Genomic DNA, 56,514 nt, shown 5'->3' with positions numbered 1-56,514 from the left:
CGCCGTCCTGATGGATGCCGCTGGCATGGGCAAAGGCATTGGCCCCCACCACGGCTTTGTTCGGCTGCACCACGAAGCCGGTGGTCTGGCTCACCATGCGGCTGGCCGGCACGATCTGGGTGGTATCGATGTTGACGTCGAGCCCGAAATAGTCGCGCCGCGTCTTGACCGCCATGACGATTTCTTCCAGCGAACAGTTCCCGGCCCGCTCGCCCAACCCATTGATGGTGCACTCCACCTGGCGGGCCCCGCCGATCTTCACGCCGGCCAGAGAGTTGGCCACCGCCATGCCCAGGTCGTTGTGGCAGTGCACCGACCAGATGGCTTTGTCGGAGTTGGGCACTTTTTCGCGCAGCGTCTTGATGAAGTTGCCGTACAGCTCCGGGATGGCATAGCCCACCGTGTCCGGGATGTTGATGGTGGTGGCCCCTTCCTTGATCACGGCCTCGACCACGCGGGCCAGGAAGTCGATCTCGGAGCGGTAGCCATCTTCGGCGCTGAATTCGATGTCTTCGACCAGATTGCGGGCATAGCGCACCGACAGACGGGCCTGCTCCAGCACCTGCTCGGGCGTCATGCGCAGCTTCTTTTCCATGTGCAGCGGCGACGTGGCGATAAAGGTGTGGATGCGCGCGCGATTCGCTCCTTTGAGGGCCTCGGCCGAACGGGCAATGTCACGGTCATTGGCGCGCGACAAGGAGCAGACGGTCGAGTCCTTGATGTGATCGGCAATCGCCTTGACGGCCTCGAAATCGCCATTGGAGGACGCCGCAAAGCCCGCCTCGATCACGTCCACCTTCAGCCGCTCCAGCTGACGCGCGATCCGCAGCTTTTCGTCCTTGGTCATGGAAGCGCCGGGCGATTGCTCGCCATCGCGCAAGGTGGTGTCGAAAATGATCAGCTTGTCGGTCATGGTGGACTCCTGTGGACACTGGAAAGCACGGCCTGCGCAAACTCCGCAGTGATCCAAAACAAACGGCCCGCTGCGGTTGCATACGGGCCGTTGGTTCAGAAAAAAGCGCGCGCTATTTCACCTGCCCGTATCGGCAACGGCCTAGTAGCAGGGAAATGGCAGCGATTTGCATGACAAACAATGTATCACATTTCCGCGGCAAACGCCGATCGTTTGCAGCCATCGGGGCGATCATGTTTTAGGCCATGAGGGCCGGATCAATCGTGCAGCCCGCGTTCGTCGGGCTCGTCGGTGGAGGTGCTGATGACGCTGGTGGGCTTGCCCTTGGCCTTGCGCCAGCCATACACCACATAGCCCGAGAGGCCATAGGCCACGAACAGGGCAAACAGCACCGTGGGCGGATGGATGTTGATGATGGCAATGCCCAAGGCAATCAGCACGATGGCCGCAAAAGGCACGCTCTTTTTCAGGCTCAGGTCCTTGAAGCTGTAGAACGGCACATTGGTGACCATGGTCAGCCCGGCATACAAGGTGATGGCAAACATGGGCCAGACCAGATCCGCGCCGCTGTAACCGGCTTCGGTCGTCAGCCAGATGAAGCCGGCCACCAGCGCCGCCGCAGCCGGTGACGGCAAGCCTTGGAAAAAGCGCTTGTCCACCACGCTGGTGTTCACATTGAAACGGGCCAACCGCAAAGCCGCGCAGGCGCAATAGACAAAGGCCGCGATCCAACCCCAACGGCCGATGTCTTTGAGCGCCCACTCGTAAGCAATGAGCGCAGGGGCTGCGCCAAACGACACCATATCGGCCAGCGAATCCATCTGCTCGCCAAAAGCGCTCTGGGTGTGGGTCAAGCGGGCCACCCGGCCGTCGAGGCTATCGAGGACCATGGCGACGAACACCCCGACGGTGGCCAGATCGAAGCGGTCATTCATGGCCATGACCACCGCATAAAAGCCGCCAAACAAGGCCGCCAGCGTGATCATGTTGGGCAACACGTAAATGCCTTTGTGCCGACGCGGGGGCGCAGGCTCAGCGGGGGGAATGAAGTCGTTTCCTTCTTGCATGGCAGCAAGTGTAATGCCCACCCAAGCAAAAGCCGCCCGTGAACCGGGCGGCTTGGGATGAAAACCGGAAGCAGCCCGCAGGCTGCGCCGGCCATGCCGATCAATTGCGGCTCTGATCCACCAGCTTGTTCTTGGCGATCCAGGGCATCATGGCCCGCAACTGGGCGCCAACCACTTCGATCGGGTGCGCGGCCAGGTTGCGACGACGCGCCGTCATGCTCGGGTAGTTCAGGCGGCCTTCCTGGATGAACATCTTGGCGTAATCGCCGTTCTGGATGCGCTCCAGCGCCTTGCGCATGGCCTTGCGGGACTCCTCGTTGATCACTTCGGGCCCGGTGACGTACTCGCCAAACTCCGCGTTGTTGGAGATGGAGTAGTTCATGTTGGCGATGCCGCCCTCGTACATCAGGTCCACGATGAGCTTGAGTTCGTGCAGGCACTCGAAGTAGGCCATCTCGGGCGCGTAGCCGGCTTCGACCAGCGTCTCGAAGCCCATCTTGACCAGCTCCACCGCGCCGCCGCACAACACGGCCTGCTCGCCAAACAGGTCGGTCTCGGTTTCTTCCTTGAAGGTGGTCTCGATGATGCCGGCCTTGCCGCCACCGTTGGCCATGGCGTAGCTCAGCGCCAGATCGCGGGCCTTGCCGCTCTTGTCCTGGTGCACCGCCACCAGATGCGGCACGCCGCCGCCCTGGGTGTACGTGGAGCGCACGGTGTGCCCAGGGGCCTTGGGCGCGACCATCCACACGTCCAGGTCGGCGCGCGGCACCACCTGGTTGTAGTGCACGTTGAAGCCGTGGGCGAACGCCAACGACGCGCCCTGCTTGATGTTCGGGGCGACGTTGTGGTTGTAGACCTCGGCGATTTGCTCGTCCGGCAGCAGGATCATGACCACATCGGCGGCCTTGACGGCGTCGTTGACCTCCATCACGGTCAGCCCGGCCTTCTCGGCCTTGCCCCAGGAGGCGCCGCCCTTGCGCAGGCCCACGATCACCTTGACGCCGCTGTCGTTGAGGTTTTGCGCATGGGCGTGGCCTTGCGAGCCATAGCCGATGATGGCCACCGTCTTGCCTTTGATCAGGCTCAGGTCACAGTCTTTGTCGTAAAACACTTTCATGGTTGGTCCTCTAGAGAGTTGATGGCCGCTCGCGAAAGAGCCCGTCGAAGGGCTTCGACAGACCCAGCCCGAGCGGCCGCTTGGCTGAGCCCGAAAACGGTGCTGCGATCAGACGCGCAAAATGCGTTCGCCGCGCCCAATGCCGCTGGGGCCGGTGCGCACGGTCTCCAGAATCGCGCTGCGGTCGATCGCCTCCAGAAAAGCGTCGTTCTTGGACTGGTCGCCCGTCAGCTCGATGGTGTAGCTCTTTTCGGTCACGTCGATGATGCGGCCGCGGAAGATGTCGGCCATGCGCTTCATTTCTTCGCGCTCCTTGCCGACGGCGCGGACCTTGACCATCATCAGCTCGCGCTCGATGTAGGCGCCTTCGGTCAGATCGACCACTTTGACGACCTCGATCAACCGGTTGAGGTGCTTGGTGATCTGCTCGATCACGTCGTCCGAGCCGGTGGTCTGGATCGTCATGCGCGACAGCGACGGATCTTCCGTCGGCGCCACGGTCAGTGACTCGATGTTGTAGCCCCGGGCCGAAAACAGGCCCACCACGCGAGAGAGTGCGCCAGCCTCGTTTTCGACCAGCACGGCAATGATGTGTCTCATGTGCGATTCCTCTTTTCCACCGCCCTCCCCCGTCACCGGTAAGTCACGGGCTTGGCGGCAAATAGATTCGTCTTCAAACAAGTGGCCGCCCACCCAGCGGGTTGGCAGCCGGGGAAGGGACGGCCTTACAGGTCCTCGGCGCCCAGCAGCATTTCAGTGATGCCCTTGCCGGCCTGCACCATCGGGAACACGTTCTCGGTGGGGTCGGTGCGGAAGTCCATGAACACGGTGCGGTCCTTGAGCTTGCGGGCTTCGCGCAGCGCCGGCTCGACGTCTTGTGGACGTTCGATCAGCATGCCGACGTGGCCATACGCCTCCGCCAGCTTGACGAAGTTGGGCAACGCATCCATGTAGCTGTGGCTGTAGCGGCCGGAGTACTCGATCTCCTGCCACTGACGCACCATGCCCAGGTAGCGGTTGTTGAGCGACAGGATTTTGATGGGCGTGTTGTACTGCAGGCAGGTGGAGAGTTCCTGGATGCACATCTGCACCGAGCCTTCACCGGTGACGCAGTACACCTCGCTCTCGGGCTTGGCCAGCTTGATGCCCATGGCATACGGAATGCCCACGCCCATGGTGCCCAGGCCGCCCGAGTTGATCCAGCGCCGAGGCCGGTCGAATTTGTAGAACTGGGCCGCCCACATCTGGTGCTGGCCGACGTCAGACGTGATGTAGGCATCGGCGTCCTTGGTCATGTTCCACAGGGTTTCGATGACCATCTGCGGCTTGATGACCTCGGTGTTGTGGCGGTCGTACTTCAGGCAGTCGCGGCTGCGCCAGCCTTCGATCGTCTCCCACCAGGCCGCCAGGGCCTGGGCATCGGGCTTGAGCGGGCTGTCCTTGATCATGGCGATCAGTTCGGTCAGCACGTCCTTGACGTCGCCCACGATGGGCACGTCCACCTTCACCCGCTTGGAAATGCTGGATGGGTCGATGTCGATGTGAATGATCTTGCGCTCGTTCTGCGCGAAGTGCTTGGGGTTGCCAATGACGCGATCGTCGAAGCGCGCCCCCACGGCCAACAGCACGTCGCAGTTCTGCATCGCGTTGTTGGCTTCGATGGTGCCGTGCATGCCCAGCATGCCCAGGAACTTGCGGTCGGTGGCCGGGTAAGCGCCCAGGCCCATCAAGGTGTTGGTGACCGGGTAGCCCAGCATGTCCACCAGGGTGCGCAGTTCCTGCACGGCGTTGCCCAGCAGCACGCCGCCACCGGTGTAGATGTAGGGGCGCTTGGCCGTCATCAGCAGTTGCAGCGCCTTGCGGATCTGTCCGCCGTGGCCCTTGCGCACGGGGTTGTACGAGCGCATCGTGACCGACTCCGGGTAGCCGGTGAAGAGCGTCTTTTTGAACGACACGTCCTTGGGGATGTCCACCACCACCGGGCCGGGGCGGCCAGTGCGCGCGATGTGAAACGCTTTCTTGACGGTCAGCGCCAGGTCACGCACGTCCTTGACCAAGAAGTTGTGCTTGACGATCGGGCGGGTGATGCCCACCGTGTCGCACTCCTGGAAGGCATCTTGCCCGATGGCGTGCGTCGGCACATTGCCGGTGATGATGACCATCGGGATCGAATCCATGTACGCGGTGGCGATGCCGGTGACCGCGTTGGTGACCCCAGGTCCGCTGGTGACCAGCGCCACGCCGACGTTGCCGGTGGCGCGCGCGTAGCCATCGGCCGCGTGCACGGCGGCTTGTTCGTGGCGCACCAAGATGTGCTGGATGCCCTCCTGACGGTACAGCGCGTCGTAGATGTACAGCACCGCTCCGCCGGGGTAACCCCAGACGTATTCGACGCCTTCGGCTTGCAGGCAACGCACCAGGATATCGGCACCCATCAGCTCTTCGCCGTGGGTTTGGGCGGCCGCCGCAGCGCTGGCCAGTTCGGGTTGGGAGATTTTCATGATGTTGAACCTTGCAGTGTTTCTCTAACGAAAAACTTCCGGTGCCCCTCGGCAGTCGCGCCCTTGTGAGGCGGCTTTGGGACTTAGGACCCAGCGGCCATGGCAGCTTCACCGCCGACCGGGGCCCGTTTCGGGTGACATGGGTGATGACGCAGCGATTATGGCATCAAATCGGCGCCTGCGGCGCGCTGCGGCGTGCCCAATGCCACGGTGAACGCCAGGGCGCGTCGACGTGTAAAACATCCTCGGCCAACCATTGCGCCGAGCGGCGGCCACGCGCCGCCACGTACTCGGGCGGCAATTGTTGGTAGTCGTCGTTGAAGACCTCGAAACTGTAGTCGCCCCGGTAGCCCAGACGGTGCAAACGCAACACCAGCTGCGCCAGCTGTTCGCTGTGCACCCCCTCGCCGGGAAAGACGCGAAACGTGCGCGCGGTGCTGATAAGCTCTTCCTGCGTGCGCACCTCTTGCCACATGAAGTCCGACAGCTGCACGAGAAAAATACGCTCGGGGTCCAGCTCGTCCACCCACTCCAACGGGGACTGGGTCGCAAAGATATGGTACGAGTCCAGCCCCAACCCCAGGTTGGGACAGTCGGCACGGCTGACCACGTCCCAGGCGGTGGTGAACTCGTGCACGTGCCGCCCCCACGACAGCGCTTCGTAAGCGATGCGGATACCCCAAGGAATGGCCATGATGGCCAGTTTGCGCAGGTCGCGGGCCCAGTGCTCAATGTCGGCGCTGGCGTGGGCGGATGTCGTCGAGCACACCAGCAGCACGTCGGCGCCGGCCTCGGCGGCCATCTCTAACATGGTCTGCGCCACCCCCACCTTGTACTGGTGCAGGTGCCCGCTCAAGCCCTCGAAGTCACGCAGCACCTGCAGCCCTGTCGGGCGCAGGCCACTGGCACGCACCGCCCGCGCAGCGGCGCGCCAGCCATCGGGGTGGTTACTGAGGTCGCTGGCTTTCAGCATCACCTGCGAAAAACCCGCGGCGGCAATGGCCTCCAGTTTTGCCTGCAAGGGGCCCGCCAGCGTCGTGGTGTCCATGCCAAAGCGGGCGATGCCGGGGTCGTGCAACGGTAGCGTGACCATGCGCGTCACCCCTGGCGCTGGCTGTGCACCAGCTCAAACACCACCGACCCGAGGTAGGTGCGTGTGATGGCGCCGCGCGGCTCCGTGTGCGCGGCGGAGGTTTCGACAAACTCCACGCCGCGCCCGCGCAGCAGTTGCACGGCGTGCAGCACGTCCGGCACCCCCAGCCCGATACGCTGCAGGCGCTCGTCGCTGTCGAGCACGCTGGGGTCAGGCTCCACCAGCTGCAGCATAAAACTCTGTGCCGGCCCAAGGCCAGGAACCCGCATCAGCTTGCCTTTGGGCATGATGCCGTAGCGCTGCTCGTCGGGGATCAGCGTGGCGCCGAGCAGCTCCTGGTAGAACTCGATCCAGTCGTGGGTACGCCCCAGCCCGACGTACTGCACGACGCCAAAAAAATGCATGCCCGCCAACGCTGGCGGATGGCGCGACACCCCCGGCATCGACACGAAGTCAATGTCGTAAATGGAAAACTCGCGCCAGCGGTCGACGAAATAGAGCCGGCTACCGCCGACGCCGTGGATGGCGGGAATGTTGAGCTCCATGACCTGCGCGTGCGGCGGCACCGGCCACGCACCGCGTTGCTGCAAACGTTCAAACGCGGCACGGGCATCGCGCACACGCAAACCCAAAGCGGCGATGACGGGCCGCCCACGCGCCCCGAGCTGCGCGGCGCGCGCCTCGTCAAGGTGCGCGTTGACCACCACGTTGAGCTCGCCTTGGCGGTACAGCGTCACCTCGCGCGAGCGGTGGCGCGCCACCGCCACAAAGCCCATCAGCTCCAGCACTTGGCCCAAGGCCTGCGGCTGGTGGGTGGCGTACTCGATGAACTCCAACCCCTCCAGACCCAGCGGATTGGCTTCGTCAGCCCAATCGGCCAGTCCAGGTTCGCGGGGCGGCAAGTGCAACAAATCGCTCATGATGCCTCCTGTGCCTCGGCGGGCAGTGCCGCCGCGTCTTGCCCGGCCACGCGGCGCAGGGTGTCGGGGGTGGTGGTCGGCAAACCAAAAAATTCGAGGTACGCGGGGATTTGCTCGTACAGCATGTCCGCACCCACCTGGATGCGGCAGCCGCGCGCCAGCGCCGCGCGCAACAACGGCGTGATGTCGGCGCGCAGCACCACCTCCCCCACCAGGGTGCCGGGCTGCAAGCGCGACACATCCAGCGGCAGCGGATCGCCCTCGTGCATGCCCAGCGGCGTGGCGTTGACGACGATGTCCAGGCCGGACGGGTCAGGGTCGGCACAGAGCACCTGCGTGTTGGGGTAGTGCTGCGCCAGCCGCCGGGCCAGGGCTTGGGCTGCCCCCGCGCGCACGTCGTGCACGCGCACCTGTGCCACGCCCGCAGCGGCCAGCGCGGCGGCGATGGCGCTGCCGACCCCGCCACAGCCGACCACCAGCGCACGCGCCCCCTGTACCGCCACCCCTTTGCGCAGCAACCCGCGCACAAAGCCCACGCCGTCGAACAGGTCACCCACCAGACGGCCATCGGCGTCGCGGCGCACCGCGTTGCACGCCCCGGCCACCTGCACCGCGGGGCTGGCCACGTCCAGCAGTTCCACCGTGCGCACCTTGTGCGGCATCGTCACGAGCGCCCCGCGCACGTTGTCCAACGCGAAGATGCTGCGCAACAGCACCGGGTACGGCTCGGCACGGCACGCCAGCGGCACCACCACCACGTTGGCACCGATCGACTCGAAGTACGGGTTGTAGATCAGCGGCGACTTGAAGGTGTGGGTGGGGTAGCCGATGTGGACGATCAGCTCGGTCAGGCCGTCGATGCGCATGGTGACGAACTCCTGGCTCACTTGCGCAGCTTGTCCAGCTCGGCCTGCAAGGCGGCCACCGTGGCCTCGCCCACCGCGGCGGTGTGCTTGGCGATGACGGGCTTCATGCGCTCGCGCATTTTGGCCACCTCGGCGGCGGGCAGCTCGCTGACCTGCATGCCGGCTTTTTTGAGGTTATCCAGCGTGCTGTCGACCGACGCGCGGGCCTGCTGGCGTTGAAACTTGGCCGATTCCAGCGCCGCTTCTTGCAAAATGCGGCGGTCGTCGGCGCTGAGGCTGTCCCAGAACTTTTTGCTCACCACCACCGACTGCGGGTTGTACTGGTGGTAGGTCAGCGTCAGGTACTTTTGCACTTCGTAAAACTTGGCGCCCCAGATCGTGGCCACAGGGTTTTCCTGCCCATCGACCGCGCGCTGCTCCAGCGCGGCGTACAGCTCAGGAAATGGCAGCGGCGTCGGGTTGGCCCCCAGCGCCGACACCCAGTCAACATTGATGGGGTTGGGAATGACACGCAGCTTCAGGCCGGCAATGTCCTCCACCTTGGTGATCGGACGGCGGTTGTTGGTAAGGTGCCGAAAGCCCAACTCGTAGTAGGCCAGGCCCACCAGGCCTTTGTCTTCCAGCTTGGCGTGCAACTGCTTGCCAAACGGACCGTCCAGCACCGCATCCGCTTCGCGCGGGTTGCCAAACATAAACGGGAAGTCGTACACCGCGAACTCTTTGACGATGCTGGCGAAAATGCCCGAGTTCATCGATGCCATTTCCAGCATTCCCCCCTGCAGCGCGGACACATTGGCCTGGTCGCCGCCCAGCGCGCCACCGGGGAATACCTGCACCTTGAGGCGGCCGCCCGACTTTTGCGCCACCAACTCAGCAAACTTGTCCATCCCCTGCACGATGGGGTGACCCTTGCCGTTTTGGTTGGCGAACTTAATGACGCGCGGCTGGGCCTGCGCCCCGCCCAACAACCCCATGGCAACCACCGCCACCGCTCCTTGACAAAACGTGCGCTTGTTCAACATCACCGTCTCCTCGGATAACCACGGTCGAATCGGCGGGCCATCACCCAACCGGTGCGCGCCGGCCCGCCGGAGCTGCGTGCACCAGGCCACGGCGTTAGCCGTAAAACCAACGGTACGGCACCATCACCAACGCTGGGAACAGCACCAACAGCAGCAACACCAGCAGCTGCGCCAGCAAAAACGGCCACACGCCGCGGACCACGTGTTGGATCTTCATGCGCCCAACACCGGCCACGACGTTGAGCACCGTACCCACCGGCGGGGTGACCAATCCAATGGAGCCCATCATCACGAACAGCACCCCAAAGTACACAGGGTCGATGCCCGCGGCTTGGACCACCGGCACCAGCACCGGCGCCAGGATCAAAATGGTGGGCGTCAAGTCCATGGCCATGCCCACCAGAAACAGCATGCCCAAAATGGCCAGCAACAGCAGCGTGGGCCGATCCATGAGCGGCTGCAGCCACTCGATCAACTGGCCGGGCAAGTTGGCCACGGTGATCAGCCAGGCCCCGACCGCCGCGGCCGCCACCAAAAACATGATGACCGCCGTGGTGCGCGCCGCCGCCGCGAACGTCTCCAGCAACTTGTGCCACGTCAGCTCGCGGTACACCAGCGTGGCCACCAACAAGGCGTACACCGCGGCCACCACGGCGGCCTCGGTGGGGGTGAACACGCCGGCTTTGAGCCCCACCAGAACGATGAACGGCAGCACCAACGCCCAGACCGCCTGACGCGCGGCGCGCACGACCTCGGCCATGCTGGCGCGCGCAGGCGGCGTCACGGCCTCACGCCGGGCCACCCACCACCAGACCAACGCGATGGCCACCCCCATCAATACCCCGGGCACGATGCCGGCCATAAACAAGCGCCCAATCGATACGTTGGCCGCGACGCCAAAAATCACAAACGGGATCGATGGCGGGATCACCGGCGCGATGATGCCGGCGCTGGCAATCAGGCCGCCGCTGCGCTCACGTGCGTGACCGGCCTTGACCATCATCGGCAGCAGCAACGCGGCCAGCGCGGCGGTGTCGGCCACCGCCGAGCCGGACAACGACGCCAACAGCACCGCCGCCACGATGGTCACAAACCCCAGCCCGCCGCGCACATGCCCCACCAACGCCAGGGCCAGGTCGATGATGCGGCGGCTCAGCCCCCCGGCGTTCATGATTTCGCCCGCCAGCATGAAAAACGGCACCGCCAGCAGTGGGAAGCTGTTGGCACCCTCCAGCACGTTTTGCGCCAGGATTTGCGGGTCGAACAGGCCCATGTGGGTCATCAACGCCACCCCCGCCAGCAGCAAGGCGTAGGCCACCGGAATACCCAGCGCGATGGCACCCAGCAAGGCGCCGACGAAGATCACGATGGTCATTGGGCGTCCCCCTGGCCGTGGCCCGGCGCCGTCGTTTGAGGGTGCCAGTCCGCCAGACTCAGCCGACCCGCCAGCAACCGCCACGCGTCCATCAGCAGCCACAGCCCCGACAGCACGGCGAACACGAGCCCCGCGGCGTACAGCCAGGCCACGGACCACCCTGTCACGGGCGCGGTGGTGTCCCAGTTGATGCGGGTCTGCGCCCAGCTACCCTGCAACAACAACCACGTCACCCACAGCATCAGCGCATGGCCCACCAACAGCACCACGCGCTGCAGCCAACGGGGCAGCCATGCGACCAGCAGGTCCACGCCCATGTGGGCGCGGTCACGCACCGCCAGCGCCGCCCCCACGAACACCAGCCACACGAACAACCAACGCGACAGCTCCTCCGACAGCGTCAGGCCGCTGTTGAACGCGTAGCGCAGCACCACGTTGGCAAACACCATCACCACCATCGCCGCCAAAGCCAGCACCATCAGGCCGTCCAACAGGCGGCACAGGCGATCCATCCATCGGTTGAGCATGTTGTGGGTCTCCTTGCCGACGTATTTTGTACTAACCAGTTAGTTTTTTTATGAGGGAAAACCCTAGTTCCACACGAGCAGCCCGGCTCAGACCTGCGCCGGCGGGTCTGCGCGCACGTAGCGCACCACCATCTCCACCACTTCGTCGCGGCGGCGGCGCACCGCCTCAGGGTCGGTGCTGTCGCGCTTGAAAATCAGGTCGAAGGTATGCCGGTTGGACACACTGAAAAACGCCAACGCCGAAATCGACGCGTGCAGGTCCAGGGGGTCAATCCCCGGGCGAAACACCCCTTGCGCGACTCCACGTTCGTACAGCGCGCGCACGGCCGTGATGGCCGACACGTTGAGCTCCTGGATCACGCGGCTGCGCGCCAGGTACTGCCCGCGGTGAATGTTTTCCGACATCACCAGGCGGATAAACGGCTCGTTGGAGCGGTGGTGGTCAAAGGTGTACGCCACCAGCCGCCGCAGCGCCTCTTCGGGCGGCAGGTCCTCCAGGTGCAGCGCCGCTTCTTGGGCACGCATGCGCCGGTAAGCCTCCTCCAGCACCGCCAGGTACAACCCTTCTTTGCTGCCAAAGTAGTAATAAATCATGCGCTTGGAGGTGTGGGTCGCGTCGGCGATGGCGTCGATGCGCGCCCCCGCCAGGCCTTTTTCGCCGAACTCGCGTGTGGCCACCTCCAAAATGTTGGCCATCGTGCGCTCGGGGTCGTTGATGCGGCCCGTTTTGCCGCTGCCGCGGGCGGTGGTTGCAGTGCGGGGGATAGCCATGGTGCGCCTACTATACGCCGCAGCGGCTGCCGTCCGTGACGGGCGGCTACACTGGCGGGCTGTGCGCCAGGCCTTGGCGTGACGCTGGTTGTGATCGATGTCCATGTCTGCCCCACCTGTGTTGTCCACCCCGTCGTTGCCGCGGCGCATGGCCTGCTGGCTGTACGAAGGGATGCTGCTGTTCGGCGTGGTCTTTATCGCCGGCTACCTGTTCGGCGCGCTGACCCAGCAACGCCATGCGCTGCAATACCGGCACGAGCTGCAAGCGTTTATGTTCGTGGTGCTGGGCCTGTACTTCACCTGGTTTTGGCACAAAGGCCAGACGCTGGCGATGCAGACGTGGCACATCCGCCTTGTCGCGGCCGACGGTGGGCCGGTTTCGCAAGGACGGGCGCTGCTGCGTTACGTGCTGGCGTGGGTGTGGTTCTGGCCACCGCTGGCGCTGCGCGCGTGGCTGGAGCTGCCGGTGGCCGAGGTGCTGGTGCTGCTGGGCGGCTGGGTGGCCGTGTGGGCGTTGCTGGCGCGTTTTCACCCCCAGCGGCAGTTCTGGCACGACGCGTTGGCGGGCACGCGCTTGGTCGACGCGCGGGCGCTGCGCCCCCAGGGGGGACGGGCATGAGCCGGCCCGCGTTTTCGCTGTGCGTGTACTGTGGCTCGCGCGACGGCGGTGACCCTGCGTGGGCGGCGCTGGCCGAGCACGTAGGCGCGTGGATCGGCCGTCATCGCGGACGGCTGGTGTACGGCGGCGGCAACGCTGGGCTGATGGGGCGCGTGGCCACCGCCACGCTGGCCGCCGGCGGGACCGTGGTGGGCGTGATCCCGCGCAGCCTGGTGGCGCGCGAGCTGGCCAAGCGCGATTGCACCGAGCTGCACGTGGTGGACACGATGCACCAGCGCAAACAGATGATGGCCGAGCGCGCCGACGCGTTCGTGGCCCTGCCCGGCGGGTTGGGCACGCTGGAGGAGCTGTTCGAGGTATGGACCTGGCGCCAGCTGGGCTACCACGACAAGCCCATCGGCATCCTCAACGCCGGCGGCTATTACGACGGCCTGCTGCGTTTTGTGCAGGCCAGCGCCGACGCCGGTTTCGTCAGCGCGTGGCAGCAAGGCCTGGTCGATGTCGATGCCGACCCGGATGCGCTGTTGCCCCGCTTGGTGCAGGCGGCGGGCTGCACGCCCCCGTCGCGCTTGGAAGCGATTTGAGCCGCCGCGTCCACGGCCACGCCGCGCGGTCACTCAAATCGCGGCGTCGTCCTCTTCGCCGGTGCGGATGCGGATCACCCGCTCGACCGGCGTGACAAAAATCTTGCCGTCGCCAATCTTGCCAGTGCGCGCGGCGCGCACGATGGCGTCGAGGCAGCGTTCGACATCGTCATCGCGCACGACGACGTCGATGCGCACCTTGGGCAAAAAGTCCACCACGTACTCCGCACCCCGGTACAGCTCCGTGTGGCCTTTTTGGCGCCCAAACCCTTTGACCTCGGTCACCGTCAAACCCGTCACACCCTGCTCGGCCAGGGCCTCACGCACTTCTTCGAGCTTGAACGGTTTGATGATGGCGGTGATCTGCTTCATGCGGTACGACTCCGGATGGTGTTGGGGGTATGCGGCGCAGGGCACCTGGCGCGAATGATACAGGCGGGTGGTCCACGAGGTCGTGCTCAACCCCGCCAGCGGTTGGTGTTGGGGTAGCGCCAGTCCTTGCCGAAACTGCGGTGCGTGACACGGATGCCCACCGGAGCCTGGCGGCGCTTGTATTCGTTGATGCGCAGCAGCCGCACCACCTGCTCCACCGCGGCGCGGTCGAAGCCCTCGGCCACGATCTCGTCGACGCTGCGGTCGTTTTCCATGTAGCGCTCGACGATGGCGTCCAGCACGTCGTACGGCGGCAGCGAATCCTGGTCGGTCTGCCCCGGGCGCAGCTCGGCGCTGGGGGGGCGGGTGATGATGCGCTCGGGAATCGGGTTGGCCCCGCGTGCAAACGGGTCGTGCGCGTTGCGCCAACGCGCCAAACGCCACACCCAGGTCTTGGCCACGTCTTTCAGCACGGCAAACCCACCGGCCATGTCACCGTACAGGGTGCAGTAGCCGGTGGCCATTTCGCTCTTGTTGCCGGTGGTCAGCACGATGCTGCCAAACTTGTTCGACAGCGCCATCAGCAGCGTGCCGCGGATGCGCGCTTGCAGGTTTTCTTCGGTGGTGTCGGGCGCGCGCCCTTGCAGCAGCGGCTGCAACGCGCCCAGGAAGGCGTCGAACATCGGCCCGATCGGGATTTCATCGTAGCGCACCCCCAGCCGCGCCGCCATGTCGCGCGCGTCCAGCCAGGAGATCTCGGCCGTGTAGGGCGAGGGCATCATCACCGCACGCACGCGCTCGGGCCCCAGCGCGTCCACCGCGATGGCCAGCACCAGCGCCGAATCGATGCCGCCCGACAGGCCAATGAGGGCGCCCGGAAAGCCGTTTTTCCCGACATAGTCGCGCACGCCCAGAACGAGCGCATCCCACAAATCGGCTTCCAGGCTTTGCTCGGCAGCCACGGGGCCGCGCAGGGTCAAGGCCGCATCAGGGGCCACGTCCACTTCCAGGGCAAACAGCGCCTCCTGGAAACTGGGCGCTCGGGCAGCCAGTTGGCCGTCAGCCTGCAAAGCAAAGCTGCGCCCTTCGAAAACGATTTCGTCCTGCCCGCCCACCAGATGCGCGTAAATCAAGGGCAACCCGGTGGACGCCGTGCGCCGCTGCATGGCGCATTCGCGTTCGTCACCCTTGCCCACGTGAAAAGGCGAGGCGTTGATGACGGCCAGCAGTTGGGCCCCAGCAGCCCGGGTTTCCTGGGCGGGGCCGTCGTGCCAGGCGTCTTCGCAGATGAGCAGGCCCACGCGCAACGGCGTGCCTGAGGGTGACGGCACTTCGAACACGCAAGGGGCGTGGCCGGGCACGAAATAGCGCCGCTCGTCGAACACCTGGTAGTTGGGCAACTCGCGTTTCGCATAAGCGGCCACCACACGACCCTCGCACAGCACGGTGGCCGCGTTGTAGCAAGGCGCTCGCCGCACGCTGCGCGACGCTTCGCCAGCCCCCTCCACCGCCGCCGGATGCCCCACCACGATGTGCAGGCCTTTGAGCCCTGCCGTCTCACGGGCCACCGTTTTGACGGCATCATCACAGGCGGCCACGAACGCCGGGCGCAGAAACAAATCCTCGGCGGCATAGCCGCAAATGGCGAGTTCCGGGGTCAGCAACAGCCCGGCCCCCTGGGCGTGGGCCTGATGGGCGGCTTCGATGATGCGGCCAGCGTTGCCGGCCAGATCACCAACGACGAAATTGAGCTGCGCGATGCAGAGCTTGAAAGACATGAATGCGACAGACGAAGGCGTGGCAGCCGATTATGTCACTCGGGTGATCCATGACCCTGGCGACATGGATGCCGCCGAATGGAACACCCTGCTGCGCCTGCACACCCAGGGCGTGCCTGGCGGCCCTTTCATGCGCCATGAGTATCTGCATGCCCTGCACGTCAGCGGCAGCGCCACCCCCGCCACCGGCTGGCACCCGCAATGGTTGACGCTGTGGCGCAGCGGCGTGCTGCACGCCGCTGCGCCCGTCTATGCCAAAGCCCACTCGTATGGCGAGTATGTGTTCGATTGGGCCTGGGCACAGGCCCATGAGGCCCACGGCTTGCCCTACTACCCCAAGGGCTTGGTGGCCGTGCCCTTCACCCCCGTGCCTGGGCCGCGGTTGCTGGCCCGCGCCACCGCGGCACGCGACGCGCTGCAAGCCGCCCTGCTGCAGCAGGCCGCGCAAGCACGCTGGTCATCGATGCACGTGCTGTTCCATGATGCCAGCGACCAGGCCATTCTCCAGCCGCCCGCCTGGCTGGCCCGCCAGACGGTGCAGTTTCACTGGCACAACACCTGCCGCAGCCCAGACGGCCCACGCCCCTACCGGGACTTCGACGAGCTGCTGAGCCAGATGACACAGGAAAAGCGCAAAAAAATCCGGCAGGAGCGCCGCAAGGTTCAGCAAGCCGGCATCCGCTTCGAGGCCCGTCGAGGCCGAGACATCACGGCCGCGGACTGGGACTTTTTTTACCGCTGCTACTGCCAGACCTACTGGGAACACGGCAACCCGCCCTATCTGAAGCCGGGGTTTTTCGAGGCCATGGCCGATAAGCTGGCCGACTGGTGGCTGCTGTTCATCGCGCGCGATCCCACCGGCCAACCGATCGCCTGCAGCCTGATTGCCCTCAGCGACGACTCGGCCCGCCCACGTGTGGCGTACGGCCGCTACTGGGGCGCATTGCAGCGGGTGGACAGCCTGCACTTCGAGGCCTGCTACTACCAGCCGCTGGAGTGGTGCATCGCGCATGGCGTGGAGCGCTTCGAAGGCGGGGCGCAAGGGGTGCACAAGATGGCGCGCGCCTTGTTGCCCGTGCGCACGCACAGCGCCCACTGGCTGGCTCATCCGGCATTTGCCCAGGCGGTCGAGCGCTTCCTGCAACGGGAAGCCGCCTCCCTCGATCAGCAGATGGCCCGTCTGCAACAACGAAGCCCCATGCGCGCCATCGTTCACAAGGGCGCGCCTGGGGCTTGAAGCCGTCACCGACGGCCAGGGGGAGGAACGACAGGCGTCAGGGCTGGGCCTTGGCCTTCTGGTAGTTGGCGATGCCGTCCAGAATTTCCTTGTGCGCAGCCTCGATGCCATCCCAGCCCAGGACCTTGACCCATTTGCCGGCATCGAGGTCCTTGTAGTGCTCGAAGAAGTGCTCGATCGCCTTCAGCGAGATGGGGTTGAGGTCCTGATAGGTCTTCCAGCCGGAGTACATGGGCAGAATCTTGGTCGTCGGCACGGCAAGCACTTTGCCATCCTGGCCGCTTTCGTCCTCCATGTTGAGGATGCCCAGCGCACGGCAAGGCACCACCACGCCGGGGGGCAAAGGCACGGGGGTGACCACCAGCACATCCACCGGGTCGCCATCCCCGGCAATCGTCTGGGGCACGTAGCCGTAGTTGGTGGGGTAATGCATGGCCGTGTTCATGAAACGGTCCACGAAGATGCAGCCCGATGCTTTGTCCACCTCGTACTTGATCGGATCCCCGTTCATGGAGATTTCGATGATGACGTTGAACGCTTCAGGCACCTTGCTGCCCGGGGTGACTTGGTCGAAAGACATGATGGGGAAGGTTATGGAGAAAGTTGAACAATCGGAGCGACGATTACGCCAGATTTTACCGTCGCGAGGCTGACAACCCCGACTTGGTGTACGCTCCTGTCATGATCGACAGAGTCATTCCCTTGATCGACCAGCGTCAGGCCAGCCAGGCCCGCGTGCGCCGCATGGCATCGGCGCCGCAGGGCTCGCCGACAGGCCGGTTGCTGGATGCGCTGGGTCGGCCACTGCGCGACCTGCGCATCAGCGTGACCGACCGCTGCAACTTCCGCTGCAGCTACTGCATGCCCAAGGAAGTGTTCGACAAGGATTACCGCTACCTGCCGCACAGCGCGCTGCTGACGTTTGAGGAAATCACCCGGCTGACCCGCGTGTTCATCGCCCATGGCGTGCGCAAGGTGCGACTCACCGGCGGCGAGCCGCTGCTGCGCAAAAATCTCGAAACCCTGATCGAGCAGTTGGCGGCCCTGCGCACCCTGGACGGCCAACCACTGGACCTGACGCTGACCACCAACGGCAGCTTGCTGACGCGCAAAGCGGCCTTGCTCAAAGCCGCCGGCCTGCAGCGCGTCACGGTCAGCCTCGATGGCCTGGACGATGCCGTCTTTCGACGCATGAACGACGTGGACTTCCCCGTGGCCGACGTGCTGCAAGGCATTGCTGCCGCGCAGGAGGCGGGGCTCGGCCCAATCAAGGTGAACATGGTGGTCAAACGCGGCACCAACGACGACCAAATCCTGCCCATGGCGCGTCATTTCCAGGGCAGCGGCATCGTGGTGCGCTTCATCGAGTACATGGATGTGGGCGCGACCAACGGCTGGCGCATGGACGAAGTCTTGCCCAGCGCCGAGGTGGTGCGCCGCATTGCCGCCGAGATGCCGCTGGTGCCCTTGGAGCCCGCCGCCCCGGGCGAGACGGCCGAACGCTGGGGCTATGCCGGCCCCGACGGACGCCACGATCCGCAGCTGGGTGAAATCGGCGTCATCAGCAGCGTGACGCAGGCTTTTTGCCGCGATTGCAACCGGGCCCGCCTGTCCACCGAGGGCAAGGTCTATCTCTGCCTGTTTGCCCATGAAGGGCACGACTTGCGCGAGTTGCTGCGCAGCGGTGCCAGCGACGATGCGCTCGCCAGCGCCATCGCCACCATCTGGCAAGGCCGCCAGGACCGGTATTCCGAACTGCGCGCCAGCTTGCCGCCCGAGACCGCCACCGGCAAACGCCGCGTCGAAATGAGCTATATCGGGGGGTAAGCGACGTGCATGTGATGGCCGGCAGCGTCACGGGGCTGGTGCTCGCAGGTGGGCAGGGCTCCCGCATGGGGGGGGTGGACAAAGGGCTGCAACCGTTTCGCGGCCTGCCATTGGCGGCCCATGCCTTGCAGCGCCTCTACACCCAGGCTGGCTCGCGGCTGGACGGCTGCGCCATCAATGCCAACCGCCATCTGGCGGCCTACGAGGCCATGGGCGTGCCGGTCTGGACGGATGTGGTCAGCGATCACCCCGGCCCGCTGGCCGGCTTTCTGACCGGACTGCGGCTGTGCCCGACCCCTTACCTGCTCACCGTGCCGTGCGACGCCCCGCTCTATCCGCTGGATTTGCTGGAACGGCTGGCCACGGCGCTGGAGGCGCAACAAGCCGACCTGGCACTCGCCGCGGGCCCGGATCTCGAAGCCGACCCGACCGGGCAAACCCACCGTCCGCAGCCCGTCTTCTGCCTGATGTCCGTCGGCTTGCACGACAGCCTGACCCAGTATCTCGAAGCCGGTGAGCGCAAAATCACCACCTGGATGGCACGGCACCGGGTGGCGCTGGTGCCGTTCGACCACCCCCAGGACGACCCCCGAGCCTTTGCCAACGCCAACACACTGGCCGAACTCCGGGCCCTCGAACGCGACGCATGAAAAGTTTGGACCAGATCGCCGCTGCCCTGCAGGGCTACGACCCTCAAGCCTTGAGCGTGCAGGCCGTTAATGCCTTTCTTCGGGAAATGGTCGAGCCCGTGCGCGATACGGAAACCGTGGGCGTGTTTGCCGCCCTGGACCGGGTGCTGGCCGAAGACCTCATCTCCCCCATCGACGTGCCGCCTCACGACAACTCGGCCATGGACGGCTATGCCCTGTCGGGCCATGACCTGGCGACCGATGGCCCCACCCACTGCCGCGTGGTGGGCACGGTGCATGCGGGCCAGACGTGGAACGGCGCCGTCGGCCCCGGGGAGTGCATCAAGATCATGACCGGCGCCGTGATGCCCCCTGGGCTGGACACCGTGGTGCCGGTGGAATTCATCGAAACGGCGGGTGAGACGGTACGCATCCCCCCGGGCGTGGTCCGTCCCGGCGACAACCGGCGGCTGCGTGGCGAGGACTTGACGCGCGGGCGGGCTGCGCTGCAACGAGGCGACCGCCTGGGACCGGCGGCCCTGGGGCTGGTGGCCAGCCTGGGCGTGGCGCAGGTGCGGGTGTTTCGCCGGCTCCAAGTGGCCTACTTTTCCACCGGCGACGAAATCCTCAGCCTGGGGGAACCGCTGCGCCAGGGAGCCGTGTACGACAGCAACCGCTACACGGTTTTCGGGCTGTTGTCGCGGCTGGGCGTCGAGGTGCTGGACCTGGGCGTGGTCAAGGACGACCCAGCCAGCCTGGAGGCGGCCTTTCGCCAGGCGGCCCGTCAGGCCGATGCGGTGATCACCAGTGGTGGGGTCAGCATGGGGGAAGCCGACCACACCAAAGCGATGATGAAACGCCTGGGCGAAGTGGCCTTCTGGCGCATTGCCATGCGGCCCGGCCGCCCGATGGCCGTGGGCCGTTTGCGCGACCACGACCGCCAGGCCGTCCTGTTCGGCCTGCCCGGCAACCCAGTGGCCGTGATGGTGACGTTTCTGGCTTTCGTGCGTCCGGCCCTGCAACGCATGATGGGACTGCGCGGTCCGCAGCCGCCCCTGCTGCGGGCGCACAGCCTGGAGCCGATCCGCAAAAAGCCCGGCCGCACCGAATACCAGCGCGGCATCGTCTCGACCGACGCCGAAGGCCGTCTGGTGGTGCGGACCACGGGCCATCAAGGCTCGGGCGTGCTGCGCTCGATGGTCGAAGCCAACGGGTTGATCGTGCTGCATCACGCCCAAGGCAACGTGGCCCCGGGCGACGAGGTGGACGTGATGATGTTCGACGGGGTCGTCTGACCCCGCCGCCGCTCGTTCTCTGGCCCGCTCACTTTGCGGGCATCGCCCCCGGTACGGTGTCCTCGACCGGCGCCTTGATCGCCCCGGGAATCTGCTTGCGCGCGAACAGGGTGTACATCGTGGGTACCACGAAGATGGTCAGCAGCGTGCCCACGGTCATGCCACCGACGATGACCCAGCCGATCTGCTGCCGGCTTTCGGCCCCCGCCCCGGTGGCCAGCGCCAGGGGCACGGCGCCCAGCACCATCGCCCCGGTGGTCATCAGGATGGGACGCAGGCGCAGTTCGGCGGCCCGCTTGACCGCATCGAGCATCTCCATGCCCTGCTGACGCAATTGATTGGCAAACTCAACGATCAGAATGCCGTGTTTCGTGATCAGGCCCACGAGGGTGATGAGACCGATCTGGCTGAACACGTTGAGCGTACCCCCGGTCAGGCGCAAGGCCAGCAACGCCCCCAGCATGGACAGCGGCACGCTGAGCATGATGATGAAGGGGTCGATGAAGCTTTCGAACTGCGCGGCCAGCACCAGATAGATGAACACCAGCGCCAGCACGAACACCAGCGCCAGCGAGCCGGAAGCGTTGCGGAATTCGCGGCTTTGCCCGTTGAGGTCGGTGGTGTAGCCGGGCGGCAGAATCTCACGGGCGATGCCGTCCATGATCGCCAGCGCCTCGCCCAGGGCGAGTTCAGGCGTCAGGTTGGCCGTGATGGAGGCGCTGCGCCGCTGCGCGAAGTGATTGAGCTCCCGCGGCACCACCACCTCGCGAATGGTGACGAGCGAGGCCAGCGGGATCATCTGGTCGTTACGCCCGCGCACGAAGATGCGCTCGATGTCGTCGGGCGTGCTGCGTTGGGTGGATTCGGTCTGCACGATCACGTCGTACTGCTCGCCGCCGCGCTTGTAGCGGGTGACGATGCGCCCGCCCAGCATGGTTTCGACGGTGCGCGCGATCGCATCGACGCTGACCCCCATGTCGGCAGCCCGCTCCCGATCCACCTCCATGCGGATTTCAGGTTTGTTCAGGCGCAAATCGGTGTCCACCTGCACAAAGCCGGGAATCTGCGCCAGCCGGTCTTGAAACTGGCGCACCACCTGGGCCAGATTTTCATAACTGTCGCTGGTCACGATGACGTAGTTGACCGGCCGCTCGCGAAAGCCCTGGCCCAGGGAAGGCGGTGTGATGGCAAAAGCGCTGACCCCGGGCAGGCTGGCGATGCGTGGCCCCATCTCGCGGGCCATCTCCAGCGTGGTTCTGTCGCGCTCCTCCCAGGGCGTGGCGCGGAAGAACACCGTTCCCTGCGCCACCGAGGGGTTGCCCACGATGGAGAAGATGCGGTCGAATTCGGGATAGTCCTGGCCGATGCGCTCGATGGCCTGGGCATAGCGCCGCGTGTAATCGAGCGTGGCGCCATCAGGGCCGTTGATCACGGTCAGGATCACGCCGCGGTCCTCCAGCGGGGCGAGTTCCTGCTTGGTGGTCTGCAGCAGCCACCAACTGGCCCCGGCGCTGCCCAGCATGACGAGCACCACCACCCAGCGGGCCTGCAGCGCCAGCGACAAGGCCGCGTGGTAGCCTCGCGTCAGGGCCTTGAGCGCGGCCTCCATGCCGCGGTCGAAGCGGTTGGGCTTGGGGTTGTGCTTGAGCAGCTTGGAGCACATCATGGGCGACAGCGTCAGCGCCACGAAGCCCGAGACGAGCACCGCGCCAGCCAGGGCCAGCGCAAACTCGGCAAACAATCGCCCTGTTCGCCCCGGCGTGAACGCCAGCGGGGCATACACCGCTGCCAGCGTCAGCGTCATCGCCACCACGGCAAAGGCAATTTCCTTGGAGCCTTTGATCGCCGCCGCGAACGGCTCCAGACCAGATTCGATGTGCCGGTGGACGTTTTCCAGCACCACGATCGCATCGTCCACCACCAAACCGATGGCCAGCACCAGCGCCAGCAAGGTCAGCGTGTTGATGGAAAAGCCAAACAGCGCCATCAGCGCAAAGGCGCCGATGAGGCTGACCGGAATGGTCACCAGCGGGATGATGGAGGCCCGCACGGTGCGCAGAAACACGAAGATCACCAGCGTCACCAGCACCACGGCTTCGGCAATCGTCATGTACACCGCCTTGATGGAGCGGTCGATGAACACCGAGTTGTCGTTGGCAATGTCCACATTGACGCCGGGGGGCAGATCCTCGCGGACCTTGTCCAGCAGCCCACGGACCGAAGCCGAGAGATCCAGCGGATTGGCCGTGGCCTGGCGAATCACGCCCAGGGAGACGGTTTCGCGACCGTTGAGCCGCACCGAGGTGCGCTCATCTTGCGGCCCCTGCACCACGCGGGCCACGTTGCCGATGCGCACCGGCATGCCGTTGACATTGCGGATGGTGACAGCGCGGAACTCCTCGACCGTTTGCAAATCGGTGGCGGCGGTGACGTTGAACTCGCGCTGCTGGCTTTCGATGCGCCCGGCAGGCACTTCCAGATTGGAGCGTCGCAGGGCATCCTCCACATCCTGCACGGTCAGGCGATAGGCCGCCAGTCGGTCCGGGTCGAGCCACAGCCGCATGGAATAACGGCGCTCGCCGAACACCCGCACGTCGGCGGCGCCGGTGGCGGTCTGCAACACCGGCTTGACGATGCGGTTGGCCAGATCGGAGAGTTGCAGGGAGTCGTAGGTATCAGAGCTCAAGGCCAGCCAGATCACCGGAAACGCATCGGCCTCCACCTTGGCCACGACCGGCTCATCGATGGTCTGCGGCAGGCGGCCGCGCACGCGGGCCACTTTGTCGCGCACCTCGGCCGCGGCGGCATCGGGGTCGCGTTCCAGGCGGAAGCGCACCGTGATCTGGCTCTGCTCCTGTCGGCTGATGGAGGTGATGACATCCACGCCCTCGATGCCGGCCAGGGAATCCTCCAGCGGCTTGGTGACCTGGGTTTCGACCACCTCGCTGGACGCCCCCGCAAAACGGGTGGTCACGGTGACATTGGGCTCGTCGATCTTGGGGTACTCGCGCACCGTCAGGTTGTTGAACGACACCCAGCCCACCAGCAAAATGAGCAAAGACAGCACCGTGGCGAAGACGGGGCGCCGAACAGATATTTCAGGCAGTTGCATGGCGGCGACCTTTCAACGTCAACCCTGCTGGCGAGGTGCGGCCTGCGCGGGCCCGGCCCCTCCCCCACCCGGCCCACCGGGCGGTCGGCTCATGTCGATCACGCGCACCGGCATGCCATCGCGCTGCAAACGCTGCTGACCGGCCACGATGACCGAGTCGCCCGCCTGCACACCACTGAGCACTTCCACCATGCCGGCGCGGCGCAAGCCCAGCGTCACTTCGGCGCGCCGGGCCACGGCACGGGCTTGCTCGCCTTCGCCCTCCCGGCCCAGGAGGAACAACACCTGGCGCCCACCCTGCGGCACGATGGCTTCCTCCGGCACCATCAGAGCGGCCTCCTGCACGTCCATCACCACAGTGATGCGCGCGAACAAGCCTGGGCGCAGCGGCGTGCCGCTGGCCGGTGGCAGCACGGCCCGTACCTGCAAGGCGCGGCCATTGGCGTCGAGCAGCGGATCCACCGCTTGAATGCGGGCGGTGAACGTCTGGCCGGGCAAGGCGTCGAGCTGCACGTCTACCGGTTGCCCTGGCCCGACGCGGGCCTGATAACGCTCCGGCAACCGAAAGTCCACATACAGCTGCGAGAGGTCTTCCAGGTTGACCAGATCGGCCCCTTCGCGGACGAAGTCGCCCAGGCTCACATTGCGAATGCCCACCACGCCATCGAAAGGCGCCTGGATGCGCATCCGCGCCACCCGCGCCTCGGCCAGTTGGACCTGCGCTTCGGCCACTTGCAAGCTGGCGCGGCTCTCGTCGAGCACGCGCTGGGCCACGAAATTCTGCGCCACCAGTTCCTCGTTGCGCCGCAGATTGGCCCGCGCAATCGACAGTTGCGCCTGCGCCTGGCTGAGCTCGGCGCGCTGCAAGGTGTCATCGAGCTGAAACAGCAGTTGCCCCTGCCGCACGCGGGCGCCGTCCTCGAAGCCGATGCGAACGATGCGGCCGCTGACCTCCGGGCGCAGCATCACGCTCTGGCGCGAACGCAGTGAGCCCACCGCCTGCGCGTCGTCGATGAGGCGGGTAACCGTCACCGGGGCCACTTCGACGGTGGGCACCATGCCACCGCCCCCCGGCCCGCCACCGCCACCTGCAGGCCGCCCAGGCCCTGGGCCGGCAGGTGCCCCCCCAGGGGCGCCGGCCACCGTCGCACCCCCGCTGCCGGCAGCGGGGCGCTGCGCCCACCATGCGACACCGGAAGCCAGCGCAATGCCCAAGGCGGCAACGACCCAATACACCGATTTGTTGGCCATGTGATGGATAGCAAAACGTCAATATCCAGACACGGGATCACCCCGCATCCCCTGCAATCGTTTCACTCTATCAGCAATCGCTCGATGACGCGCGCTCGCGGGTCATCCATGCCGGGGCAAGCGCGAAAAATTTACCTGCCGTTTACATACGACCAGGCTGGGGAACGCCTCGGTTGGCCAGCGCGTCGGCCCGCTCATTGCCCGGATCGCCCGCATGGCCCTTGACCCAGCGCCACTCGATCTGGTGCCCGCTGCCCTGCACCAAGGCGTCCAGCCGCTGCCAGAGGTCCGCATTTTTCACCGGCTGGCGGGCGGCGGTGCGCCAGCCCCTGGCTTTCCAGCCAGGCAGCCATTCGGTGATGCCTTTGCGCACGTATTCGCTGTCGAGGTAAAGCGTCACCCGGCAGGGGCGCTTGAGCGCGGCCAGCGCCTCGATGACCGCGGTAAGCTCCATGCGGTTGTTGGTGGTTTCGGCCTCGCCGCCGAAGAGCTCTTTTTCAGCCGTCCCGGAGCGCAACAAAGCCCCCCAGCCGCCTGGACCGGGATTGCCCTTGCAGGCCCCGTCGGTATAGATGATGACGTGGTTCATGAGTCGTTGCGATGGGTCACGGGCTGTGAGGGGCGCCGCATGGAAGGGCGCTGCGCCACGGCCACGGGGGCCGCGACCGAGCGTCGGGGCTTCCAGGCCGGCCCCAGGAGATGCAGGCCACGCACCCGTTTGACCGCCACCATGAAATACACCGCACCCAGAAACGGCCAGGATTTCGCGCCCACGGCATCGATCCAGCGGTAGCGCTGCAGCCACTTGTCGGTCTGCACGGCGGGGCGGTAGCAGCCCATGCGACAGGATTCGACCTCGAAGCTGAGCAGGCGCAGCCAATCCTTGAGCCGCCAGTGGCCGATGAACTCTCCGGCTTCCGGTAGAAAGCGGCGCCCCAACCAGGTCTTGCCCAGGCCCAGGCGGGTAAAGGCATGGGCGCGGTACTGGCGCAGCCCCCACAGGCTGGCCGGGTTGAGGCCGCAGATGACCACCCGGCCTTCGGGCACGAGCACGCGCTCGACTTCTCGCAGCACGGCATGCGGGTCGGCGCTGAGCTCCAGGGTGTGCGGCAAAACGACCAGATCGAGGCTTTTTTCGGGAAACGGCAATGCCGCCGCATGGGTGACGAGCGAGACGGGCCGTAGGCCGTCGATTCGCTGGATGGGCGACACCCCGTCCCATCCCGCCACTTCCGGCACGGCCAGCCAGCGGTGCGGCATGCGATTGGCACGCAGCGCGTCGATTTCGGGCAAACCGAGCTGCAAGGCATTGAAGCCGAAGCGATCGGCCACGGCAGCATCGAACTGGCGTTGCTCCCAGTCGAGCAAGTAGCGACCGGGCGGCGTGGCCAGCCAGGCGGCCAGTTCTTGCCCCAGCTCTGGCGTGTCCTCGTGCTGAGGCGCCATCGCCTCAGGAGTCGATGGCTTCATCCACCACCGGGGGTTGGGCCAGCACGGTTGCGCGGATCATCTCGCGCATGGCCTTTTTCTCGGGGAAGCTCAGCGTGCGGGCCAGCTCTCGGCGCACCCGCAGCAGCAGGTGGCGATCGGTTTCGGGCGGCACACCTTGGGTATTTTGCATTTCCTCGTACAGATCCAGGCGGGCGTTCGGGGTTTCTTCCTGCCACCAATCCTGGATCACGCGCTCCACCTGGGCACGCCATTCGTCGGTGGGCGGCGCATCCGAGGCGATTGCATCCGACAAGCCATCGGCATCGCGCTCGCCATCAACGGCTCGGCTGGCGTAGTAGCTGGCCCCTGGGGTGGTCAGCGCGGCCCAGGCGCTCTCGGGCACGCAGACGCGCCGGTCGGCCTGCATCAGCAGCCGCGCCCAGCTCGGGTCCTCCTTCATGAGGCGGGCATGGTCCTGTGACGCTTCGTCGGCCACGAGCACCACCTTGAGCCCTCGCCACTGGGCTTCGTCGATGTAGGGAATCAAGCGCTCGTCATCGCTGGCGATCAAGGCCACCCCGCACGCCCCGCGGGCCGCCAATTGGGTGAGCTCCAGCCCCAGCGCGCGCACCAGGCCCAGGCCGCCATCCGTGGCATGGGGCGGCACCATCCGGAGCACGACGTCATCGGTCAACTCGGTCGGGGGTTGGTCCGTGAACACATAGGCGCGGGCCAACGTGCCTTCGACCCCAGCCTGCCGCGCGAGCGCCGCAAACACGCTGGTCAGGGCCCCGCGCTGCAGGGGGGCTGAGGGCGCATGGGGCTGCTGCCTGGCCAGCCAGCCCAGATAGCGCTCGTCGATCAAGGCCACAGACTGGGCATGGGAGACGGCCGCGCCGGGCGTGCTGGGCGAGTAGCGAGACGACGTTCTTTTGGTCAAATGAAACTTGGTTTTCATATTCAGTAGGGAAAATAGCGAGAACAAATAGATAAATTGGCACGTTCACGGGCCGCTTTCCGATTTTGTCACGGAAACGGCGCAATGGTTCCTGCCACCTTTGTTAAGCTGGCGGCCGTGAATTTTGCCCAGCTTTTGTTCCCCGACTTTTCCCTGATCCTGTGCGGCTACCTGCTGTGCCGCTATACCGCGCTCAATCGCAAAGTGTGGGAGCCGATCGAGAGTCTGGTGTATTTCTTCATGTTCCCGGTGCTGCTGTTCTACTCGATCGTGCGCACGCCGCTGGAGTGGCAAACGGCCACGCACATGATGGCCGCGGGACTCACGCTGGGCCTCACAGGCATCTTGCTGGCGTATTCCCTGCCCCGCTGGCCCTGGGTGGGCCGATACCTGGATACCCGGTTGCACGCCGCCAGCGCCCAGGTCGCGTTTCGCTTCAACTCCTTCATTGTGCTGGCGCTGGTGGACCGTGTGGCCGGGCCTCAAGGCATGCCGCTGGTGGCGGTGCTCATCGGGGTGTGCGTGCCGCTGTTCAACGTGGGAGCGGTGTTTCCGATGGCACGCCATGGCCAGCACGGGCTGTGGCGCGAGTTGGTACGCAATCCGCTGATCATCGCCACCGTGAGCGGACTGTTGGTGAACATGGCCGGACTCGGCATTCCTGAGTGGCTACAGCCGACGACCAACCGCATCGGCCAGGCGGCCCTGGCACTCGGTCTGATGGCCGCAGGCGCCGGCATGCAACTGGGGCGCATGGCGCAGGCCAAGACGCTGGCCACCCTGGTGCTGGGCATCAAACACCTGCTGCTGCCGGTGGCCGCCCTGCTGGTGGCTCTGGCCTGGCAGTTGGACCCGACGCAGACGGTCGTGCTGCTCATGTTCTCGGCCGTGCCGACGGCGTCGAGCTGCTATGTGCTGGCCGCCCGCATGGGGTATGACGGCCCTTACGTGGCGGGTCTGGTGACGCTGTCCACCTTGCTGGGCGTGGTCAGTCTGACGTTGGCGCTGGGCGTGCTGTTGCCCCTGCGGTAAGCAGTTCGATGCGGCGCGCGGCCTGTTCGGCCAGGGCCGCGTTGCCCGCCTGCCGGGCCACATCGGCCTGTACCCGCAGCCACGCGAGCAAAGGCCGGCGCCAGCCCTGGGCCGAAGCGGTGTCCACGGCCACGGCCACACCGGCCGAGTCCAGCCGGCCGGCGCGCAGCAAGGCGCTGGCTGCCACCAGCCGACTGACCGGATCCGGCATGGCAGCCAGCAGAGCGGCAGAACCCGCGCCACTGGCCGGGGCCAGCAGCGATTGAGCCACCGGCCGGTGCGGCGCGGGCAGCGCAGCGAGGTCGGCCGCCTCGGGCGCGCCGGCCAGATACCGGGCGTAAGCGTGCAGATCGGGCGGCGCGTCCGCACGCAGGCGGTCAAACCCGACGCAATCGCTCACGTCGAGCCCGGCCTGCCGAATGGCGCAGCGGCTCAGTTCCACACGCGCCAGCCAATCGGGCCGGGCGGTGCGCCGGGTCTCCTCGATGGCGCGGCGCCACCCCACCTGGGCTACGCGTTCATTGCCTTCCAGATCGGCCACGGTGGCACGCTGCATGGCGCCATGGGCGTTGACCTGCCAATCTGGCGCAGGCGGGGCGCTGGAGCAGCCGAGCAGCCCCAATGACAAGCACACGGCACAGGCAAGACGGACACGGCGGGTCATGGCAGTTTCAGTTCGGTGTCGCGGGCAAAGGGCCAGCGGCGGTTGATGTCATTGACCAGGCTTTCGACTTTGCGCAGGCTGGCTTCCACCTCGGCACGCAGCACGTCCAGGTCCACCGTGGCGGTGCGGGTGTTGGCCGCGATGCCCTGCACCTCCACCAGCACGGCATCGACTTTCTGCAAGCTCTGCCGGGTGTCGGACAGCAGCGCCTCCACCGTCTGCACGGCGGCCTGCATGTCGCGCATGAGGCCCGCGTCGCCAAACACGCGCTGGTCGGCGTTGCCAATCAGGGTTTCGGTGCGCCCTGCCACGGCTTCCAGCCGGGCGAGCAAGGCATTGGCCTCGTCAACGACTTGCAGCAGACGCGCCCGATCGGCGTCGTTGCCCACCAGCAGCCCCAGGGCTCCCCGGGAACTGTTGAGGGTTTCGGTGGCCGCCTGGACGTTGCGTAAGCTGGCATTGAGGGGGGACTGTTCGGCGGTGATCCGGTTGAGGTTGTCCAGCAGATCACGCACGGCACTCACCAGCCGGGGGATTTCGGCCATGGCATCGCCCTTGAGTACCTGCCGCTGCGCCCCGTCGGCCAGCGGCGGCGAATCGAGCACGCCCGTGAACGCGCGGATGCGGGTAGCGCCCACGAGGCTGCGCTCCATCGTGAACACGCTGGACTCGCGCAGCCAATGGGCATCTTTGCGCGGCACATCCACGATGATGCGCGCGCTGCCGTCCTCGCCCAGCTCGATGCGGCGCACCCGCCCGATGGGGAAACCGGAAAACGTCACGTCCATGCCCACGACGACGCCTTCGGAGTCATCGGCAATCAGCACGAGCTCCTGCGTCGGCTCGAACACCCCCCGCGCATACAACAGGTAAGCCGCCGAGCCCACGATCAGGGCCAGCATCAGAATCAGCAGCAGCGCCGCCTTGAATTCGACGTTGGACACGCGCGCCTGGCGGATGGTCTGATCGACTGCGTCGTCGGGTTTCATGGTGTCAATAATAGTTGCCCATCAGGGAAACGAGCTCGATGGCCAGCAGGGCCAGAAACATGCGCACCAGCGACTGTAGCTCGCCGCCGGCCCGCCGATCCGTGCTGGCGGCCGCGTAGAGGCTGGACGCCAGCGGGATGAGCGCCACCGTCAGGGCAAAGAAGAAGGTCTTGAAGGTAAAAATGAGCGTGACGACCGGGTTGAACACCTGCCCGACGATGCGGGTGTAGCTGCCGATGGCCCACGGGTTGAAACCGTAGATATTGAGATAGGCCAGCACCAGCGCCACCAGACAACTGACCGCCGCGAGCATGAACACCGAGAACATGCCCGCCAGCGCCCTGGGCAGCACGAACCAGTGCAGCACATCCCGCCCCTGGGCCTGACACGCCTCGAAGGCGCCTTGGCGGCGCAGCGCCATCAGTTCGGCCCCTTGGGGAATGGTGATGCGCAACGCCACGAACAAGGCCGCCCCCAGCGGAATCAGTTCCAGCACCAGCACGCGCACGACCATGTCCACCGCGTATTGCGACAGACCGTAGCTGAGCGCCGTGACGACGACGATCCGAATCAGCACCAGGCCCAGCAGGGCCGACAGCACGGTGAACCACAGCAGCACCGGCATGGTGGCCCCGTACAGCTGCTGGGCGAGCAAGGGCCAGAAGCCACGCCGGTAGCTCGACGGCGAGACGGCCAGCACCAGGATGACAGCCCCCAGGTGCACGATGCGCCACCCATTGGCGAACCAGCGCAGCGCACCCCGGCCCAAATCGAGCAAGGCAGCGTGGAGTCGGGCGATGAAATCCATGCCGTGATCTTAGCGGCCCGCCTGCGCCATCGCCCAGCACACATGCTCACGCACCAGGGGACTGGGGTGCGAAGCCCGTGCGTGCAAAGCCGCCAGCGCCTGCGCCTGTTCGGCCGCCGGCAGCCCGCTGGCCAGCGCATTGCCCAGCGCCACGGCCACGTTGCGCAGCCAGCGTTCGTGACCGATGCGGCGGATGGGAGAACCCTCGGTCCGCCGCAGGAACTCCGCCTCCGTCCACGACAGGTATTCGACCAACAGGGCGCCCGAGAATCCGGCCCGCTCGTCGAAGTCCGACAACGGCGAGCGCCGGGCAAATTTGTTCCAGGGGCAGGCCAGTTGGCAATCGTCGCAGCCATAGATGCGATTGCCCATGAGCGGGCGCAATGCCAGCGGAATCGGGCCGGCGTGCTCGATGGTGAGATACGAAATGCAACGCCGGGCATCGAGCCGATACGGCCCCACCAAGGCCCCTGTGGGGCAAGCCGTCAGGCAGGCGCTGCAGGAGCCGCAATGGGCGCTGACCGCCGGTGTGGGCGGCAGCGCCACATTGACGAAAATCTCCCCAAGAAAAAACAGCGACCCGCCGTCGCGCCGCAAGGCCAGTGTGTGCTTGCCCCGCCAGCCAATGCCGCTTCGCTGCGCCAGCTCCACCTCCATGACCGGCGCCGAATCGGTGAAGGCCCGGTAGGTGAAGCCGTCGCCCTGCCTCTGCGCATCGAGCGCCTGCTGCATGCGCTCGGCGAGCTTTTGCAGGCGCTGACGCAGCACTTTGTGATAGTCCCGGCCACGGGCGTACATCGAGATCACCGCTTCCTGCGGGCGCCGCAAACGCGCCCATTCCTGCTCGCACCAGTCGCTGCCGCGCTGGCGTGGCAGATAATCCATGGACGCCGTGACGACGCTCAGCGTGCCCGGCAGCAGCTCCTGCGGCCGCGCCCGCTTCAGGCCATGGCTGGCCATGTAGGCCATCTCGCCATGAAAACCGGCTTGCAGCCAGGCCAGCAGGCCCGGCTCGGCGTCGCGCAGATCCACCCCCGCGACGCCGATCTGGGAAAATCCCAGCTCACGCGCCCAGGCACGGATTTGCGAGACGAATTGCACACCATCGAACATCTTCGACAGATTGTAGGAACAGGGATGAAGCAGGACAGCGCGGCAGGGACATGCACCCGCATCTGCAGCAGCGAGGCCGATGCCGACGCGCTGGCCCAGCGCCTGGCCACCAGCGCGGCCCTGGCCCATGCCACGCTGCATCTGCATGGCGACCTGGGCGCCGGCAAGACCACCTTCGTGCGCCTGCTGCTGCGCGCCCTGGGCGTGGGTGGCCGCATCAAAAGTCCCTCGTATGCCATCGTGGAACCGCATCTGGCCCCTGCGCGGGCGACCTGGCCCGAGGGGCTGGCCATCTCGCATTTCGATTTCTACCGCTTCAATGACCCGCGCGAATGGGAAGAGGCCGGCTTGCGCGAACTTTTCGCGGCACCGGGGCTCAAGCTGGTCGAATGGCCCGAGAAAGCCGCCGGATGGATACCACTGCCCGACATGGAATTGCACATCGCCCCACAGGATGACGACGCCCGCGCCTTCCACTTCCGCGCCCTGAGCCCCACCGGCGCGCGCCTGCTGGAGACGCTGCGCCCATGAAACGTCGGGCCGCCGTTCAATGGCTGGGGGCCGCGGGCACGCTGCTGCTGACACTCGGGCCGCACGAATTGGCCTGGGGAGCGACCATCGTCGCGGTGCGCATGTGGCCCGCCAAAGACTACACGCGCATCACGATCGAGTCCGATGCCGAACTGCGCGCCACCCCCTTCTTCGTGGCCGATCCGCCGCGGCTGGCGGTGGACATCGAAGGCATCGAACTCGTCCCCACGTTGCGCGACCTCATCGGCCACGTGCGGGCCGACGACCCGAACGTGGCTGGCATTCGCGTCGGCCAGAACGCGCCCAACGTGGTGCGCATCGTGGTCGATCTGAAGCGGCCAATCACGCCGCAGGTGTTCCAACTGGCCCCGGTGGCGGCCTATCAGCACCGGCTGGTGATGGACCTCTACCCCACCGAAGCCCGCGACCCGCTGGAAGAACTGATCGCCCAGCGCTTGCGCGAGCTAGACCAGGCCCAGCCCGCCCCACCACCTGCTGCGCACGACGACCCGCTCGGCGACCTGATCGCACGCCTGCCGCCCCAAGAAGCCACCCAGACCCCACGCCCACCGGCTGCGGCCCAGCCCGCCGAACGTCCGCCCACCTACGCGAGCGACCCGTCCGCTCCAGCTAGCCAGCCCCCGGCGCGCCCGGCCTTCGCCGCCAAGCAGCGACCGGGTATGCCCAGCACCGGCGGCCGTACCGACCGCCTCATCGTGGTGGCGATCGACCCGGGTCACGGCGGCGAGGACCCAGGCGCCATCGGCCCCGGCGGCACCCGGGAAAAAGACGTGGTGCTGGCCATCGCCCGCAAGCTGCGCGACCGCATCAACCGCACGCAGGTCAACGGGCACACCATGCGCGCCTTCCTCACCCGCGACGGCGACTACTTCGTGCCCCTGCACGTGCGGGTCAACAAAGCGCGCCGGGTCGAAGCCGACCTGTTCGTCAGCATCCACGCCGACGCCTTTTACACCCCTCGGCCACAGGGCGCCAGCGTCTATGCCTTGAGCCAGCGCGGCGCCACCAGCGCGGCGGCCCGCTGGCTGGCCGACAAGGAAAACGCCGCCGACCTGGTCGGCGGCGTGAACATGGGTACGCTGGACGCCGAATTGCAGCGCACCTTGCTCGACATGAGCACGACGGCACAAATCAACGACAGCCTCAAGCTCGGCAGCGTGATGCTGACCGAAATCGGGCGGGTGGGCCGCCTGCACAAACCCCGTGTCGAGCAGGCTGGCTTTGCCGTGTTGCGCGCGCCTGACATCCCGAGCATCCTGGTCGAGACCGCCTTCATCAGCAACCCCGACGAGGAACGCCGTCTGCGCGACCCGCGCTTTCAGGCCGAAATGGCCGACGCCATGCTGCGCGGCATCGTGGCGTATTTCTCCAAAAATCCGCCATTGGCCCGCAGCCGGGCTCTGTGAGCCCCTGCCGGGGCACTGGTCTCTCAGATCGGATAGATCAGCGAATTCAGGATCAACTCGCTGTCGTACACGCAGAGGCGGCTGCGCAGCTTGAGAATGCCGGCGTCGCGCACCCATTCGTCGATGTAGCGGCCCACGTTGAACACCTCGCTGACGCTGCCCGGCTTGGTGCGGAACACCGCGTAGTTGGCCTGGGCGCGCACCACTTCCACACCGTCTTCCTGGGCCACTTCCAGCACCCGGGCGGGGCTGACGACGTGCCGCATGTGGTACGGCCCGTGGTAGATGGTCTGGGTGATGCCGTGGACGCGGTCCTTCATCATGCCCTGGCTCTCGAAGTGCATGAGCGCCAGCGGCAAGCCTCGGTCGAAGTTCTCGCGCGCCTGCACCCGGTAGCGGCCATCCGGCACGAAAAATTCAGGCCAGTCGGCATAGCGCTTGTCGTCCAGGGCAGCGGCGTAGGCGGCATTGCGCTGGTCGATTTCGTGGTGCAGCCAGAGCGTTTGCAATCGTTCAGGGGTCATGGCGTGGTTCTTTCGCGGCTCACAGGGCCATGGCTTTTTTCCAGTAGTCGTACATGGCCCGGATCAGCGTTTCAGTGACCATGTGCTCGGTGGGCGGCTGGCCCACGCCGGGGTCCTTGCCGCCCAGTTCGCAGAGGGTATGCCCCAGGCCCAAGCCGTCGCTGTTCCACTGCGCGAAGCCGTCCTGGCTGAACTCGATCACCTCGCCGTCGTCGGCGCTCACGAAACCGGCCGGGCCAAACAGGTTGGCCTGGCGCAGACGCCGCTGGGTCATCTCGGGAGTGTCGTCGGCAAAGCCGAAGTGCGTCCACACGAAGTCGAAACTGCCGTTACCGCGCGGCTGGATGTGCCGTGTGGACAACGAGTTGACCTGCTGCTGCACGATGAGGCTGGGAAACAGCGTGATCATGGTCACCGTGGGGGTGATGGTCTGGCCCGGCTGGGAAGGATCGGACACCGTCCACCAGGGCTCGGGTACCACGTCGAGCAGGCGCGGGTCGTTGAGCGTCATGTGAGCCTTGAAGCTGGTCACCCCTTGGGTCACGTCGGTCTGCACGCCGGAGTCCTTGGCGGGCCCCTGACCGCCGTCGTTGCGGCGCGAGATCATCACCGCGTGGCGTCCGCGTTCGTCCATCACCATGCGGCTTTTCTGGTCGGCGCGCCACAACCCGAAGGTGACGAACCAGGTGTGCAACAGCCCTGGGTGGTAGGGATCCTTGATGTTTTCCATCATCAGCTTCCAGTTGCCCGGAATGCGCTGACGGTTGTAGCCCAGCAGCGTGAGCGGGCGCGAGCCGTTAGGGCCCTGAAAGATGCGGTCCAGCCAAGGCATGATGTGGGGGCCCAGGTAGTCTCGCAGCGGCTCTGTTTCACTGCTGAAGGTGGCAAACACCAAGCCGTGCAGCACCTCCACGCGCAGCTTGGTCAGCCCGTTGTGCTGCAGGCTGAAGTCCGGCGGCATGCCGCCGTTGACGCATTCACCCTGCTCGGTGACCACCTTCACGCCGTCTTTGAACGGCAGGCCGGCCAGGTCGCCGTTGAGTTTGTAGGTCCACTGGTGGTAAGGGCAGACGAAGCTGCGCGCGTTGCCGTGCGGTTCCTGGCAAAAGCGCACGCCCCGATGGGCGCAGCGGTTCTCCACCACGCGAATGCCGTGGTCCGTGGCGCGGTCCTTGGGCATCACCCGGTCTCGCACCATGATGACCTGTCGCTCGCCGACCCAGCTCAACTTGTAGTCGCCCGGCTTGGGGATTTCCGCCTCCAGGCCCACATAGCACCAGTGCGGCCCGTAAAACAGACGTTCCAGTTCACGCTGGTAAATGACCGGATCGGTATAAACCCAGTAGGGCACGCGGCTGCAGCCCGCAGGAAAGGTCCGTAGGGCCCCTGAAAGGGATTCGGGGAATGCGTTCATGGCAAGGTCTTGGAAACAGCCTTGGCAAATAATATGTTTACTTACTAATTGACGCACCAGGGTTTGTACTGATCCCACGTCCCTTTGTCCCGGCTTCTGCAAGCTGCGGCCGACGGTTGAACATGCGCACTACAATTGCTCGGTGCAATTCTCCCCCCTGCCCCGCCCCGGCCAGCAACCTCGCCGCCCCATTCGGGAGCTTCCGGACGAACTGATCAGCCAGATCGCCGCCGGCGAGGTGGTGGAACGGCCGGCGTCGGTGGTGCGGGAACTGGTGGACAACGCGCTGGACGCCGGGGCCACCCAGATCACGGTGCGCCTGCAGGCTGGCGGGGTGCGCTTGATCGCCGTCGAAGACGATGGCTGCGGCATTCCCCGCGAAGAACTGCCCCGGGCGCTCAAGCGCCATGCCACCAGCAAGATCCAAAGCCTGACCGAATTGGAAGCCGTGGATACCATGGGCTTTCGGGGCGAGGCACTGGCCGCCATCCATTCGATCGCCGAGGTCAGCCTGCTGTCGCGCAGCGCCGAGGCCACGGAAAGCCACGCCTGGCTGCTGCATGGGCGCACCGGCGAAATGACCCCCGCCGCTCGCACCACGGGCACCACGGTGGAGGTGCGCGAACTGTTCTATGCCACGCCCGCGCGGCGCAAGTTCCTCAAATCCGACAGCACCGAACTCGCCCACTGCCTCGAAGCCGTGCGACGCCATGCCCTGGCCCGGCCCGACGTGTCGTTTGCGGTGTGGCACGACGGCAAGCTCATCGAACAGTGGCGCGCCACCGCGCCCAACGACCCGGCCCGGGCGCTGGAGCGACGACTGGCCGACGTGCTCGGGGAAGACTTTTTGGCCGACAGCGTGGCCGTGCAATGGCTGGGCCCAGGCCTACAGGTCTGGGGCCGGGTCGGCCTGCCCGATGCGGCACGCGCCCGTGCCGACCGGCAGTTCGCCTACGTCAATGGCCGCTATGTGCGTGACAAAGTGGTGGCCCACGCGGCGCGCAGCGCTTATGAAGACGTGTTGCACGGCCAGCGGCAACCCGTGTATGCCCTCTACATCGCCATCGACCCGACGCGGGTGGACGTGAACGTGCACCCGACCAAGATCGAGGTGCGTTTTCGTGACAGCCGTGAGGTGCATCAAGCGGTGCGCCATGCGATCGAGCAGGCCCTGGCCGCTCCCCGCGCCAGCGCCGCCGGCATCAGCGTGCCCAGCCCTGCGCCTGCTGCGCCGATGCCCGCCCCGGTGCAACTGCGTCTGAATGGGGGGCTGAATGCAGGGCAGAACGCGCCAGCGCCCTGGCCCGCAGCCACCGAAGGCCCTGCCTGGCTGGCCCACCGCGGGGGAAATCCCCCCTCAAGCGGCCATGTGGTGCATGATCTCGGCGCGCTGTGGCAGCCAGCGGGGGAGCCCACCCTCGACGGCCAGCCCCACTGGGCCACATCGCCACTCACCACCCCGGCCGCTCATGCCTCGCAGCCCAGCGCCGAGGCAGACTGGCCGCTGGGCCGCGCCATTGCTCAGCTGCACGGCGTCTACGTGCTGGCCGAAAACGCGCAAGGGCTGGTGCTGGTGGACATGCATGCCGCCCACGAGCGCATCGTGTATGAACGCCTCAAGGCACAGTTCGACGCCAACGGCGAGCAGCCCATGCCGAGCCAGCCCTTGCTGATCCCGGCCACCTTTGCCGCCAGCCCCACCGAGGTGGCCACCGCCGAGGCGCATCAGGCCACGCTGCAGCGCTTGGGATTGGACGTGGCGCCCTTCTCCCCCCAAACCCTGGCCGTGCGCGCCGTACCCGCCGCCCTGGCCCAAGGCGATGCGGTCGAGCTGGCCCGCAGCGTGCTGGCCGAGTTGGCCCAGCACGAGGCCGCCACCGTCATCCAGCGGGCCCGCAACGAACTGCTCGCCACCATGGCCTGCCACGGGGCGGTACGGGCCAATCGCCGGCTCACGCTGGATGAAATGAACGCGCTGCTGCGCCAGATGGAAGCCACAGAGCGCAGCGACCAGTGCAACCACGGCCGCCCCACCTGGCGCCAAATCAGCCTGCGCGAACTCGACGCCCTTTTCCTGCGCGGCCGTTGACCCACGTCAATAACGGTGCGAATTGCACCAAACAATGGCTCATTTGCCCCAATATTGGGAATTTATTCGCCAGGATCGTGCAAAAATCATTGTTTTTTATAACCGCCACGCTCCTGGGCTTTCCCCGATGAAATACGCCTGTCTGCACGACTTTCTGGAACACGTCTCCCAACGCAACCCTGGCCAGCCCGAGTTCTTGCAGGCCGTCACCGAGGTCATGGAAAGCCTGTGGCCTTTCATCGAGCAGCACCCCAAATATGCCGAACAGGGCCTGCTGGACCGCCTGGTCGAACCGGAGCGCGTGGTGATGTTCCGCGTCTCCTGGGTCAACGACCACGGCGACGTGCAAGTCAACCGCGCCTACCGCATCCAGCACAGCTCGGCCATCGGCCCGTACAAGGGCGGCATGCGCTTCCACCCCTCGGTGAACCTGTCCATCCTCAAATTCCTGGCCTTTGAGCAAACGTTCAAGAACGCGCTGACCACCCTGCCCATGGGCGGCGGCAAAGGCGGCTCCGACTTCGACCCCAAAGGCAAGAGCCCGGGCGAGGTGATGCGCTTCTGCCAGGCGCTCGTCACCGAACTCTTCCGCCACGTGGGCGCCGACACCGACGTGCCGGCCGGCGACATCGGGGTGGGCGCGCGCGAAGTGGGCTACATGGCCGGCATGATGAAAAAGCTCAGCAACCGCGCCGACTGCGTGTTCACCGGCAAAGGTCTGAGCTTCGGCGGCTCGCTGATCCGCCCGGAGGCCACCGGCTACGGCACCGTGTATTTCGCGGAGCAGATGCTCAAGCGCCAAGGCATGGGCTTCGACGGCCTGCGGGTGAGCGTGTCGGGTTCGGGCAACGTGGCCCAGTACGCAGTGGAAAAGGCCATGGCCCTCGGAGCCAAGGTGGTCACCGTGTCGGACTCCAGCGGCACCGTCATCGACGAGGACGGCTTCACCCCCGAAAAACTGGCCGAACTGATGGAAGTGAAAAACCACCTGTACGGCCGCGTCAGCGACTACGCCGCCCGCACGAAAACCCGCTTCGAACCCGGCGTCAAGCCTTGGGCCATCCCGGTGGACGTGGCCCTGCCCTGCGCCACGCAAAACGAGCTCGACGCCTCCGACGCACACACCCTGCTGAAAAACGGCGTGAAATGCGTGGCCGAAGGCGCCAACATGCCCACCACCATGGAGGCCGTCAAGCTGTTCGAGGATCACGGCGTGCTCTATGCCCCGGGCAAGGCCAGCAACGCCGGTGGCGTGGCCACCTCGGGTCTGGAGATGAGCCAGAACGCCATGCGCATGAACTGGCCCCGCGAGGAAGTGGACGCGCGCCTGCACGGCATCATGGTGGGCATCCACGACGCCTGCGTGCGCCACGGCCAGCGGCCCGACGGGACGGTGAGCTACGTCGATGGCGCCAACATCGCCGGCTTCGTGAAGGTGGCCGACGCCATGCTGGCGCAAGGCGTCATCTGAGCGCGGGCTTACAGGTGAATGCGGGCCGCATAGGCCTGCAAGGTCTCCAGCGGCGGGTCCTTGCGCGGCCACACCAGCCCCACGCCATCGCCCTCATGGCGCGGCAGCACGTGCACATGCATGTGGGGCACCGTCTGCCAGCCGGCCGGCTTGTTGGCCTGCAGCAGCGTCATGCCTGCCGGCTCGAAGGCCGCCTGCACCGCCCTGGCCACGCGCGAGACGATGCGGAACAAGTGGGCCACCACGTCCTCATCCAGTTCCAGCAGCGTCTCCACCTGCTGCTTGGGCGCCACCAGCACATGACCCGGGTTGCACTGCCCCGCATCCATGAAAGCGATCACGAGATCGTCTTCATAGACGATGGCCGCCGGGATCTCGCGCCGGATGATGCGAGTGAACACGCTGGGCGTCATGGCAGGTCTCCTCTCTGTATGGGTGATGACGACAGCCATTGTGCACGCAACCGGTCGCGCCTCCGCAAGCCGCGGCCCGTTCTGGTACGCTCGCGGCAATGACTCTTCCTGCGCGTCCTTCCATGTCAACCGGCGTGGTGGTGCTGGTGTTGTCGCTGCTGCTCGGCGCCCAGCCCATAGCCACCGATCTGTACCTGCCCGCCCTGCCGGCGCTCACCCAGGGTTTTGGCGCCTCGATGCACCAGGCCCAGCTTACCCTCACCGCCCTCTTGTTGGCGTTTGGTCTGTCGCAACTCGTCTGGGGGCCATTGTCGGACCGCTTCGGCCGCCGGCCCATTCTGCTGTGGGGCATGGGCGCATTTGCCCTGGCCTCGGTGGGCAGCGTGTTTTCCGCCAGCATGGAGCAACTGGTGCTGTGGCGGGCCGTGCAAGGCGCGGCCATGGGGGCCGGGGTGATGTGCGCTCGCGCCATCGTGCGCGACCTGTACGCGCCCACCGAAGGGGCCCGCATGATGTCCAAAGGGCTGTCGGGCCTGGGTGTGCTGGCCTGCATCAGCGCCCCACTGGGGGGACTGCTGTCGGACTGGCTCGGCTGGCGAGCTGCCCTGGGCGCGCTGGCCGTCTTTGGCGCGGCCACACTGGCCTTGCTGGCCTGGCGTTTTGAAGAAACCCTGCCCGTCGAGCGCCGCCAGCCCCTGCACCTGGGCGAGATGGCCGTCACGTGGAGCCGCATCCTGCGCCACCCCACGTTCTGGACCTTCGCGCTGCTGGCCACGGCCTCCTACGGCGGGTTGTTCACTTTTCTGGCCACCTCCTCGTTCGTGTTCATCAACGCCCTGGGGCTGAGCAAGACACACTATGGCCTGTTGATGTTTTCGATGTCGTTCGTCTACATCCTGGGCACCATCGTCTGCCGACGCCTCATCCCCCGGTTGGGTGTGCGGCGCACGGTGGCCGTGGCCGCCGGCTTCACGCTGACCGGCGGCACCTTGGTCGGTGTGTTCGGCTGGTTGGGCTGGCACCACACCTGGGCCATCATGCTGCCCTACTACCTGTTCATTCTGGCGCATGGCGTGCATCAGCCCTGCGGCCAGAGCGGCGCCGTCTCGCCGTTTCCCCAGTCGGCCGGCACGGCATCGGCCTTGAGCGGCTTTCTGATGATGGTCGTCGCCTTCACCATGGGGCAATGGCTGGGCGCGCGCATGCCAGCCGGTACCGAAGGCGCGACAGTACTGCCGCTGACCAACGGACTGTGGTTCTGGAGCGTGGTGATCGCCGCGATCGCCTGGACCCTGGTGCAGCGCTATGGCGAACTGCGCCAGCCGCCGCAACGCGCCCAAACGTCTGCCACGCCATGACCCCCCTGCGCTGGCTGGCCATTGCCGGCCCAACCGCTTCGGGCAAGACGGCGCTGGCACTGGCGATTGCCCAGCGCTGGCCGGCCGAAATCATCAGCGTCGATTCGGCGCTGGTGTACCGCGGCATGGACATTGGCACCGCCAAGCCGACGGCGGCCGAACAGGCGCTAGCGCCGCATCACCTCATCGACATCCGCGACCCCGCCCAAGCCTACAGCGCCGCCGAGTTCGTCCGAGACGCTCGCCGCCTGGTCCACGACATCCGCGCCCGCGGGCGGCTGCCCCTGCTGGTGGGAGGCACCATGCTCTATTTCAAAGCGCTGTTCGAGGGCTTGGACGACATGCCACCGGCCCAGCCCGCGTTGCGCCAAGCCATCGAGCAGCAAGCCCAGACACAGGGCTGGCCAGCGCTGCATGCCGAACTCGCCCAGGTAGACCCTGAGACCGCACGCCGCCTCGCCCCCCACGACGCTCAGCGCATTTCACGCGCGCTGGAAGTGTTTCGGGCCACGGGGCGGCCGATTTCGGCCTTCCACCGCCGACAGCCCACCGACGCCCCCCCGGCTGCCGCCTACACGATCGATGGGCTGACCGGCGCCCTGTGGACGCTGGAGCCGACGCAGCGCGCCTGGCTGCATGAGCGCATCGCCCAGCGTTTCGATGCGATGCTGTCGCAAGGTCTCGTCGAAGAGGTGCAGCGTCTGCGCCAGCGCGGCGACCTCACCCTGAACCACCCTGCCATGCGTTGCGTCGGCTACCGGCAGGTGTGGGAAGCGCTGGATGCCCATCCCGGGCCGACCACAGACTGGGCGCCCGAGCATTGGCAGGCCATGCGCGAGCGCGGCATCTTTGCCACGCGCCAGCTCGCCAAGCGGCAGCTCACCTGGCTGCGCGGCATGCCCCACCGACGCGCTTGGCCTTGCGATGCAGCGGCCACCACCTCGCACCTTCTCGAAGAATTGGCACCTTTGCTTCATCAGTCCATCGTTGAAAAGCGATAACATGCGTGCATGAGCCCACTCAGGCCATCCACCGCAAATGCCAACACCGGCCCGCCGATGGTCGAGGCCATTTCCTTCACCCACCGTCTGCGTTGGCTGCCCCTGCTCATTCTGTGCATCGGACTGTGGCTGACATGGCTGCAACACGCCGGCATGGACAAACGCCAACAGGAGTTGGCGCGCGCCCGCTTCGAGATGCAGGCGCGCGAAGTGGTTTTCCGGCTGGAAAGGCGCTTGCAAGCGAATGTGGACGTGCTGCATGGCGTCACGGGCCTGTTTGCCGCCAGCGGCTTGGTGGAGCGGGGCGAATTCCGCGCCTACGTCGAAACCCTGCGGCTTGATGTCCACTACCCCGGCATCCAAGGCGTCGGGTTCAGCCAATGGGTGGCCACGCCGGACATTCCCCGGCTGGAAGCCGCCATTCGGGCCGAAGGCTTCCCCCAATTTCGGGTCCATCCCTTGAAGGTCGATGCGGCGCACCAGAGCGCCATCGTCTTCATCGAACCGTTTGACTGGCGCAACCAGCGGGCCTTTGGCTTCGACATGTTTTCTGAACCCATTCGCCAGCAGGCCATGCGCCGGGCGGTGGAAACCGGCGAGCCCAGCTTCAGCGGCCGCGTCACGCTGGTGCAGGAAACCGAAGAAGCCCCCCAGCCCGGTTTTCTGATCTATCTTCCTATCTATCAAAAAGGCCCTCCTCCTGCCACGAGCGCCGGACGCTGGGCGCAGCTCGTTGGCTGGGCGTATTCACCCATCCGCGCACACGATTTGTTCACCGCTTTCCTGGAAAGCGAATTCCCGGCGATGCGCCGGCACTTTGGGCTGCGCATATTTGCCGCCTCAACCGCCGATGCCGACGCCCTGCTCTATGACGATCTGCCGGCCGGCAGCAGCGAATCCGGTCTGTCGTTCACCCGCACCTTGATGCTGCACGGCACGCCGTGGCACATCGAAATCCACCCTGCGCCAGACACCCCTCTGTGGGACGGCGATGAGCGCAGCATCGGCATTCTCTGGGCGGGCGGTTTGCTCACCGTGCTGCTGGCGCTGCTGGCCCACGTACTGCTGCGCAGCCATCGCCTGATCCAAAGCGCCTTGGAGCAGAGTGTTCGCACGCAGCGCCAACTGGCCGAAAGCCAAGCCGCCTTGCGGCTCGCCGGCACGGTGATGGACGCCAGCCCCCTGGGCATCGTCGCCACCAACGCCCGGCGGCGCATCGTCTCCGTCAACCCGGCATTCACCCGCATCACTGGCTACAGCCCGGACGAGGCCGTGGGCGCCTCCACCCGGCTGATGGATCTGCGCCCCTTGCGCAACGGGTCTCTCAAAGCCGTCTGGCAGGCGCTGGAGCAGCAGGGCACCTGGGAAGACGAACTGGAAAGCCGCCGCAAGGACGGCAGCCTCTACCCCATGCGCCTGTCGATCACCACCGTGCGGGACGAACACGGCACCATACAAAACTACATCGGCCTGTTTCAGGACATCACCGAACAGCACAAGGCCCAGGAAAACATCCGCCGGCTCGCCCATCACGACTACCTCACGGGCCTGCCCAACCGCGCCATGCTGGTCGAACGCGCCGCCATCGAATTGCAAGGCGCCCAGCGCTACGGGCACCGGCCTGCCATCCTGTTCATCGACCTGGACCGCTTCAAACCCATCAACGACCAGTTCGGCCACGAAGCGGGCGATGCGGTCCTGATCGAAGTGGCCCGCCGGCTCAGTGAGCGGCTGCGCGAGTCTGACCTCATCTGCCGCCAAGGTGGCGACGAGTTCGTGGTGCTCATGCCCGATCACCACAGCACCGAAGGCTTGCTGCGCCTGGCCGAAAAGTTGCTTCAGGCCATCGAGATGCCTTATGAGGTGGCCGGCCAGCGGATGACGCTGAGCGCCAGCATCGGCATCGTCACCTACCCGGAGGGTGGCGAGACGGTGGATGACCTCATCCGCAGCGCCGACGCCGCCATGTACCGGGCCAAGGCCGACCCCTTACGCAAGGTGTACGTGGCGGGCGCGTCAGAAGGCCCATCCACCGGCTGAACACGCGGCTTACAGGGCCAGGCGAGCACGCGCCTGGGCATATTCGCGCTTGAGGCGTTCGATGCGCTCGGCTGCCGGCACCACGGCATCGACCACGCCGATCCCCTGCCCGCTGCCCCAGATGTCCTTCCAGGCTTTGGCCGTGCCACTGCCAAAGCTCATCTTGCTCGGATCGCTCTCGGGCAGATTGTCCGGATCGAGCCCCGCCGCGCGAATGGAAGCCTTCAAGTAGTTGCCATGCACCCCCGTGAACAGGTTGCTGTAAACGATGTCGTCCGACGTGCCCTCGACGATGGCCTGTTTGTAGGCGTCGCTGGCGCGGGCTTCATCGGTCGCAATGAAGGCCGAGCCGATATAGGCGAAATCCGCCCCCATGGCCTGGGCCGCCAGAATGGCCCCGCCCGTGGCGATGGCGCCCGACAGTGCCAACGGCCCGTCGAACCACTGCCGAATTTCCTGCACCAGGGCAAAGGGGCTCTTGGTGCCCGCATGGCCACCGGCCCCAGCGGCCACGGCAATCAAGCCGTCGGCCCCTTTGTCGATGGCTTTGTGGGCAAAGGTGTTGTTGATGATGTCGTGCAGCACCACGCCGCCCCAGCCGTGGACGGCCTGGTTCACATCTTCGCGCGCGCCCAGGCTGGTGATGATGATGGGCACTTTGTACTTGGCGCACAGCGCCATGTCGTGCTCCAGGCGGTCATTGCTTTTGTGGACGATCTGATTGATCGCAAACGGCGCGGCCGGCTGGTCCGGATGGGCCCGATTGTGTGCATCGAGCGCCTCGGTGATTTCGGCCAGCCACTCGTCGAGTTGGGACGCCGGACGGGCATTGAGCGCCGGCATGGAGCCGACGATGCCTGCCTTGCACTGGGCAATCACCAGTTTGGGGTTGCTGATGATGAACAGCGGCGAGCCAATCACCGGAAACGACACGCGCTGCAACACGGGGGGCAATGTGGACATGAAACAATCTCCAGGCGTAGGAAAGGAGGCGGCATGCCCCCTGCCCGGTGAGCACCTCACCAGGCATGGGGCAGCGCGGAAAGACCGTCGCGACTCAGAACGCGTCGAGCGCCATGCCCGTGACGCCCACCGCGCCTTCGACGATGGCGTCGCGCCAGCCAGGAATGCGGGTCAGGATGTGATCGGCATAGAACCGGGCCGTGGTGATTTTGGCCTGCATGAAGGCCGGATCCTCGCCGGCGGCCAGCTGGCGCTCGGCGGCCAGCAGCGCACGCGCCATCTGCCAGCCCGCCATCAGGTTGCCCGCCAACATCAGGTAGTTGACGCTGCCGGCGTAAATGGCGTTCGGGTCGGCCTTGGCATGGCCGGCGATGAAATCCACCACGCTGAGGAAGGCTGCGCGGGCGGCCTGCAGGCGCTTGCGCACGGCCAGGGCATGGGCGCTGCCGCTGGCTTGCAGCTCGGCCTCGGTGGCCTCGATCTGCTGGGCAATCGCCTTGGCGGTCTGCCCGCCGTCGCGTGCCGTCTTGCGGCCCACCAGGTCGTTGGCCTGGATGGCGGTGGTGCCTTCGTAGATGGTCAGGATCTTGGCATCGCGGTAGTACTGCGCGGCACCGGTTTCTTCGATGAAGCCCATGCCGCCATGCACCTGCACGCCCAGGCTGGTGACTTCGAGGCTCATCTCGGTGCTGTAGCCTTTGACCAACGGAACCATGAACTCGTAGAAGGCTTGGTTCTGCTTGCGGGCCTGCGGGTCGGGGTGGTGATGCGCCGCGTCGTAAGCCGCAGCCGCCACGCTGGCCATGGCCCGGCAACCTTCGGTCAAGGCACGCATGGTCATGAGCATGCGCTTGACATCCGGATGGTGGATGATGGACGCGGCCGTGTTCATGGAGCCATCGACCGGGCGGCTCTGGATGCGGTCGCGCGCGTATTGCACGGCTTTTTGGTAAGCCCGCTCGGCCACGGCGATGCCCTGCACGCCCACGGCGTAACGGGCCGCGTTCATCATGATGAACATGTATTCCAGGCCACGGTTTTCCTCGCCCACCAGGTAGCCGATGGCCCCGCCGTGGTCGCCATACTGCAACACGGCGGTCGGGCTGGCCTTGATGCCCATTTTGTGCTCGATGCTGACGCAGTGCACGTCGTTGCGCGCGCCCAGGCTGCCATCGGCATTGACCAGGAACTTGGGCACGATGAACAGGCTGATCCCCTTGACCCCTTCGGGCGCTCCCGTCACCCGCGCCAGCACCAGGTGCACGATGTTTTCGGCCATGTCGTGCTCGCCGTAGGTGATGAAGATCTTGGTGCCAAAAATCTTGTAAGTGCCATCGGGCTGCGGTTCGGCGCGGGTGCGCACCAAGGCCAGGTCGGAGCCGGCCTGCGGCTCGGTGAGGTTCATGGTGCCCGTCCACTCGCCCGAAATCATTTTCGGGATGTACGTGGCTTTCTGCGCGTCGTTGCCAGCGGTCAGCAACGCTTCGATGGCGCCATCGGTCAGCAGCGGGCACAGCGCAAAGCTCAGGTTGGCGCTGTTGAGGATTTCGGTGCACGCCGCCCCGATCGTCTTGGGCAAGCCCTGACCACCAAAATCCGCCGGATGCTGCAAGCCCTGCCAACCGCCTTCGGCAAACTGCCGGAATGCCTGCTTGAAGCCGGGCGTGGTGGTGACCTGGCCATCCTTGAACCAGGAGGGGTTCTTGTCGCCTTCCCAGTTCAGCGGGGCAATCACGTCCTCGTTGAGCTTGGCGCATTCGTCCAGCACGGCCTGGGCAGTCTCCAGGCCGGCGTCTTCAAAGCCGGGCAACTGCGCCACCTGCTCCAACTGGGCGAGGTGCTGCATGTTGAACAGCATGTCCTTGACGGGGGCTTTGTAAGTCATGGGGTTTGTCTCCGGGTGGGCATGCGAAAAGGGCATCGAAAACGATGCCCTTGCCGTGGGATGGGATTCAGAGCGCCTTGGTCAGCTCAGGCACGGCCTGGAACAGGTCGGCCTCCAGCCCGTAGTCAGCCACGCTGAAGATGGGCGCTTCGGGGTCTTTGTTGATGGCCACGATGACTTTGGAGTCCTTCATGCCCGCCAGGTGCTGAATGGCCCCGCTGATGCCGCAGGCGATGTAGAGTTGCGGCGCCACGATCTTGCCGGTCTGCCCCACTTGCAGGTCGTTCGGGGCGTAGCCCGCATCCACCGCCGCACGCGAGGCGCCGATGGCCGCGCCCAGCTTGTCGGCCAACGGCGTGATGACTTCGTCGAACTTCTCGGCGCTGCCCAGCGCCCGGCCGCCAGAGACGATGACCTTGGCCGCCGTCAGTTCGGGACGGTCGCTCTTGGCCAGCTCGCTGCCCACGTAGGCGCTCTTGCCGCTGTCGGCCACGGCAGGCACGGTTTCGATGGCCGCGCTGCCACCGCTTGAGGCCGCTGCATCGAATGCGGTGCCGCGCACGGTGATGACCTTGATCGGATCGGCGCTTTGCACGGTGGCCATCGCGTTGCCCGCGTAGATCGGGCGCTCGAAGGTATCGGCGCTGACGACCTGGGTGATGTCGCTGATCTGCGCCACGTCGAGCTTGGCGGCCACGCGCGGGGCCACGTTCTTGCCGCTGGCGGTGGCCGGGAACAGGATGTGGGTGTAGCCAGCCGCGATGGCCAACACCTGGGCGGCGACGTTTTCGGCCAAACCGTGGGCCAGGGAATCACCGTCGGCATGGATGACCTTGGCCACGCCCGCGATCTGGGCCGCGGCCTGGGCGGCAGCGGCGGCGTTGTGGCCTGCGACCAGCACGTGCACCTCACCGCCGATGCGGGCGGCGGCGGTGACGGTGTTGAGCGTGGCGCCCTTCAAGCTGGCGTTGTCGTGTTCGGCAATGACGAGAATGCTCATGATGGAATACCTCAAATGCTTGGGATGGGGTGTTTTTCAGGGAACCCGCGGAACCGGCTGGGCCGGGCCGCTGGGTTCGCCCCCCTTGGGGGGTGCCGCCACAAGCGGCGCGGGGGGTTACAAAACCTTCGCTTCGTTTTTGAGCTTGTCCACCAGCGTGGCCACGTCGGGCACCTTGATGCCGGCCTTGCGCCCGGCGGGCTCGGCCACTTTGAGGGTTTTGAGGCGCGGGGCCACGTCCACCCCGAGGTCTTCGGGCTTGACGGTCTCCAACGGCTTTTTCTTGGCCTTCATGATGTTGGGCAGCGTCACGTAGCGCGGCTCGTTCAAGCGCAGGTCGGTCGTGACGATGGCCGGCAGCGTGACCGAGAGGGTCTCCAGGCCGCCGTCGATCTCGCGCGTGACCTGGGCCTTGCCGTCGGCGACTTCGACCTTGGAGGCAAAGGTGGCTTGCGGCAGGTCGGCGAGTGCGGCGAGCATCTGGCCGGTCTGGTTGGCGTCGTCGTCGATGGCTTGCTTGCCCAATATCACGAGGCCGGGCTGTTCCTTGTCCACCAGGGCCTTGAGCAGCTTGGCCACGGCCAGCGGCTGCAGTTCGGCATCGGTCTCGACCAGGATGGCCCGGTCGGCGCCGATGGCCATGGCGGTGCGCAGGGTTTCCTGACACTGGGCCACGCCGCAGGAGACGGCCACCACTTCGGTGGCCACGCCCTTCTCTTTCAGGCGCACGGCCTCTTCCACCGCGATCTCGTCAAACGGGTTCATGCTCATCTTGACGTTGGCAATGTCCACGCCCGACCCGTCGGCCTTGACGCGAACCTTCACGTTGTAGTCCACCACGCGTTTGACGGGGACCAGTATCTTCATGCCTTGCTCCTGTTGAGGTGGTTGTCGAATCCGCCGAAATTGACGTTTACGTAAACGTCAACATTGTATGCACCAAAAAAACGAACGACCGTTCTTTTTTTGGAGGATTATAGGGGCCGATGTGGCCCCATGCAATACCGACGACAGCGTCCGACATCAACCCTGCCCGGACGCGTTGGCGGAGGCGGGCGCATCTGTGCGCGTGGCAGGCACCGACGATTCGGCCGGCGTCGGTTCTGGGCCCTTCCAATGCACCACGCGCTGCGGGAAGGGAATCTCCACGCCGTGCTCACGGAACAGCGCCAGAATGCGCTTGTTGATTTCCGAACGCAAGACCAACTGGCCGTTTTCGGGGTCGGCAATCCAGTAGCCGAGGGTGAACTCCAACCCATCCGCCCCGAAGGCGGACAGCGACGCCGAAGGCGGGGGGTCGCGCAGCACACGGGGCTGGCTGGCAGCGGCTTGCAGCAGCAGTCGGCTGACGAGTTCTACGTCACTGCCGTACGACACGCTCACCACACTGGAAAGCCACACCCGCGCATCGGCCAGCGAGAGGTTTTCGACGCGATTGGTCATCAGCACTTCGTTGGGCACGATGGACTCGCGCCCGGTGAGATTGCGGATGACGGTGAAACGGGCTTTGATGTCGGTGATGCGGCCTTCGAAATTGTCCACGCGGATCATGTCGCCGATGCGCATGCTGCGCTCGGTCAGGATGACGAAGCCGCTGACGTAGTTGGCGGCCAGCTTCTGCAAGCCAAAGCCGATGCCCACGCCAATGGCGCCGCCCAGCACCGAAAGCGCCGTCAGGTCGATGCCGACGGAAGACAGCGCCAGCATCAGGCCGACGAACATGAGCAAGGCACGCGTGGCGTTGCTTCCAGCCTTGCGCAGCGACAGGGCCTCCGGGCCGGTGGCCGAGCGCAGCAGTCGGGCTTCGATGGCCGAGGAAATCCACAGGGTGATGACCAAAACGGCCGATGTGGTCAACGCCCCTTCGAGCAGGGTACGCACCGACAGCGTGGTGCCGCCCAGCTTCCACTGAATCTGGTCCAGCTCGTTGAGCAGCACCGGCAACAGGCCGCTGACCCACAGCACCATGCCGCCCCAGGCAATCCAGGAAATGGTGCGCTCGATGGGGCGCAGCCAGGCGGCATCGCGGAACGCCACCTGCAGCACCTTGACCCCCACCCGGATGACGACCAGCGACACCAGCACCGGAATGGCGACACGAAACACCGCCAGAGGCTGGAACAGGAGCAGCACCGAGCGCGCCCCGTAAGCCAGACTGAGGAGCAGCGCCGGGAACAGCACGCCATCGACCAGCCCGCGCCCGAACCAGATGGAGGACGCCTCATCTGGCCGAAAGGCCCGCTTGGCCAGTGCCGTGATGCCCCAGGCCAGCAACACACAAGCCAACAAGGCCCCCACCTCGACGAGGGCGTCGGGCTGCATGAAAGCTTCGAGCCATTGTCCAAAATCGTGAATCGGCAGGGGGGCGCCCCCTGCGGCCGTCGAGGTTGTGCTCATGCGCGCCAGGCCGGTTGACGTTTCTCGATAAAGGCCTGCACGCCTTCCTGCGCCACCTCGTGCATCATGTTGCAAGCCATGCTCTGGCCGGCCAACTGGTAGGCGGCTTCGATACCGGTTTCGCGGTGCTGGTAGAACACGGCCTTGCCCATGGCGATGGCCTCGCGCGGCTTGGCCAGGATCGAGGTCACCAGGCGCTGCACCTCGGCATCCAACTCGCTGGCAGGTACCACCCGGTTGACCAGCCCACGCGCGCGGGCCTCGTCGGCGCTGATGAATTCGCCGGTCAACAGCATCTCCATGGCCACCTTGGCCGGGACGTTGCGCACCAAGGGCACGCTGGGCGTGGCGCAGAACAGGCCGACATCGATGCCATTGACGCCGAAGCGGGCTTCCTGGGCCGCCACGGCCAGGTCGCACTGCGCCACCAACTGGCAGCCGGCTGCGGTGGCCAACCCTTGCACGCGGGCGATCACCGGCACCGGCAGGCGCTGGATCTGCAGCATCATGCGGGAACACTGGGCAAACAACTGCCGGTAATAGTCCATCGAGGGATGGGCTTTCATCTCCTTGAGGTTGTGGCCGGCGCAGAACGCCTTGCCTGCGGCGGCGATGACCAGCACGCGCGCGCCCTCGTCACGGGCGATCTCGTCGAGGCGTTCGCTGAGGGCTTGCAGCATGGCTTCGCTCAGGGCATTGAACGCCTGCGGGGTGTTCAGGGTGAGGGTGTGCACGCCGCGCGGATCGCGCTCGTGCAGGAGAATGGATGGGGATTCAGACATAGATCAGATCGGAAAAAAGCAGGGGCGCTCACAGCCCGGCGAGCACGCGCAGGTGCGCTTCCACGCTGCGCCCCAGGGCGCTGAGGTTGTAGCCGCCTTCGAGCACGCTGACGATGCGGCCTTGCGCATGACGTTGGGCCACGGCCTTGAGCCGCTCGGTCATCCAGGCGTAATCGTGTTCTACCAGACCGAGCTGCCCCAGATCGTCCTCGCGGTGGGCGTCAAAGCCGGCGCTGATGAAAATCATTTCAGGGCGATGGGCCTCGAGCCGGGGCAACCATGCGGCTTCGACCAGCTCGCGGATGTCCATGCCCTTGGTGTAGGCCGGCACCGGCAGGTTGACGAGGTTGGCCGCCGTGGAGTGCGGCCATTCGGGGTAAAACGGGTGTTGGTAGAAGCTGCACATGAGGATGCGGTCGTCACCGGCGACGATGTCCTCCGTGCCGTTGCCGTGATGCACGTCAAAGTCGATGATCGCCACGCGCTGCAAGCCGTGACGTTCCAGCGCATACCTGGCGGCCAGCGCCACGTTGTTGAACAGGCAAAACCCCATGGCACGGCTGCGGCAGGCGTGGTGGCCCGGCGGACGGACCGCGCAAAAGGCGTTTTCCAATTCGCCGGCAAGCACGGCATCGGTGGCATCGAGCGCCGCGCCTGCGGCCATGAGGGCGGCCTCCCAGGAATGGATGTTGATGGCGGTGTCTGGGTCCAGCGCCCGATGGCTGGGGCCGCCAGCAGCCACTTCCTCCTGGAGTTCGTCCGTCAGGCCGCGTAAGGCGGCGATGTAGAGCCGGTCGTGCGCCAGTTCGAGCTCGGCCACCGAAGCAGGCGTGGGCTCGCGCCGGTCCAGGGCATCCCCGAGGCCCGTGATGAGCAGCCGATCCTCGATGGCCCCCAGCCGCTGCGGGCATTCGGGATGGCCCGCCCCCATCTCGTGCCGGGTACAAGCCCGGTGCGTGTAATAACCCGTCGGTTTCATCGCTGCGTTTTCCGGTATCGTGGCGGCATGGATGCACCGCAACACATCATTGCCTCACTGTTTCGTCAGCTTACCACGGTCATCGTGGGCAAGGATATGCAGATCCGCGATGCCCTCACCTGCCTGCTGGCGGGCGGGCATCTGCTGATCGAGGACGTGCCCGGCGTGGGCAAGACCACGCTGGCCCATGCGCTGGCACGCACTTTCGGCCTGGCCTTTGCCCGGGTGCAGTTCACCTCAGACCTGATGCCCAGCGACCTGACGGGGGTATCGGTCTTCGATCGGCAGCGGCAGGCATTCGTGTTCCACGAAGGGCCGCTGTTTGCCCAGGTGCTGCTGGCCGATGAGATCAACCGCGCCAGCCCCAAGACGCAAAGCGCCCTGCTGGAAGCCATGGAGGAAAACCAGGTGTCGGTGGATGGGCAGACGCGCCGCCTGCCTCAGCCGTTTTTCGTCATCGCGACCCAAAACCCGCACGACCAGCTCGGCACCCACGCGCTGCCCGAATCGCAGCTCGACCGCTTTCTGATGCGGCTGAGCTTGGGCTACCCCAGCCGGTCGGCCGAGCGCGCCCTGCTACAGGGCCAGGACAGGCGCGAGCTGCTGGCCAGCCTGCCGGCCTTGCTCGATGCCGAACGCCTGGCCGCCTTGCAGGCAGAGGTGGAGAGCGTGCGGGTCTCCGAAGCGGCACTGGACTATGTGCAAGACCTGCTGGATGCCACCCGCGACGGACGCTGGTTCGCGCAGGGCTTGAGCCCGCGGGCCGGCTTGGCGGTGTTGCGAGCGGCCAAGGCGCGTGCGCTGATCGAAGGCCGCCGCTATGTCGCGCCCGACGACGTGGCCAACATCCTGCCGCAGACGGCAGCCCACCGGCTGGTTCCCGTGGGCACCGCCGGGCGCGGCGCCTGGGAGCAGGTGCAGGCCATGGTGGCGGCCACGCCCTTGCCCTGAATCGCCCGCCCCACCCGCCTGCCTTGCTCGGTTGATCGCAGAACTCCCGCCCGATTCCCGGCTCTGAACAGCCATGCCGCTTGCCCCCACCGCGCACGCCTCGACCTTCGACCGCCCCGATGCGGCCGCGACAGGCTGGCGCCAGCGTTGGCAGTGCTGGTGGCTGCAACGGCTGCCCCGCAGCGACCAGACCACCCTGACGCACCGCAACCTCTACATCCTGCCCACCCGGCCTGGCTGGATGCTGGCGCTGACGCTGGTGCTGCTGCTGGTGGCCAGCATCAACTACCAGCTCAACCTCGGCCATTTGCTGACCTTTCTGATCGCCGGCAGCGCGGCCGTGGGCATGCATGTGACGCATCGCAACCTGCGTGGGCTGGCATTGAGCCTGCACCCGCCGGAGGCGGTGTTTGCCGGCCAGCCTGCCCCGGTGGACATCACGTTGCACAACCCCTCCCGGCGGCATCGCCACGGCGTGGGGCTGCGCTGGATCGACGATCCACCGACGCTCGATGCCCTGACCTGGGTGGACGTGGCGCCACAGTCCAGCGTCACCGTGCGGCTGGCCCGCCCCACCCAGCGCCGTGGGCGGCTGGCTCTGCCGCCGATCCTGGTGGAAACCCGCTTCCCGCTGGGCACCTTCCGCGTCTGGCACTGGTGGCGCCCGGCCAGCGAGCTGTGGGTCTATCCCGCGCCCGAAGCACCCGCGCCACCGCTGCCCGTGGGGCGGCATGCCGACGACGGCCCTGCGGCGCCAGCGCCCAGCCCGCGCAGCAGCGACGAGGTGGACGGCGTTCGACCGTACCGACGCGGCGACCCGCTGAAATGGGTGGCCTGGAAAAAAGTGGCCCGTTACCCCGACGGCGACGACAGCCAGTGGGTGAGCCGGGATTTCAGCCACCCGCCCACCGCTGAGCTGTGGTTGGATGCCGGCCAATGCGGTCTGCACGATGAGGAAGGCCGCCGCTGCCGGTTGTGCGCCTGGGTGCTGCAGGCGCAAGCCCAAGGCATGGACTATGGCCTGCGCCTCAACGGCACGCAGATTGCTCCATCCAACGGGGCCGTGCACCGACGGCGCTGCCTGGAGGCACTGGCATGCGAATGACCCTGCCGGCCTGGCCCCGCCCGCTGCCCAGAGAGGCACGCGACACGCTGTTTCTGCTGGCCGTGCTCGGCTGGATCTTGGCAATGCAGGTCCCGCAGATTCCGCTGTGGTGCGGCACGATGGCGCTGGGCGTGCTGCTGTGGCGGGCATGGATCGCCCTGCGCGGCGGGGCGCTGCCAGGCGTGCTGTGGCGCTGGGCACTGGTGACAGGCGCCACGCTGGGCACCCTTGCCAGCCATCAGACGCTCTTCGGCCATGAGGCCGGCGTCACCCTCATCGTCGTGCTGCTGGCGCTCAAAACCCTGGAACTGCGGGCCCGGCGAGACGCCTTCGTCGTGTTCTTCCTGGGCTTCTTCACGCTGCTGACCCATTTCTTTCATTCGCAATCGCTGCTGACGGCGCTGGGCGTGCTGGTGGCCTTCCTGGGTTTGCTGACGGCGCTGGTGCTGGCCCACATGCCCGTGGGCCGGCCCTCTGTGGGTCAGGCCGCGCGGCTGGCAGGGGGCATGGCCCTGCTCGGCACCCCCATCATGCTGGTGCTGTTCCTGTTCTTCCCGCGCTTCGCGCCGCTGTGGGGCATCCCCACCGACAGTGGGTTTGGGCGCAGCGGTTTGTCGGGGGAGATGCAGGTCGGCCAGATCGCCCGGCTGGCGCTGGATGACAGCATCGCGTTTCGGGTCGAGTTCCTGGACGGGCAGCGCCCGGCGCAAGACCAGCTCTACTTTCGCGGCCCGGTGATGAGCGTCTTTGACGGCGTGCAATGGCGCCCACAAGCCCGCTTGGCGGCGCTGGCGCCTGCGCCCCAGTTGGCAATCACCCACCCCGAGCAGGCCATTCGCTATCGCCTGACCATGGAGCCGAGCAACCGGCCCTGGGTGTTGACGCTGGAAGCCACGCCTGAACTGCCGCCTGTTGCCGGACAAGCCGCGCGCCTGTCGCCAGAAAGGGAATGGACCGTCACCCGCCCGCTGACGGACCTGACCCGTTTCGAGGCCGTGGCCTACCCGCATTTCCGCGACGGCCCGCCGCAGCGCGACATGTCTTTGCTGCCCGATCTGGAACTGCCTGCCGGCTTCAACCCCCGCACCCTGCAATGGGCGCAAGACCTGCGCCGGGAGTTCCATCACAGCACCGACGCCCGCCGCTATATCGACGCCGTGCTGCAACACCTGCGCACCGGCGGCTACACCTACACACTGGAGCCGGGCCTCTACGGCCGCCACAGCGCCGACGAATTCTGGTTCGACCGCCGCGAAGGCTTCTGCGAGCACATCGCCTCCAGCTTCGTGGTGTTGATGCGGGCGCTGGACATCCCGGCTCGCGTGGTGACGGGCTACCACGGGGGCGAGCTCAACCCCATCGACGGGGTATGGACCGTTCGCCAGAGTGACGCCCACGCCTGGGCCGAAGTGTGGCTGCCCGAACAGGGCTGGACCCGCATCGACCCCACCGCCTACGTGGCCCCGGCCCGCACCGAGTCTCTGTCGAGGCTGCGCCCGCCCCCCGGCGTGCTGGCCAATGCCATGCTCACCCTCCACCCCGATCTGCTATGGCGCGTGCGCGCCGTGTGGGAAGCGGCCAACAACCGCTGGAACCAATGGGTGCTCAACTACACCGCCAGCCGGCAGTTGGATATGCTGCGGCAACTGGGCTTTCGCGCCCCGAACTGGACCGACCTGGTTCAGGTGATGGTAGGGGCCTTGGTGCTGTTGGGCCTGCTGGGCGCGGGCTGGATGGCCTGGTCCCGTGGGCGGCAGGATCCCTGGCTGCAACTGCTGCGCCAGGCACACCGGCGCCTGCAGCGCAGCGGCCTGGAACTGCCCGCGCAACACGCCACGCCGCGCCAGATGGCGGCTTGGATCGAGCGCCATCTGCCCAGCACCCCGGCGGCCGCCCAGTGGCGCGACTGGCTGCTGGCGCTGGAAGCCCAACGCTACGATCCGATCACCCCCACCCGCCTGACGGACCTGCGCCGCCAGTGGCGTCGTTTGCCGGCGCTGCCGCGTCAGACACCCCCCTCACCTGCTCAACCCTCTGCCTTGCACTGAAGAACGCCGTGCCACTGCCATTCGTCCCTACCTCTTCTGTTCCACGCTGGGCTGGCCTGCCGGCCTTGTGCCTGGCCGCTCTGCTGACAGGCGCCGTTGCCACCTGGCCCGCTGCCGCGCAGCCGGCCAACCCGAGCAAAATCCGTCCAGACACGGCGCCTGGCCATTACCAGGCCGTTGAAAAACTCCCCTGTGGCCGGTCTTGGTACGGGTACCATGTGAGCCACGGCGACGACGACCAGACACCAGACACCGAAGATGAGAG

Annotated in this window: 52 protein-coding genes (1 of these 52 only partly in view); 18 read left to right on the top strand and 34 right to left on the bottom strand. The window is 66.2% G+C overall.

The genetic code is table 11. The features are described 5' to 3' along the window. The 12 genes from DFR43_RS08035 to DFR43_RS07980 form a co-directional block, all read right to left on the bottom strand. Window positions 1-913, bottom strand: partial view of a 2-isopropylmalate synthase gene (locus DFR43_RS08035; protein WP_133597458.1) — the 5' portion only. 629 nt of this gene lie to the left of the window's left edge; only the first 913 of its 1,542 coding nucleotides appear in the window; its start codon is at window positions 911-913; its stop codon lies off the left edge, out of view. Window positions 914-1,170: 257 nt separating this feature from the next. Next, the gene (gene pssA, locus DFR43_RS08030) at window positions 1,171-1,980 is read right to left on the bottom strand and encodes a CDP-diacylglycerol--serine O-phosphatidyltransferase (RefSeq protein WP_133597456.1); all 810 of its coding nucleotides are present in this window, start codon (window positions 1,978-1,980) and stop codon (window positions 1,171-1,173) included. Window positions 1,981-2,080: 100 nt separating this feature from the next. Then, window positions 2,081-3,097: a ketol-acid reductoisomerase gene (gene ilvC / locus DFR43_RS08025; protein ID WP_133597454.1), complete on the bottom strand. Its 1,017-nt coding sequence runs from the start codon at window positions 3,095-3,097 to the stop codon at window positions 2,081-2,083. Window positions 3,098-3,205: 108 nt separating this feature from the next. Continuing rightward, window positions 3,206-3,697 carry an acetolactate synthase small subunit gene (gene ilvN, locus DFR43_RS08020; protein WP_133597452.1) on the bottom strand — a complete coding sequence of 164 codons (492 nt, stop codon included), beginning with the start codon at window positions 3,695-3,697 and terminating at the stop codon, window positions 3,206-3,208. Between the two features lie 125 nt (window positions 3,698-3,822). Next, window positions 3,823-5,598 carry an acetolactate synthase 3 catalytic subunit gene (locus tag DFR43_RS08015; RefSeq protein ID WP_133597450.1) on the bottom strand — a complete coding sequence of 592 codons (1,776 nt, stop codon included), beginning with the start codon at window positions 5,596-5,598 and terminating at the stop codon, window positions 3,823-3,825. Between the two features lie 166 nt (window positions 5,599-5,764). After that, complete coding sequence (locus tag DFR43_RS08010; protein ID WP_133597448.1) at window positions 5,765-6,691, bottom strand: sugar phosphate isomerase/epimerase family protein; 927 nt, start codon at window positions 6,689-6,691, stop codon at window positions 5,765-5,767. A 5-nt stretch (window positions 6,692-6,696) separates the two neighbouring features. Then, on the bottom strand, window positions 6,697-7,611 hold the full coding sequence (locus tag DFR43_RS08005) for a VOC family protein (RefSeq protein ID WP_133597446.1): 915 nt from the start codon (window positions 7,609-7,611) through the stop codon (window positions 6,697-6,699). Then, on the bottom strand, window positions 7,608-8,477 hold the full coding sequence (locus DFR43_RS08000; RefSeq protein ID WP_133597627.1) for a shikimate dehydrogenase family protein: 870 nt from the start codon (window positions 8,475-8,477) through the stop codon (window positions 7,608-7,610). The genes DFR43_RS08005 and DFR43_RS08000 overlap by 4 nt, the downstream gene beginning before the upstream one ends. A 17-nt stretch (window positions 8,478-8,494) precedes the next feature. Further along, window positions 8,495-9,499 carry a TRAP transporter substrate-binding protein gene (locus DFR43_RS07995; protein WP_133597444.1) on the bottom strand — a complete coding sequence of 335 codons (1,005 nt, stop codon included), beginning with the start codon at window positions 9,497-9,499 and terminating at the stop codon, window positions 8,495-8,497. Between the two features lie 94 nt (window positions 9,500-9,593). Next, window positions 9,594-10,874 (bottom strand): TRAP transporter large permease subunit, encoded by a 1,281-nt coding sequence (locus DFR43_RS07990; protein WP_133597442.1) that lies wholly within the window; start codon window positions 10,872-10,874, stop codon window positions 9,594-9,596. Further along, on the bottom strand, window positions 10,871-11,401 hold the full coding sequence (locus DFR43_RS07985; protein WP_211338626.1) for a TRAP transporter small permease: 531 nt from the start codon (window positions 11,399-11,401) through the stop codon (window positions 10,871-10,873). The genes DFR43_RS07990 and DFR43_RS07985 overlap by 4 nt, the downstream gene beginning before the upstream one ends. 87 nt (window positions 11,402-11,488) lie before the next feature. Further along, window positions 11,489-12,172, bottom strand: a complete 684-nt coding sequence (locus DFR43_RS07980; protein ID WP_170178063.1) for a TetR/AcrR family transcriptional regulator — start codon at window positions 12,170-12,172, stop codon at window positions 11,489-11,491. Window positions 12,173-12,275: 103 nt separating this feature from the next. Between DFR43_RS07980 and DFR43_RS07975 the strand changes: the two genes are divergently transcribed. Together DFR43_RS07975 and DFR43_RS07970 are read left to right on the top strand one after the other, a co-directional pair. Then, the gene (locus DFR43_RS07975) at window positions 12,276-12,791 is read left to right on the top strand and encodes an RDD family protein (RefSeq protein ID WP_243646414.1); all 516 of its coding nucleotides are present in this window, start codon (window positions 12,276-12,278) and stop codon (window positions 12,789-12,791) included. Then, on the top strand, window positions 12,788-13,375 hold the full coding sequence (locus DFR43_RS07970) for an LOG family protein (RefSeq protein ID WP_132961449.1): 588 nt from the start codon (window positions 12,788-12,790) through the stop codon (window positions 13,373-13,375). The genes DFR43_RS07975 and DFR43_RS07970 overlap by 4 nt, the downstream gene beginning before the upstream one ends. 33 nt (window positions 13,376-13,408) lie before the next feature. On the opposite strand, the gene DFR43_RS07965 is transcribed toward DFR43_RS07970, so the two are convergent. Next, the gene (locus DFR43_RS07965; protein ID WP_132961448.1) at window positions 13,409-13,747 is read right to left on the bottom strand and encodes a P-II family nitrogen regulator; all 339 of its coding nucleotides are present in this window, start codon (window positions 13,745-13,747) and stop codon (window positions 13,409-13,411) included. 86 nt (window positions 13,748-13,833) lie between these two features. Further along, on the bottom strand, window positions 13,834-15,525 hold the full coding sequence (locus tag DFR43_RS07960) for an NAD+ synthase (RefSeq protein WP_133597440.1): 1,692 nt from the start codon (window positions 15,523-15,525) through the stop codon (window positions 13,834-13,836). On the opposite strand from DFR43_RS07960, the gene DFR43_RS07955 reads away from it, so the two are divergent. Beyond that, complete coding sequence (locus DFR43_RS07955; protein ID WP_211338625.1) at window positions 15,524-16,762, top strand: GNAT family N-acetyltransferase; 1,239 nt, start codon at window positions 15,524-15,526, stop codon at window positions 16,760-16,762. The genes DFR43_RS07960 and DFR43_RS07955 overlap by 2 nt on opposite strands. A 37-nt stretch (window positions 16,763-16,799) precedes the next feature. Here DFR43_RS07955 and ppa read toward each other — a convergent pair whose 3' ends face one another. Continuing rightward, on the bottom strand, window positions 16,800-17,342 hold the full coding sequence (gene ppa / locus DFR43_RS07950; protein ID WP_133597438.1) for an inorganic diphosphatase: 543 nt from the start codon (window positions 17,340-17,342) through the stop codon (window positions 16,800-16,802). Between the two features lie 101 nt (window positions 17,343-17,443). Here ppa and moaA point away from each other — a divergent pair, with 101 nt between their 5' ends. From moaA to moeA, 3 genes are read left to right on the top strand one after another with little or no spacing between them, the layout of a single operon-like run. Further along, complete coding sequence (moaA, locus tag DFR43_RS07945; RefSeq protein ID WP_133597436.1) at window positions 17,444-18,589, top strand: GTP 3',8-cyclase MoaA; 1,146 nt, start codon at window positions 17,444-17,446, stop codon at window positions 18,587-18,589. A 14-nt stretch (window positions 18,590-18,603) separates the two neighbouring features. Then, window positions 18,604-19,239, top strand: a complete 636-nt coding sequence (gene mobA / locus DFR43_RS07940; protein WP_133597619.1) for a molybdenum cofactor guanylyltransferase MobA — start codon at window positions 18,604-18,606, stop codon at window positions 19,237-19,239. Next, a complete protein-coding gene (gene moeA / locus DFR43_RS07935; protein WP_133597434.1) occupies window positions 19,236-20,513 on the top strand; it encodes a molybdopterin molybdotransferase MoeA in 1,278 nt (425 codons plus the stop codon). The genes mobA and moeA overlap by 4 nt, the downstream gene beginning before the upstream one ends. A 28-nt stretch (window positions 20,514-20,541) precedes the next feature. Here the strand turns inward: moeA and DFR43_RS07930 are convergent, their stop codons facing one another. From DFR43_RS07930 to DFR43_RS07910, 5 genes are all read right to left on the bottom strand, one after another. Continuing rightward, window positions 20,542-23,625: an efflux RND transporter permease subunit gene (locus DFR43_RS07930; protein WP_133597432.1), complete on the bottom strand. Its 3,084-nt coding sequence runs from the start codon at window positions 23,623-23,625 to the stop codon at window positions 20,542-20,544. Window positions 23,626-23,643: 18 nt separating this feature from the next. Beyond that, a complete protein-coding gene (locus DFR43_RS07925) occupies window positions 23,644-24,876 on the bottom strand; it encodes an efflux RND transporter periplasmic adaptor subunit (protein WP_133597430.1) in 1,233 nt (410 codons plus the stop codon). Between the two features lie 142 nt (window positions 24,877-25,018). Then, window positions 25,019-25,465 (bottom strand): ribonuclease HI, encoded by a 447-nt coding sequence (gene rnhA, locus DFR43_RS07920; protein ID WP_133597428.1) that lies wholly within the window; start codon window positions 25,463-25,465, stop codon window positions 25,019-25,021. Next, on the bottom strand, window positions 25,462-26,322 hold the full coding sequence (locus DFR43_RS07915) for a class I SAM-dependent methyltransferase (RefSeq protein ID WP_245988871.1): 861 nt from the start codon (window positions 26,320-26,322) through the stop codon (window positions 25,462-25,464). The genes rnhA and DFR43_RS07915 overlap by 4 nt, the downstream gene beginning before the upstream one ends. A 4-nt stretch (window positions 26,323-26,326) precedes the next feature. Beyond that, the gene (locus DFR43_RS07910) at window positions 26,327-27,265 is read right to left on the bottom strand and encodes an NYN domain-containing protein (protein WP_133597426.1); all 939 of its coding nucleotides are present in this window, start codon (window positions 27,263-27,265) and stop codon (window positions 26,327-26,329) included. 84 nt (window positions 27,266-27,349) lie between these two features. Between DFR43_RS07910 and DFR43_RS07905 the strand changes: the two genes are divergently transcribed. Next, a complete protein-coding gene (locus DFR43_RS07905) occupies window positions 27,350-28,297 on the top strand; it encodes an AEC family transporter (protein WP_211338624.1) in 948 nt (315 codons plus the stop codon). On the opposite strand, the gene DFR43_RS07900 is transcribed toward DFR43_RS07905, so the two are convergent. The 4 genes from DFR43_RS07900 to queG are packed head-to-tail and all read right to left on the bottom strand — an operon-like array spanning window position 28,254 to window position 31,871. Beyond that, window positions 28,254-28,961: a hypothetical protein gene (locus tag DFR43_RS07900; RefSeq protein WP_133597424.1), complete on the bottom strand. Its 708-nt coding sequence runs from the start codon at window positions 28,959-28,961 to the stop codon at window positions 28,254-28,256. The genes DFR43_RS07905 and DFR43_RS07900 overlap by 44 nt on opposite strands. Beyond that, the gene (locus DFR43_RS07895; protein ID WP_133597422.1) at window positions 28,958-29,950 is read right to left on the bottom strand and encodes an MlaD family protein; all 993 of its coding nucleotides are present in this window, start codon (window positions 29,948-29,950) and stop codon (window positions 28,958-28,960) included. Before DFR43_RS07895 ends, DFR43_RS07900 begins: the two co-directional genes overlap by 4 nt. 4 nt (window positions 29,951-29,954) lie before the next feature. Then, window positions 29,955-30,758, bottom strand: coding sequence for an MlaE family ABC transporter permease (locus DFR43_RS07890; protein ID WP_133597420.1), 804 nt, complete (start codon window positions 30,756-30,758; stop codon window positions 29,955-29,957). 9 nt (window positions 30,759-30,767) lie between these two features. After that, on the bottom strand, window positions 30,768-31,871 hold the full coding sequence (gene queG, locus DFR43_RS07885; RefSeq protein WP_211338623.1) for a tRNA epoxyqueuosine(34) reductase QueG: 1,104 nt from the start codon (window positions 31,869-31,871) through the stop codon (window positions 30,768-30,770). 24 nt (window positions 31,872-31,895) lie between these two features. Here queG and tsaE point away from each other — a divergent pair, with 24 nt between their 5' ends. Continuing rightward, window positions 31,896-32,402, top strand: a complete 507-nt coding sequence (gene tsaE, locus DFR43_RS07880) for a tRNA (adenosine(37)-N6)-threonylcarbamoyltransferase complex ATPase subunit type 1 TsaE (protein ID WP_211338622.1) — start codon at window positions 31,896-31,898, stop codon at window positions 32,400-32,402. Then, entirely contained in the window at window positions 32,399-33,829 is a 1,431-nt protein-coding gene (locus DFR43_RS07875; protein WP_133597415.1) for an N-acetylmuramoyl-L-alanine amidase, read from the top strand. Before tsaE ends, DFR43_RS07875 begins: the two co-directional genes overlap by 4 nt. Window positions 33,830-33,852: 23 nt before the next feature. Here DFR43_RS07875 and DFR43_RS07870 read toward each other — a convergent pair whose 3' ends face one another. Then, window positions 33,853-34,353 (bottom strand): aromatic-ring-hydroxylating dioxygenase subunit beta, encoded by a 501-nt coding sequence (locus tag DFR43_RS07870; RefSeq protein ID WP_133597413.1) that lies wholly within the window; start codon window positions 34,351-34,353, stop codon window positions 33,853-33,855. Between the two features lie 19 nt (window positions 34,354-34,372). Further along, entirely contained in the window at window positions 34,373-35,767 is a 1,395-nt protein-coding gene (locus DFR43_RS07865; RefSeq protein WP_133597411.1) for an aromatic ring-hydroxylating dioxygenase subunit alpha, read from the bottom strand. A 142-nt stretch (window positions 35,768-35,909) separates the two neighbouring features. Here DFR43_RS07865 and mutL point away from each other — a divergent pair, with 142 nt between their 5' ends. Then, window positions 35,910-37,856 (top strand): DNA mismatch repair endonuclease MutL, encoded by a 1,947-nt coding sequence (gene mutL / locus DFR43_RS07860; RefSeq protein WP_245988870.1) that lies wholly within the window; start codon window positions 35,910-35,912, stop codon window positions 37,854-37,856. A 127-nt stretch (window positions 37,857-37,983) separates the two neighbouring features. Continuing rightward, the gene (gene gdhA, locus DFR43_RS07855; RefSeq protein WP_133597409.1) at window positions 37,984-39,327 is read left to right on the top strand and encodes an NADP-specific glutamate dehydrogenase; all 1,344 of its coding nucleotides are present in this window, start codon (window positions 37,984-37,986) and stop codon (window positions 39,325-39,327) included. Between the two features lie 8 nt (window positions 39,328-39,335). On the opposite strand, the gene DFR43_RS07850 is transcribed toward gdhA, so the two are convergent. Further along, complete coding sequence (locus tag DFR43_RS07850) at window positions 39,336-39,740, bottom strand: HIT family protein (RefSeq protein ID WP_133597407.1); 405 nt, start codon at window positions 39,738-39,740, stop codon at window positions 39,336-39,338. A 122-nt stretch (window positions 39,741-39,862) separates the two neighbouring features. Here DFR43_RS07850 and DFR43_RS07845 point away from each other — a divergent pair, with 122 nt between their 5' ends. The 3 genes from DFR43_RS07845 to DFR43_RS07835 are packed head-to-tail and all read left to right on the top strand — an operon-like array spanning window position 39,863 to window position 44,139. Continuing rightward, window positions 39,863-41,098, top strand: a complete 1,236-nt coding sequence (locus DFR43_RS07845; protein WP_133597405.1) for a multidrug effflux MFS transporter — start codon at window positions 39,863-39,865, stop codon at window positions 41,096-41,098. Beyond that, window positions 41,095-42,099: a tRNA (adenosine(37)-N6)-dimethylallyltransferase MiaA gene (gene miaA, locus DFR43_RS07840; protein WP_133597403.1), complete on the top strand. Its 1,005-nt coding sequence runs from the start codon at window positions 41,095-41,097 to the stop codon at window positions 42,097-42,099. The genes DFR43_RS07845 and miaA overlap by 4 nt, the downstream gene beginning before the upstream one ends. A 9-nt stretch (window positions 42,100-42,108) precedes the next feature. Beyond that, the gene (locus DFR43_RS07835; protein WP_133597401.1) at window positions 42,109-44,139 is read left to right on the top strand and encodes a CHASE domain-containing protein; all 2,031 of its coding nucleotides are present in this window, start codon (window positions 42,109-42,111) and stop codon (window positions 44,137-44,139) included. A gap of 9 nt (window positions 44,140-44,148) precedes the next feature. Here the strand turns inward: DFR43_RS07835 and DFR43_RS07830 are convergent, their stop codons facing one another. From DFR43_RS07830 to DFR43_RS07800, 7 genes are all read right to left on the bottom strand, one after another. Continuing rightward, window positions 44,149-45,102, bottom strand: coding sequence for an NAD(P)H-dependent flavin oxidoreductase (locus DFR43_RS07830; RefSeq protein WP_133597399.1), 954 nt, complete (start codon window positions 45,100-45,102; stop codon window positions 44,149-44,151). Window positions 45,103-45,196: 94 nt separating this feature from the next. Next, window positions 45,197-46,987, bottom strand: a complete 1,791-nt coding sequence (locus DFR43_RS07825; RefSeq protein ID WP_133597397.1) for an acyl-CoA dehydrogenase — start codon at window positions 46,985-46,987, stop codon at window positions 45,197-45,199. Window positions 46,988-47,054: 67 nt separating this feature from the next. Further along, on the bottom strand, window positions 47,055-47,987 hold the full coding sequence (locus tag DFR43_RS07820; protein ID WP_133597395.1) for an electron transfer flavoprotein subunit alpha/FixB family protein: 933 nt from the start codon (window positions 47,985-47,987) through the stop codon (window positions 47,055-47,057). A gap of 117 nt (window positions 47,988-48,104) precedes the next feature. Beyond that, the gene (locus DFR43_RS07815) at window positions 48,105-48,854 is read right to left on the bottom strand and encodes an electron transfer flavoprotein subunit beta/FixA family protein (RefSeq protein ID WP_133597393.1); all 750 of its coding nucleotides are present in this window, start codon (window positions 48,852-48,854) and stop codon (window positions 48,105-48,107) included. 156 nt (window positions 48,855-49,010) lie between these two features. Further along, a complete protein-coding gene (locus DFR43_RS07810) occupies window positions 49,011-50,384 on the bottom strand; it encodes a mechanosensitive ion channel family protein (protein ID WP_133597391.1) in 1,374 nt (457 codons plus the stop codon). Then, entirely contained in the window at window positions 50,381-51,166 is a 786-nt protein-coding gene (locus tag DFR43_RS07805; RefSeq protein WP_133597389.1) for an enoyl-CoA hydratase, read from the bottom strand. Before DFR43_RS07805 ends, DFR43_RS07810 begins: the two co-directional genes overlap by 4 nt. A gap of 28 nt (window positions 51,167-51,194) precedes the next feature. Then, window positions 51,195-52,145: a histone deacetylase family protein gene (locus tag DFR43_RS07800; RefSeq protein WP_133597387.1), complete on the bottom strand. Its 951-nt coding sequence runs from the start codon at window positions 52,143-52,145 to the stop codon at window positions 51,195-51,197. A gap of 27 nt (window positions 52,146-52,172) precedes the next feature. Between DFR43_RS07800 and DFR43_RS07795 the strand changes: the two genes are divergently transcribed. From DFR43_RS07795 to DFR43_RS13705, 4 genes are all read left to right on the top strand, one after another. Next, the gene (locus tag DFR43_RS07795; protein ID WP_133597385.1) at window positions 52,173-53,096 is read left to right on the top strand and encodes an AAA family ATPase; all 924 of its coding nucleotides are present in this window, start codon (window positions 52,173-52,175) and stop codon (window positions 53,094-53,096) included. A 73-nt stretch (window positions 53,097-53,169) separates the two neighbouring features. Beyond that, on the top strand, window positions 53,170-54,201 hold the full coding sequence (locus DFR43_RS07790; protein ID WP_133597383.1) for a DUF58 domain-containing protein: 1,032 nt from the start codon (window positions 53,170-53,172) through the stop codon (window positions 54,199-54,201). Further along, window positions 54,192-56,249 (top strand): transglutaminase TgpA family protein, encoded by a 2,058-nt coding sequence (locus tag DFR43_RS07785; protein WP_245988869.1) that lies wholly within the window; start codon window positions 54,192-54,194, stop codon window positions 56,247-56,249. The genes DFR43_RS07790 and DFR43_RS07785 overlap by 10 nt, the downstream gene beginning before the upstream one ends. Window positions 56,250-56,257: 8 nt before the next feature. Then, the coding region (locus tag DFR43_RS13705) for a hypothetical protein (protein WP_211338620.1) at window positions 56,258-56,514 on the top strand (257 nt) is incomplete at its 3' end.

Source organism: Tepidicella xavieri, assembly GCF_004363315.1.
GTDB classification, from domain to species: domain Bacteria; phylum Pseudomonadota; class Gammaproteobacteria; order Burkholderiales; family Burkholderiaceae_C; genus Tepidicella; species Tepidicella xavieri.
Note: the sequence above shows the minus strand (reverse complement) of the source record. Positions and strands in the feature narration are given on the sequence as shown.

Coding starts and splice junctions, on each gene's coding strand:
- ilvN (WP_133597452.1), bottom strand. CDS start 3,697: ATGAGACACATCATTGCCGTGCTGGTCGAAAACGAGGCTGGCGCACTC.
- gdhA (WP_133597409.1), top strand. CDS start 37,984: ATGAAATACGCCTGTCTGCACGACTTTCTGGAACACGTCTCCCAACGC.
- mobA (WP_133597619.1), top strand. CDS start 18,604: ATGGCCGGCAGCGTCACGGGGCTGGTGCTCGCAGGTGGGCAGGGCTCC.
- DFR43_RS07895 (WP_133597422.1), bottom strand. CDS start 29,950: ATGAAACCCGACGACGCAGTCGATCAGACCATCCGCCAGGCGCGCGTG.
- DFR43_RS07870 (WP_133597413.1), bottom strand. CDS start 34,353: ATGACCCCTGAACGATTGCAAACGCTCTGGCTGCACCACGAAATCGAC.
- DFR43_RS07995 (WP_133597444.1), bottom strand. CDS start 9,499: ATGTTGAACAAGCGCACGTTTTGTCAAGGAGCGGTGGCGGTGGTTGCC.
- DFR43_RS07835 (WP_133597401.1), top strand. CDS start 42,109: ATGAGCCCACTCAGGCCATCCACCGCAAATGCCAACACCGGCCCGCCG.
- DFR43_RS07795 (WP_133597385.1), top strand. CDS start 52,173: ATGGATGCACCGCAACACATCATTGCCTCACTGTTTCGTCAGCTTACC.
- pssA (WP_133597456.1), bottom strand. CDS start 1,980: ATGCAAGAAGGAAACGACTTCATTCCCCCCGCTGAGCCTGCGCCCCCG.
- DFR43_RS08010 (WP_133597448.1), bottom strand. CDS start 6,691: ATGGTCACGCTACCGTTGCACGACCCCGGCATCGCCCGCTTTGGCATG.
- moaA (WP_133597436.1), top strand. CDS start 17,444: ATGATCGACAGAGTCATTCCCTTGATCGACCAGCGTCAGGCCAGCCAG.
- DFR43_RS07900 (WP_133597424.1), bottom strand. CDS start 28,961: ATGACCCGCCGTGTCCGTCTTGCCTGTGCCGTGTGCTTGTCATTGGGG.
- moeA (WP_133597434.1), top strand. CDS start 19,236: ATGAAAAGTTTGGACCAGATCGCCGCTGCCCTGCAGGGCTACGACCCT.
- DFR43_RS08005 (WP_133597446.1), bottom strand. CDS start 7,611: ATGAGCGATTTGTTGCACTTGCCGCCCCGCGAACCTGGACTGGCCGAT.
- DFR43_RS07915 (WP_245988871.1), bottom strand. CDS start 26,322: ATGGCGCCTCAGCACGAGGACACGCCAGAGCTGGGGCAAGAACTGGCC.
- DFR43_RS07975 (WP_243646414.1), top strand. CDS start 12,276: ATGTCTGCCCCACCTGTGTTGTCCACCCCGTCGTTGCCGCGGCGCATG.
- DFR43_RS07830 (WP_133597399.1), bottom strand. CDS start 45,102: ATGTCCACATTGCCCCCCGTGTTGCAGCGCGTGTCGTTTCCGGTGATT.
- DFR43_RS07790 (WP_133597383.1), top strand. CDS start 53,170: ATGCCGCTTGCCCCCACCGCGCACGCCTCGACCTTCGACCGCCCCGAT.
- DFR43_RS07820 (WP_133597395.1), bottom strand. CDS start 47,987: ATGAGCATTCTCGTCATTGCCGAACACGACAACGCCAGCTTGAAGGGC.
- DFR43_RS07800 (WP_133597387.1), bottom strand. CDS start 52,145: ATGAAACCGACGGGTTATTACACGCACCGGGCTTGTACCCGGCACGAG.
- DFR43_RS07925 (WP_133597430.1), bottom strand. CDS start 24,876: ATGGCCAACAAATCGGTGTATTGGGTCGTTGCCGCCTTGGGCATTGCG.
- DFR43_RS07805 (WP_133597389.1), bottom strand. CDS start 51,166: ATGTCTGAATCCCCATCCATTCTCCTGCACGAGCGCGATCCGCGCGGC.
- DFR43_RS07815 (WP_133597393.1), bottom strand. CDS start 48,854: ATGAAGATACTGGTCCCCGTCAAACGCGTGGTGGACTACAACGTGAAG.
- queG (WP_211338623.1), bottom strand. CDS start 31,871: ATGTTCGATGGTGTGCAATTCGTCTCGCAAATCCGTGCCTGGGCGCGT.
- DFR43_RS07955 (WP_211338625.1), top strand. CDS start 15,524: ATGAATGCGACAGACGAAGGCGTGGCAGCCGATTATGTCACTCGGGTG.
- DFR43_RS07875 (WP_133597415.1), top strand. CDS start 32,399: ATGAAACGTCGGGCCGCCGTTCAATGGCTGGGGGCCGCGGGCACGCTG.
- DFR43_RS07930 (WP_133597432.1), bottom strand. CDS start 23,625: ATGCAACTGCCTGAAATATCTGTTCGGCGCCCCGTCTTCGCCACGGTG.
- DFR43_RS07980 (WP_170178063.1), bottom strand. CDS start 12,172: ATGGCTATCCCCCGCACTGCAACCACCGCCCGCGGCAGCGGCAAAACG.
- DFR43_RS07845 (WP_133597405.1), top strand. CDS start 39,863: ATGTCAACCGGCGTGGTGGTGCTGGTGTTGTCGCTGCTGCTCGGCGCC.
- DFR43_RS07985 (WP_211338626.1), bottom strand. CDS start 11,401: ATGCTCAACCGATGGATGGATCGCCTGTGCCGCCTGTTGGACGGCCTG.
- DFR43_RS07890 (WP_133597420.1), bottom strand. CDS start 30,758: ATGGATTTCATCGCCCGACTCCACGCTGCCTTGCTCGATTTGGGCCGG.
- DFR43_RS07850 (WP_133597407.1), bottom strand. CDS start 39,740: ATGACGCCCAGCGTGTTCACTCGCATCATCCGGCGCGAGATCCCGGCG.
- DFR43_RS07960 (WP_133597440.1), bottom strand. CDS start 15,525: ATGTCTTTCAAGCTCTGCATCGCGCAGCTCAATTTCGTCGTTGGTGAT.
- DFR43_RS08015 (WP_133597450.1), bottom strand. CDS start 5,598: ATGAAAATCTCCCAACCCGAACTGGCCAGCGCTGCGGCGGCCGCCCAA.
- DFR43_RS07965 (WP_132961448.1), bottom strand. CDS start 13,747: ATGAAGCAGATCACCGCCATCATCAAACCGTTCAAGCTCGAAGAAGTG.
- DFR43_RS07865 (WP_133597411.1), bottom strand. CDS start 35,767: ATGAACGCATTCCCCGAATCCCTTTCAGGGGCCCTACGGACCTTTCCT.
- DFR43_RS07785 (WP_245988869.1), top strand. CDS start 54,192: ATGCGAATGACCCTGCCGGCCTGGCCCCGCCCGCTGCCCAGAGAGGCA.
- miaA (WP_133597403.1), top strand. CDS start 41,095: ATGACCCCCCTGCGCTGGCTGGCCATTGCCGGCCCAACCGCTTCGGGC.
- DFR43_RS07990 (WP_133597442.1), bottom strand. CDS start 10,874: ATGACCATCGTGATCTTCGTCGGCGCCTTGCTGGGTGCCATCGCGCTG.
- DFR43_RS07825 (WP_133597397.1), bottom strand. CDS start 46,987: ATGACTTACAAAGCCCCCGTCAAGGACATGCTGTTCAACATGCAGCAC.
- ilvC (WP_133597454.1), bottom strand. CDS start 3,097: ATGAAAGTGTTTTACGACAAAGACTGTGACCTGAGCCTGATCAAAGGC.
- DFR43_RS07970 (WP_132961449.1), top strand. CDS start 12,788: ATGAGCCGGCCCGCGTTTTCGCTGTGCGTGTACTGTGGCTCGCGCGAC.
- DFR43_RS08000 (WP_133597627.1), bottom strand. CDS start 8,477: ATGCGCATCGACGGCCTGACCGAGCTGATCGTCCACATCGGCTACCCC.
- DFR43_RS07810 (WP_133597391.1), bottom strand. CDS start 50,384: ATGAGCACAACCTCGACGGCCGCAGGGGGCGCCCCCCTGCCGATTCAC.
- DFR43_RS07905 (WP_211338624.1), top strand. CDS start 27,350: ATGGTTCCTGCCACCTTTGTTAAGCTGGCGGCCGTGAATTTTGCCCAG.
- ppa (WP_133597438.1), bottom strand. CDS start 17,342: ATGTCTTTCGACCAAGTCACCCCGGGCAGCAAGGTGCCTGAAGCGTTC.
- rnhA (WP_133597428.1), bottom strand. CDS start 25,465: ATGAACCACGTCATCATCTATACCGACGGGGCCTGCAAGGGCAATCCC.
- tsaE (WP_211338622.1), top strand. CDS start 31,896: ATGAAGCAGGACAGCGCGGCAGGGACATGCACCCGCATCTGCAGCAGC.
- DFR43_RS07910 (WP_133597426.1), bottom strand. CDS start 27,265: ATGAAAACCAAGTTTCATTTGACCAAAAGAACGTCGTCTCGCTACTCG.